The 57,671-nt window shown below is 38.4% G+C and carries 41 protein-coding genes (1 of these 41 running past the window's edge); 7 read left to right on the top strand and 34 right to left on the bottom strand.

What is annotated here, in order from left to right:
• The 21 genes from guaA to AXA65_RS07640 form a co-directional block, all read right to left on the bottom strand.
• Window positions 1-682, bottom strand: partial view of a glutamine-hydrolyzing GMP synthase gene (gene guaA / locus AXA65_RS07740; protein WP_063969548.1) — the 5' end (the start) only. It extends 848 nt beyond the left edge of the window; 682 of the gene's 1,530 nt are visible here — the first part of the coding sequence; the start codon lies at window positions 680-682; its stop codon lies off the left edge, out of view.
• 18 nt (window positions 683-700) lie between these two features.
• Window positions 701-1,465 (bottom strand): methyltransferase domain-containing protein, encoded by a 765-nt coding sequence (locus AXA65_RS07735; RefSeq protein WP_063969547.1) that lies wholly within the window; start codon window positions 1,463-1,465, stop codon window positions 701-703.
• A 295-nt stretch (window positions 1,466-1,760) separates the two neighbouring features.
• Window positions 1,761-2,999, bottom strand: coding sequence for a phosphoribosylamine--glycine ligase (gene purD / locus AXA65_RS07730; protein ID WP_063969546.1), 1,239 nt, complete (start codon window positions 2,997-2,999; stop codon window positions 1,761-1,763).
• A gap of 192 nt (window positions 3,000-3,191) precedes the next feature.
• Window positions 3,192-3,908 carry a pirin family protein gene (locus tag AXA65_RS07725; protein ID WP_063969545.1) on the bottom strand — a complete coding sequence of 239 codons (717 nt, stop codon included), beginning with the start codon at window positions 3,906-3,908 and terminating at the stop codon, window positions 3,192-3,194.
• Between the two features lie 171 nt (window positions 3,909-4,079).
• Window positions 4,080-5,348: a threonine ammonia-lyase gene (gene ilvA / locus AXA65_RS07720; RefSeq protein WP_063969544.1), complete on the bottom strand. Its 1,269-nt coding sequence runs from the start codon at window positions 5,346-5,348 to the stop codon at window positions 4,080-4,082.
• Window positions 5,348-6,817: an ATP-binding cassette domain-containing protein gene (locus tag AXA65_RS07715; protein ID WP_185114316.1), complete on the bottom strand. Its 1,470-nt coding sequence runs from the start codon at window positions 6,815-6,817 to the stop codon at window positions 5,348-5,350. The genes ilvA and AXA65_RS07715 overlap by 1 nt, the downstream gene beginning before the upstream one ends.
• A gap of 283 nt (window positions 6,818-7,100) precedes the next feature.
• The gene (ilvC, locus tag AXA65_RS07710; RefSeq protein WP_063969543.1) at window positions 7,101-8,582 is read right to left on the bottom strand and encodes a ketol-acid reductoisomerase; all 1,482 of its coding nucleotides are present in this window, start codon (window positions 8,580-8,582) and stop codon (window positions 7,101-7,103) included.
• A 128-nt stretch (window positions 8,583-8,710) separates the two neighbouring features.
• Window positions 8,711-9,301 (bottom strand): acetolactate synthase small subunit, encoded by a 591-nt coding sequence (gene ilvN, locus AXA65_RS07705; RefSeq protein ID WP_063969542.1) that lies wholly within the window; start codon window positions 9,299-9,301, stop codon window positions 8,711-8,713.
• A gap of 88 nt (window positions 9,302-9,389) precedes the next feature.
• Window positions 9,390-11,132: a biosynthetic-type acetolactate synthase large subunit gene (ilvB, locus tag AXA65_RS07700; RefSeq protein ID WP_063969541.1), complete on the bottom strand. Its 1,743-nt coding sequence runs from the start codon at window positions 11,130-11,132 to the stop codon at window positions 9,390-9,392.
• 461 nt (window positions 11,133-11,593) lie between these two features.
• Window positions 11,594-13,279, bottom strand: coding sequence for a dihydroxy-acid dehydratase (gene ilvD, locus AXA65_RS07695; RefSeq protein ID WP_063969540.1), 1,686 nt, complete (start codon window positions 13,277-13,279; stop codon window positions 11,594-11,596).
• Window positions 13,272-14,174 (bottom strand): branched-chain-amino-acid transaminase, encoded by a 903-nt coding sequence (ilvE, locus tag AXA65_RS07690; RefSeq protein WP_063969539.1) that lies wholly within the window; start codon window positions 14,172-14,174, stop codon window positions 13,272-13,274. Before ilvE ends, ilvD begins: the two co-directional genes overlap by 8 nt.
• Before the next feature lie 809 nt (window positions 14,175-14,983).
• Complete coding sequence (locus AXA65_RS07685; RefSeq protein ID WP_185114315.1) at window positions 14,984-16,393, bottom strand: MFS transporter; 1,410 nt, start codon at window positions 16,391-16,393, stop codon at window positions 14,984-14,986.
• Entirely contained in the window at window positions 16,390-16,914 is a 525-nt protein-coding gene (locus AXA65_RS07680) for a nuclear transport factor 2 family protein (RefSeq protein ID WP_063969538.1), read from the bottom strand. Before AXA65_RS07680 ends, AXA65_RS07685 begins: the two co-directional genes overlap by 4 nt.
• A 3-nt stretch (window positions 16,915-16,917) precedes the next feature.
• The gene (locus AXA65_RS07675; protein ID WP_063969537.1) at window positions 16,918-17,742 is read right to left on the bottom strand and encodes a KilA-N domain-containing protein; all 825 of its coding nucleotides are present in this window, start codon (window positions 17,740-17,742) and stop codon (window positions 16,918-16,920) included.
• 21 nt (window positions 17,743-17,763) lie between these two features.
• Window positions 17,764-19,611: a glycoside hydrolase family 13 protein gene (locus AXA65_RS07670; protein ID WP_063969536.1), complete on the bottom strand. Its 1,848-nt coding sequence runs from the start codon at window positions 19,609-19,611 to the stop codon at window positions 17,764-17,766.
• A gap of 195 nt (window positions 19,612-19,806) precedes the next feature.
• Complete coding sequence (locus tag AXA65_RS07665; RefSeq protein WP_063969535.1) at window positions 19,807-20,802, bottom strand: bile acid:sodium symporter family protein; 996 nt, start codon at window positions 20,800-20,802, stop codon at window positions 19,807-19,809.
• Between the two features lie 238 nt (window positions 20,803-21,040).
• Window positions 21,041-23,197 (bottom strand): glycoside hydrolase family 97 protein, encoded by a 2,157-nt coding sequence (locus AXA65_RS07660; protein ID WP_063969534.1) that lies wholly within the window; start codon window positions 23,195-23,197, stop codon window positions 21,041-21,043.
• An 83-nt stretch (window positions 23,198-23,280) separates the two neighbouring features.
• Complete coding sequence (locus AXA65_RS07655; RefSeq protein ID WP_165596580.1) at window positions 23,281-24,594, bottom strand: SusE domain-containing protein; 1,314 nt, start codon at window positions 24,592-24,594, stop codon at window positions 23,281-23,283.
• A 59-nt stretch (window positions 24,595-24,653) separates the two neighbouring features.
• Window positions 24,654-25,781 (bottom strand): SusE domain-containing protein, encoded by a 1,128-nt coding sequence (locus tag AXA65_RS07650; RefSeq protein ID WP_063969532.1) that lies wholly within the window; start codon window positions 25,779-25,781, stop codon window positions 24,654-24,656.
• Window positions 25,782-25,800: 19 nt separating this feature from the next.
• On the bottom strand, window positions 25,801-27,384 hold the full coding sequence (locus AXA65_RS07645; RefSeq protein ID WP_063969531.1) for a RagB/SusD family nutrient uptake outer membrane protein: 1,584 nt from the start codon (window positions 27,382-27,384) through the stop codon (window positions 25,801-25,803).
• Between the two features lie 10 nt (window positions 27,385-27,394).
• On the bottom strand, window positions 27,395-30,121 hold the full coding sequence (locus AXA65_RS07640) for a SusC/RagA family TonB-linked outer membrane protein (RefSeq protein ID WP_063969530.1): 2,727 nt from the start codon (window positions 30,119-30,121) through the stop codon (window positions 27,395-27,397).
• Window positions 30,122-30,560: 439 nt separating this feature from the next.
• On the opposite strand from AXA65_RS07640, the gene metG reads away from it, so the two are divergent.
• Window positions 30,561-32,648 (top strand): methionine--tRNA ligase, encoded by a 2,088-nt coding sequence (gene metG / locus AXA65_RS07635; protein ID WP_063969529.1) that lies wholly within the window; start codon window positions 30,561-30,563, stop codon window positions 32,646-32,648.
• A 104-nt stretch (window positions 32,649-32,752) separates the two neighbouring features.
• Complete coding sequence (locus AXA65_RS07630) at window positions 32,753-33,604, top strand: DUF4349 domain-containing protein (RefSeq protein WP_228391640.1); 852 nt, start codon at window positions 32,753-32,755, stop codon at window positions 33,602-33,604.
• A gap of 62 nt (window positions 33,605-33,666) precedes the next feature.
• Here AXA65_RS07630 and AXA65_RS07625 read toward each other — a convergent pair whose 3' ends face one another.
• From AXA65_RS07625 to AXA65_RS07590, 8 genes are all read right to left on the bottom strand, one after another.
• The gene (locus tag AXA65_RS07625; protein ID WP_086048117.1) at window positions 33,667-35,256 is read right to left on the bottom strand and encodes an MFS transporter; all 1,590 of its coding nucleotides are present in this window, start codon (window positions 35,254-35,256) and stop codon (window positions 33,667-33,669) included.
• 168 nt (window positions 35,257-35,424) lie between these two features.
• Window positions 35,425-36,573: an HlyD family secretion protein gene (locus AXA65_RS07620; protein WP_063969526.1), complete on the bottom strand. Its 1,149-nt coding sequence runs from the start codon at window positions 36,571-36,573 to the stop codon at window positions 35,425-35,427.
• A gap of 25 nt (window positions 36,574-36,598) precedes the next feature.
• A complete protein-coding gene (locus AXA65_RS07615; protein WP_063969590.1) occupies window positions 36,599-37,909 on the bottom strand; it encodes a TolC family protein in 1,311 nt (436 codons plus the stop codon).
• A gap of 88 nt (window positions 37,910-37,997) precedes the next feature.
• The gene (locus AXA65_RS07610) at window positions 37,998-38,843 is read right to left on the bottom strand and encodes a helix-turn-helix domain-containing protein (protein WP_063969525.1); all 846 of its coding nucleotides are present in this window, start codon (window positions 38,841-38,843) and stop codon (window positions 37,998-38,000) included.
• Window positions 38,844-39,323: 480 nt separating this feature from the next.
• Window positions 39,324-40,016, bottom strand: a complete 693-nt coding sequence (locus AXA65_RS07605) for an AIM24 family protein (RefSeq protein WP_063969524.1) — start codon at window positions 40,014-40,016, stop codon at window positions 39,324-39,326.
• Between the two features lie 150 nt (window positions 40,017-40,166).
• Window positions 40,167-41,564, bottom strand: a complete 1,398-nt coding sequence (locus tag AXA65_RS07600) for an efflux transporter outer membrane subunit (RefSeq protein ID WP_063969523.1) — start codon at window positions 41,562-41,564, stop codon at window positions 40,167-40,169.
• 65 nt (window positions 41,565-41,629) lie between these two features.
• A complete protein-coding gene (locus AXA65_RS07595; RefSeq protein ID WP_063969522.1) occupies window positions 41,630-44,776 on the bottom strand; it encodes an efflux RND transporter permease subunit in 3,147 nt (1,048 codons plus the stop codon).
• Between the two features lie 98 nt (window positions 44,777-44,874).
• A complete protein-coding gene (locus AXA65_RS07590) occupies window positions 44,875-46,023 on the bottom strand; it encodes an efflux RND transporter periplasmic adaptor subunit (RefSeq protein ID WP_063969521.1) in 1,149 nt (382 codons plus the stop codon).
• 435 nt (window positions 46,024-46,458) lie between these two features.
• Between AXA65_RS07590 and AXA65_RS07580 the strand changes: the two genes are divergently transcribed.
• A complete protein-coding gene (locus AXA65_RS07580; RefSeq protein WP_063969519.1) occupies window positions 46,459-46,926 on the top strand; it encodes a hypothetical protein in 468 nt (155 codons plus the stop codon).
• A gap of 97 nt (window positions 46,927-47,023) precedes the next feature.
• On the opposite strand, the gene AXA65_RS07575 is transcribed toward AXA65_RS07580, so the two are convergent.
• On the bottom strand, window positions 47,024-47,581 hold the full coding sequence (locus AXA65_RS07575) for a thermonuclease family protein (RefSeq protein ID WP_063969518.1): 558 nt from the start codon (window positions 47,579-47,581) through the stop codon (window positions 47,024-47,026).
• Window positions 47,582-47,848: 267 nt separating this feature from the next.
• Between AXA65_RS07575 and AXA65_RS07570 the strand changes: the two genes are divergently transcribed.
• From AXA65_RS07570 to AXA65_RS07555, 4 genes are all read left to right on the top strand, one after another.
• Window positions 47,849-48,493, top strand: a complete 645-nt coding sequence (locus tag AXA65_RS07570) for a hypothetical protein (RefSeq protein ID WP_218281619.1) — start codon at window positions 47,849-47,851, stop codon at window positions 48,491-48,493.
• Between the two features lie 79 nt (window positions 48,494-48,572).
• Window positions 48,573-49,025, top strand: coding sequence for a DUF5675 family protein (locus tag AXA65_RS07565; RefSeq protein ID WP_063969516.1), 453 nt, complete (start codon window positions 48,573-48,575; stop codon window positions 49,023-49,025).
• A 12-nt stretch (window positions 49,026-49,037) separates the two neighbouring features.
• Window positions 49,038-49,301, top strand: coding sequence for a hypothetical protein (locus AXA65_RS07560; protein WP_063969515.1), 264 nt, complete (start codon window positions 49,038-49,040; stop codon window positions 49,299-49,301).
• Window positions 49,291-49,581 (top strand): hypothetical protein, encoded by a 291-nt coding sequence (locus AXA65_RS07555; RefSeq protein ID WP_218281618.1) that lies wholly within the window; start codon window positions 49,291-49,293, stop codon window positions 49,579-49,581. The genes AXA65_RS07560 and AXA65_RS07555 overlap by 11 nt, the downstream gene beginning before the upstream one ends.
• Window positions 49,582-49,719: 138 nt before the next feature.
• On the opposite strand, the gene AXA65_RS19755 is transcribed toward AXA65_RS07555, so the two are convergent.
• From AXA65_RS19755 to AXA65_RS07535, 4 genes are all read right to left on the bottom strand, one after another.
• Window positions 49,720-50,205, bottom strand: a complete 486-nt coding sequence (locus AXA65_RS19755) for a DUF6943 family protein (protein WP_131797789.1) — start codon at window positions 50,203-50,205, stop codon at window positions 49,720-49,722.
• A gap of 701 nt (window positions 50,206-50,906) precedes the next feature.
• Window positions 50,907-51,890 carry an immunoglobulin-like domain-containing protein gene (locus AXA65_RS07545; RefSeq protein ID WP_165596579.1) on the bottom strand — a complete coding sequence of 328 codons (984 nt, stop codon included), beginning with the start codon at window positions 51,888-51,890 and terminating at the stop codon, window positions 50,907-50,909.
• A 471-nt stretch (window positions 51,891-52,361) separates the two neighbouring features.
• Window positions 52,362-54,386: a hypothetical protein gene (locus AXA65_RS07540; RefSeq protein WP_063969512.1), complete on the bottom strand. Its 2,025-nt coding sequence runs from the start codon at window positions 54,384-54,386 to the stop codon at window positions 52,362-52,364.
• Entirely contained in the window at window positions 54,383-57,598 is a 3,216-nt protein-coding gene (locus AXA65_RS07535; RefSeq protein WP_165596578.1) for an AAA domain-containing protein, read from the bottom strand. The genes AXA65_RS07540 and AXA65_RS07535 overlap by 4 nt, the downstream gene beginning before the upstream one ends.
• Window positions 57,599-57,671 lie beyond the last annotated feature (73 nt).

The following is a 57,671-nucleotide window of genomic DNA, read 5'->3' as shown; positions in this document are numbered from 1 at the left end:
CTACTGACGAATCTACGCCGCCGGAAAGTCCCAAAATCACTTTGTTGTCACCAACTTTTTCTTTGATCTCAGCAACTGTTTTTTCAATATAATTGGTCAGTTTCCAGTTCTTGTCCGCTTTACAGATTCCGAAAACGAAATTCTCGATCATCTTTCCACCTTCCTCAGAATGCGAAACTTCCGGGTGAAATTGCACACCATAGATTTTCTTTTCCGGATTTGAAATGGAAGCGATCACGCCGGATTTTGCATTGAGTTCAAAACCAACCGGCAATTCTGAAACCTCATCGAAGTGGCTCATCCAAACGATGGAATTTTGATAAACACCTTTCAGTAGTTCGTTTTCTTTTACGATGTCCAAATGTGCTTTTCCGTACTCACCCTTCTCGCCTTTCGCTACCTTACCACCCAAAAGATGTGCGGTCAATTGCATTCCGTAGCAGATTCCTAGAACTGGAATTCCCTGTTCGTAGATCTCTTTTTCTACCAAATGTGCATTTTCTGCATTCACAGAACTTGGTCCGCCAGAAAGGATGATCCCTCTTGGTTTTTTTTCAAGAATTTCTGACATTGGCGTGTTGAATGGTAATATTTCTGAATAGACCTCCATCTCACGGATCCTTCTTCCGATAAGTTGGTTATACTGGGAACCGAAGTCTAAAATGATAATTCCGTTTTGCATATAGTTGATGTAATATTTTTAAAATTTTGCGTAAATAAATGTTCTTTTGAATGGATAGAAAACAGGCGAACCTGGAAACACTTTTTTAAGTTCTGCCTTGTAATCCGCTTTGTAATTTCCTCTCAATTCTTCTGGTAATTTTTCCAAAAATGGAATGATGGCTGTTCCTGAAGCCCATTCAAAAACGGCGTCTGAATTCTCCATCACGTGTGGATAGACCTTTTCGAAAACATTGATGTCTGTTCCTTTGTTGTCGTAAAGTATTTTTGCGTACTCATCGATTTTCAAAACTGGATATTCTCTGACCCAACCTTTGAATTCTTTTTTATAAGGTTCCAGCTCTGCGACTTTTGACAGCAACTGGTGAACAATGAAGTCATGATTGGAAGGCACTTGAACCGCCAATTGACCATCTTCATTGAGTTTTGAAATGAGGTCTGGGAAAAGTTCGTCATGATCTGTGCACCATTGCAAACTTGCATTGGCGATGATCAGATCAAATTTCTCATCCAACTCCAACTGTTTTTCCACGCTTCTTTGGAAGAAATGCAGATTTTCCGTGGAATGTTTTTCTGCCTTCTCCAACATCTCTGCAGAAGAATCTATTCCTGTGATATTTGGATTTTCCAGATAACCTAGGATCCCTGAAGTCAGTTCGCCTGTTCCGCAACCCAGGTCGATGACAGACAGATTTGGTTTTGAATCTACGAGATTCAGTAAGTCAAAAAAGGGCGCTGAGCGTTCTGTTTTGAACTGGTCGTATGTGTCAGGATTCCAAGGCATCTTTTTATAGTTGATAGTTGATAGTTGATAGTTGATAGTTGATAGTTGATAGTTGATAGTTGATAGTTGATAGTTGATAGCGAAATTAATTCTTAATTCTTAATTCTTAATTCTTAATTCTTAATTCTTAATTAATTTACTGAATCGCTCATAGCCCCGATTGCAGTGGAAATCCTTTTTTGCATCTGCTGGCTTCAATTTCGCACAGTCACGTAAAGCAAAAAAGATTGCAGCGGAAAGCGGGATCAAGCTCCTAAAAAAAAGAGACGCTAGTTGCCCAACATCTCTTTATATTTTAAAATTTCGCAATATCGTCTCGGTAAAAGGCGTAGTCGAAGTGTACTGGGATGGCGTCCTCGTAAACTTTTTTGCGTGCCTCGTCGTAAGTATCTCCCAAAGCCACGATGTTCAACACTCGTCCGCCTGTGGAAACCACTCTGCTGCCTCTGTAATCTGCACCAGCGTAAAGAACGGTGCTGTTTTTCACTTTCTCCACACCCGTGATCTCATAACCAGTCTCGTGGTTTTTTGGGTAACCGCCAGAGCAAACTACCAAGCAAACTGCTTTTTGATTCTTAAATTTAAGATCCAATTCTCTGCCGTGAAGACAATCCTCGATCACATCTACCAAATTGTTTTCCAAAAGTGGCAAAAGAACCTGAGTTTCCGGATCTCCCAATCTCATATTGTATTCCAAAAGGTAAGTCCCATTTTTGGTAACCATCAATCCGAAGAAAATAAATCCTTTGAAGCTAAGACCTTCTTTTTTAAGACCTTCCACCGTCGGATTCATAATATTCTGAATAAAATCTGCATTGTGCGCTTCCGTATATTCCGGACTTGGTGCTACAGAACCCATACCACCTGTGTTTGGACCTTTGTCGCCGTTGCCAGCTTTTTTATAATCTTTTGCAGCAACGAATGGAAATAATTTTTCACCATTCGAAACCCCGATAATCGAAGCTTCAAAACCTTGAAGAAATTCCTCGATCACTACCTGAATACCAGCGTCTCCGAAAATCCTTTTGATCATAAAATCGTGGATCGTGCCTTCTGCTTCTTCCAGGTCTTCTGCGATCACAACACCTTTTCCGCCAGCAAGTCCGCTAGCCTTGATCACCAAAGGAAATTCCTGAGTTTGCAAATATTCTTTAGCTTCTACGTACGAATCGAAAATGACGGCTTTTGCGGTTTTGATACCGTAAGTCTGCATAAATTTCTTAGAAAATGATTTGCTGCCTTCCAAAGAAGCTGCCTTTTTTGAAGGACCGAAAACCTTGAGATCTACTTTTTTGAATTCGTCCACGATGCCTTCTACAAGCGGTGCTTCCGGGCCTACGATGGTAAGGTCCACTTTGTGTTGAATTGCAAAATCTCTAAGTGCCAAAATATCGGTTTCGTTGATATTTTCTCCCAATTTTTCGGTAGTGGCGTTTCCTGGCGCAAAATACATCTTTGTAATTCTGCTGTCTTCGCTCAATTTCAAAGCTAAGGCTGAAGCACGGCCACCGTTTCCTACAATAAGTAATCTCATTTGTAAATATTTAATTCTTTTTTATTAAATGCAATGCTAAAAGTCATTTTCTTGTGGTTAAAGAATTCTGATATTCTAACAATTCATCCAGTTTTCAGTTTCACTTTTTAAAGTGCCAAATTTAAGATTTTTTGAGGACAAATGTTGTAACCTTTTTTCAGTAATTTCTTAAAAAAAATATAAAGTTTGAAATTATTGAGGCAATTGCATTGGAACCTCCATCAATAGGATTTCGGAATCCTTCTCTGCTTCCAAAACAAAACTTTCTGTGTCCCAAATTCCCAAACCGTCTCTCTCATCCAGAACCTGCTCGCCAATCTTCGCCGAACCTTTGATGACAAAAGCGTAAACGCCGTTTCCAGGCTTATGGATTTTATATTCTTTGGAAAAACCTTTGTCAAACTTTGCCAAATTGAACCAAGCGTCCTGATGTATCCAAACGCCTGCGTCATCTGCATTAGGAGATAGAATTTGTTGGAAATCATTCTTAACAGAATTCTCTTCGATGCTGACCTGGTCGTATCTTGGCGTAACGTCGGTTTTATTCGGGATGATCCAGATCTGAAGAAATTTTACGGGTTGCTCTGTTGCATTTTCTTCGCTGTGCATAATTCCGGTTCCGGCAGACATCACTTGGATATCGCCTTTTTTGATGATTCCGGAGTTGCCCATATTGTCGCTGTGACGCAACTCACCTTCCAACGGAATAGAGATAATTTCCATATCGCGGTGCGGATGTCTGCCGAATCCCATTCCGCCTTGAACAAAATCGTCATTCAAAACTCTGAGAACGCCAAAATGGATCCTTTCTTGATTCTGATAATTAGCAAAACTAAAGGTGTGATGGCTTTTTAACCAACCGTGATTGGCGTAACCTCTGCTGTCTGATCTATGATAAACTGTTTTCATTTTAAATTGATTTAATGTGTTGACTTTTTTAATAACACAAATTTCCAGCTTTCAAAATCCTTGCACATTGATGTACGATAAGAACGAAAAACTCTGTCAATGGACAGAGTTTATATTTTTCTCGAGTTATTAACGCAAAAGCGCCAAGATTTAACTTCGCTAAAACTGTTCTTAAACAAGCATACTCAAGACATCAGGATTATCATTAAGATAAGATTCAAAATAACCGAGATTTTGCATTCTCTGTTTTAAACCATTAAAATCAGAAATATTGGAAAGCTCTATTCCGACTACTGCCAAAGCCGTTTCTCTTGAGTTTTTCTTGGTATATTCGAAATGGGTGATGTCGTCATTGGGGCCTAGGACATTCAGAACAAAATCTTTAAGAGAACCCGGACGTTGCGGAAATTTGACCATAAAATAATGTTTCAAACCATTGTAAAGCAAAGCACGTTCTTTAATTTCCTCCATTCTGGTAATATCGTTATTACTTCCGCTGACAATGCAAACCACATTTTTCCCTTTGATTTGATTCCGATATTGTTCCAAAGCCGAAATAGAAAGCGCTCCTGCCGGTTCCAAAACAATTGCATCCTTGTTATACAATTGAAGAATCGTATCACAAATCTTCCCTTCATCCACAGGAATACAATCTGTAAGTGATTTTTTGCAAATCTCAAAAGTCAAATCGCCTACTCTTTTCACCGCTGCACCATCCACAAAATTATCGATTTCCGACAACTCTGTATTGATATCATTTTGAATGGACAATCTCATTGAAGGTGCGCCTTTTGGCTCTACGCCAATCAATTTAGTTTCTTTTGACAATTTACCAAAAACCGTTGCAATTCCGGAAGCCAAACCGCCGCCGCCAATTGGAATGAAAACATAATCTATATTTTCTTTTTGTTGTTCCAAAATTTCCAAAGCCAAAGTCGCCTGACCTTCGATAATCTGAACATCATCAAATGGATGAATAAAAGCCGCTCCAGAAGTTTCCGCAAATTCAAAAGCCGCAGTTTTTGAAGCATCAAATGTATCACCAACCAATCGGATTTCAGCGAAATTTCCACCAAACATTTCGACTTGCTCCAACTTTTGTTTCGGCGTGGTAACAGGCATAAAAATAGTTCCTTTGATTTGAAGTTGCTTGCAGGAAAAAGCCACACCCTGAGCGTGATTTCCAGCACTGGCACAAACAATTCCCTGAGAAACTTTGCCTTCGTTAAAAAGCGTTTTAATTTTATTATAAGCGCCTCGCAATTTGTACGACCTTACTGGTTGCAAATCTTCTCTTTTGAGGAAAATATTCGCTCCAAATTTTTCTGACAATCTCGCATTGTATTGCAAAGGCGTGTAATTCACGACATTTTCTATACTTTTCCGGGCTTCTCTTACCGCTTCCAGCGTTGGAAATATTAGCGTTTCGTTCATCTTCATTATAGTACAGATTCTTTGATTTTGATTTTGATTTTTGTGGTTCCATTTTCCAGAACGAGTTTGTGGCTGAGTTTTTTTGGTAATTGAGATTCAAAATATCCAACGTAAATTAACGATTGTCCTTGACTTGCCAAATCATCAATCACCTGATTGAAATATTGCGTCTGCTCGTTGTCCATTCCCTGACAAGGCTCATCCAGAATCAGAAGTTTTGGTTTTTTGATTAAGGTTCTTGCGAGTAAAGCCAAGCGTTGTTTTCCGAGTGGAAGTGTATTTAATTTCTTGTTTTTATCTTCTTTCAAATCGAAAAAATAGAGAAGCTGTTCCAACTGTTGTTGCTGGTCAAAACTTAGTTTCTGATACAAACTCATCGAATCAAAAAAACCAGAAGCAATGGTTTGTCCGACATTCGCATTCATATCAAAATACCAATGCAATTCGGGAGAAATCATTCCGATTTTTTCTTTGATGTCCCAAATACTTTCGCCACTTCCCCGCTTTCGCCCGAAAAGATAAATTTCATTGGCATAAGCCTGCGGATGGTCGCCATTTAACAAGCTTAACAACGTTGATTTTCCTGAACCGTTATGACCTTGCAACAGCCATTGTTCTCCGGAATTCACTTCCCAATCGATGTTTTTCAGGACCTGTTTTTCGCCGTAAGAAATATTGATTTTTTCTAATTTGATTAAGTTCTCTCTACGATTTCCATTATTGTTTTGAAGAAAAAAAGGCAGTGATTTTGGTGTTCTTTCTTCGCCTTTGGAAAAGTCTTTTGGAGAATTTTGATGAACTAATTTTCCGTTTTCTATTTCTACAAAATATTGAACACTTTCTGGAAATTCATCGTCATTATTAATTAAAATCAATGTGACATTTTCTTGAATTAAATCATCAAAAGCCTGATTCAAAAACTGTCTCGATTTGACATCTAATCCTGTGTAAGGCTGGTCGATAATCAGAACTTGAGGTTTTAGCCAAAGTGCTTTCAGCAATTGTAATTTCTTGTGTTCGCCGCTGGAAAGTTCTATCAATTGCTGGTTTTTGAAATTTTCAAATCCAAATGGTTTTAGATAAGATTCTAATAATTTGAAATCCAGATTTTCCTCGTTTCCGAAATGATTGAGTTCTGCGAAAACCGTTAACGTATCGTTTTTAGCAAATTGATTATAACGTTGCTGATAATAAAAATTGCGGTCGCCTTCCAGATTGCTGAACTGAAACCAATTGGAAACGTACAGAACTTTCTTTGCCAACTTTGAAGTTTCATCAAAATTAACCTCCACTTTTCCTTCGAAGTTTTTGATTTCGCCGGAAATGATTTTGGCTAAAGTTGTTTTTCCACTTCCGCTTAATCCGCCTAACATCCAACATTCTTGTGAAGATATTTCCCAGTCGAAATCTTTCAGTACGACTTGGTTGCCGTACTGGAAGTTTAGATTTGAAATTTGGATGATTTGGGTTGACATTATTTTTATTTTTAAACGCAAAGTCGCAAAGTTTTTTTCTTTTTTGAAAACAATTAAGTGTCGCAAAGACGCTTCGCTCATCAAGGATTTTATTTCAGATATTATCATTCCAAAAAAAACCGTTTCATTTGACTTTCTACGGAATGACAATATTTGAATTTTTGGACAACTTTTCTTTTACACTGAATCTGCAACCCGACTTGAGCGGAAATCCTTTTTACGCAACGAAGTGGAGTGAAAAGATTGGGAGCGGAAGGCGGATTAAGTTGTCCAAATTATTATTTTAAACTGTTTTGATAGACTTCATCGCAGTCATTGCCTGACGAAGTTTTCGGCCGACGATTTCTACAGGGTGATTTCTCAGAATATCGTTTACGTGAACCAATTGAGCATTGTCAACCGACGCATTTTTCCCTTCGTTGAAGTCTTTTCCGACCAAATCTGTGTCCACCGATTTCATAAAATCCGCCAGCAAAGGTTTGCAAGCCTGGTCGAAAAGATAACAGCCGTATTCTGCGGTGTCTGAAATCACACGGTTCATCTCGAAGAGTTTTTTTCTGGCGATGGTGTTGGCAATCAAAGGTGTTTCGTGAAGCGATTCGTAGTAAGCGGATTCCGGTTTGATTCCGGCTTCCACCATCGTTTCGAACGCCAGTTCCACGCCGGCTCTGATGAAGGCTGACATCAAAAGATAGTTGTCAAAATACTCCTGTTCATCTATTTTCACATCGCCAGCAGGTGTTTTTTCGAAAGCAGTTTCTCCTGTTTCTGCTCTCCATTTCAATAAGTTTGCATCGCCATTTGCCCAATCTTCCATCATTGTTTTGGAAAATTCGCCGGAGATGATATCGTCCTGATGTTTTTGGAAAAGTGGACGCATAATGTTTTTCAATTCCTCGGACAATTCGAAAGCTTTGAGTTTTGCAGGATTTGAAAGTCTGTCTAACATTCCACTCACACCACCGTGTTTTAAAGCTTCTGTAATGACCTCAACACCGTACTGAACCAATTTGGAAGCGTAACCTGCATCGATTCCTTTCTCGACCATTTTGTCGAACGAAAGGATAGAACCGGTTTGCAAAAGTCCACACAAAATGGTTTGCTCACCCATTAAATCGGACTTCACCTCTGCAACAAATGATGATTTAAGAACTCCGGCTTTGTGACCGCCAGTTCCCACACAGTAGGCTTTTGCTTCTGCCCAACCTTTGCCTTGATGGTCATTTTCGGGATGAACGGCAATCAAAGTCGGAACACCGAAGCCACGCAGATATTCGGCACGAACTTCAGAACCCGGACACTTTGGAGCGACCATAATTACCGTGATATCTTTACGGATTTGCATCCCTTCTTCCACAATATTGAAACCGTGAGAATAGGATAAGGTTGCGCCTTCTTTCATCAAAGGCTGAACGGCATTGATTACAGAAGTATGTTGTTTGTCGGGCGTTAAATTGATGACCAAATCCGCTGTTGGAATCAGTTCTTCATAAGTGCCTACTTTGAAATTATTGTCGGTTGCATTTTTCCAGGAATCTCTTTTCTGGTCGATGGCTTCCTGACGTAATGCATAAGATACATCCAATCCGCTGTCTCTGAGATTCAGACCTTGATTAAGACCTTGAGCGCCACATCCTACCACTACGATTTTCTTTCCTTTCAAGGCGGAAACGCCGTCAGAAAACTCAGAACTGTCCATAAAATCTGCCTGTCCTAACTGATGTAACTGGTCTCTGAGTGATAAGGTATTGAAATAATTTGCCATTATATTTTTATTGTTGATAAATGATTATTGATAAATGATTCGAATTTTGAACACAAAGCGCGCAAAGCTTTTTTTAATTCGATGTTTTAAATTCACTAAGGCGCTTACGCTTAGATAAGTTTTTTTATTTACATTGTGAAAACGTCATCTCGTTTGTCCAGGAATTCGTTTTCTACAATTTCGGCGGAAGGTTCTCTTCTTTCGAATTCGAGGACTTTGTCGTGGATTCCTCTGCTGTTTTTGATAATGGCGATTCTTGCGCCCCGGACAAATTCGATGAGACCGTATTTGTTGAGTTCTTCGGTCAGTCGGTCTATTTCTTCACGATGTCCTGCTGTTTCGAAAACGATGTAATCCTGCCGAATCACAACTGTAGATGCGCCGTATTGACGAAGCAATCTTTCTACGTAAACCTTTTCTGTGACGACATTTGCAGGAACTTTATAAAGTGCCTGTTCCTGCCAGACAATCTCGTCGTCTGTATTGAAGTAGGCTTTCATAATGTCAATCTGCTTCTCTAGTTGTCTGCAAAGTTTTCTTACGACCTCATCATTTTCATTAATGACAATCGTGAATCTGTGAATGCCATCAACTTCGGAAGGTGATGTATTCAAACTCTCGATATTGATTTTTCTTCGTGAGAAAATCCCTGAAATTCTGCCGATTAATCCTACAGAATTTTCGGTGTATAATGTGATGGTAAATTCTTGTTTTTCCATTTGTTTTTTATTGATTCCGTAATTGATTCCATAGGTTTCACCTACGGCTACTGATATTGAACCCTTTCGGGTTCTTATTGATTGAAATTTATTTTAAACGAATTTCAGAAACTGATGAACCCTGCGTTACCATTGGGAATACGTTGTTTTCTTTTCCCACCATTACTTCCAGAAGATAGGCGCCGTCGTGGTTCAGCATTGTTTCTAAGGCAGGTTTCAGACCTTCTCTATCCGAAATCCTTTGTCCATCAATGTAGTAAGCTTTGGCAACTGCGACAAAATCCGGGCTTGTGATATTCACGAAAGAATAGCGTTTTTCATTGAATAATTGCTGCCACTGTCTCACCATTCCCAGGAATTCGTTGTTGAGAATCATAATTTTGACTTTAGCTCCGAACTGCATAATCGTTCCCAATTCCTGCAGCGTCATTTGAAATCCGCCATCTCCGATAATAGCAACCACTGTTTTTTCCGGTGCCCCGTACCAAGCTCCGATTGCAGCTGGCAAACCAAATCCCATTGTTCCCAAACCGCCGGATGTCACCCAGGATTTTGATTGGTTAAACTTCGCATATCTACTTGCAACCATCTGATGCTGACCAACATCTGTCACAACAATTGCATCTCCATTTGTTAGTTCATTTAACACTTTGATGACCTCTCCCATTGTCAACACTTTAGTTGTTGGATCGAGTTCCTCCTGAATGACTTCTTTGATTTCTTCTTTTTCAAGTTCTCGAAATTCATTTAACCAGGCTGAATGGTCATTTTCTTTGAGAAGAGCCGTCAACACTGGTAAAGTCTTTTTGCAATTTCCCCAAACCGGAACTGTGGTTTTCACGTTTTTGTCGATTTCGGCAGGGTCAATATCAAGGTGAATGATTTTAGCCTGTTTCGCATACTTATCCAGACGTCCAGTCACCCGGTCATCGAAACGCATTCCGACTGCAATCAGAACATCGCATTCGTTGGTCATAACATTTGGGGCGTAATTGCCGTGCATTCCCAACATTCCCACGTGTAGCGGATGAGTGGTTTCCAAGGCGCTTAATCCCATAACAGTTGCTGCGGCTGGAAGATTTGTCTTTTCAATAAAAGCTTTGAATTCCTCTTCCGCTTTTCCTAAAATGACGCCTTGTCCGAAAATAACGAATGGTTTTTTGGCTTGATTAATAAGTTCTGCGGCCTGCTCGATATATTCGTTCCTGATTTCCGGTTCAGGACGATAACTTCGGATGTGATTGCATTTTTTGTAACCTGAATATTCAAATAATTGCATTTGAGCATTTTTGGTGATATCAATTAGAACCGGACCTGGACGACCTGTGCTTGCGATGTGAAATGCCTTGGCAATCGCTTCGGGAATTTCCGTTGCATCAGTGACTTGATAATTCCATTTTGTGACTGGCGTTGTGATATTGATGACATCGGTTTCCTGAAAAGCATCGGTTCCCAAAAGTGAGGCAAAAACCTGACCTGTGATACAGACAATCGGATTGCTGTCAATCATTGCATCGGCCAAACCTGTCACCAAATTGGTAGCGCCAGGACCACTTGTTGCAAAGACAACGCCTGTTTTCCCGGAAGTTCTTGCAAATCCCTGAGCCGCGTGGATTGCGCCTTGCTCGTGGCGAACCAAAATATGTTTCAGTTTGTCGGAATAGTCATAGAGAGCATCATAGATTGGCATTATGGCGCCACCTGGATAACCGAAAACGGTATGTACATTTTCCTGCAACAACGCTTCTAAAACAGCTTTGGAACCGGATATTTCTATCGATTTCTGAGAATCTGATTCGGTGTTTTCTATTTTTGAAATGGTTTCATTCATTTTAGATGTCTTTTTATTTCTATCATAGTTTTAACTATTGATATTGAACCCTTTTGGTTCTGGTTGATTTTATTTCATTCTTTCCATAGGTTTCACCTACGGCTATTGATATTAAACCCGTTGGGTTCTGGTGTACTTTTGTTCCGTCCTTCCATCGGTTCACCTACGGCTACTGGTATTTGAACCTTTCAGGTTCTGTTACGATTTTGTTTTCATTTCTTCCATAGGTTTCACCTACGGCTACTTATTTTGAGTCCTTCGGATTCTTTTTGAAAATATTATTTTGGAACGCAATACGATTGCAGCCCGGCCTGAACGGAAATCCTTTTTTGCGTGCTAATCAAGTTATATTTAAACTGAAATCGTCTGCAAAAAAGATTGACTTCGTCGAACCACTCCGTTAGGTTTGGGAGTGGAGGACGGAAATAGCTGCCCAAAATAATATTTCATTCATTATAATTTTACAAATCGGTGACGCAACCTTGTGATGCATCGGCGACAGACTTGGCATATTTGTAAAGAACTCCGCGTTTCACCTTATAATCCGGCTGTTGGAACTCGGCTTTTCTTTTGGCAATTTCTTCGTCTGAGAGAAGTGCATTGATGGTATTTTTGTCAGCATCCAGCTCTATCACATCGCCATCTTTTATCAAGCCAATCAATCCTCCGGCAAAGGCTTCCGGCGTGATATGACCGACAACGAAACCATGCGTTCCTCCGGAAAATCTGCCGTCTGTAATCAAGGCTACATTTTTACCGAGACCAGAACCCATCAAAGCTGAAGTTGGTTTGAGCATTTCCGGCATTCCGGGAGCGCCTTTTGGACCTTCGTTTTTGATAACGACTACATTTCCTTCTTTGATTTTTTTGTCTTCGATGCCTTTGATAAATTCTTTTTCGCCGTCGAAAACGATGGCTGTTCCTTTGAAATAATCGCCTTCTTTACCTGTAATTTTCGCAACAGAACCTTTCTCCGCAAGATTTCCGTACAGAATTCTGATATGACCAGTTGCTTTAATTGGGTTTTTGATGTCGTGAATGATATTTTGTTGTCTATCGATAATAGAAGTGACGTGTTCCAGATTTTCCGCAATGGTTTTCCCAGTTACAGTTAAGCAATCGCCGTGAAGCAAGCCTAAATCCAATAGATATTTCATCACAGCAGGAACACCGCCAACATTGTGAAGGTCTTCCATCAGATATTTTCCGCTTGGTTTGAGGTCAGCTAAAAATGGCGTTTCATCGCTGATTTTTTGGAAATCATCCAAAGTCAAATCGTAACCAATTGATTTTGCGATTGCAATAAAATGTAGAACTGCATTGGTACTTCCACCCAAAATCATAATTAATCTCAAAGCATTTTCGAAGGCTTTTGGTGTCATTATATCGGATGGTTTGATATCTTTTTCAAGTAATATTTTTACGTAATGACCGGCGAATTGGCACTCTTCTTTTTTTTCTTTGCTTAAAGCCGGATAAGATGAAGAATACGGCAAACTCATTCCGAGTGCTTCGATTGCGGAAGCCATTGTGTTTGCTGTGTACATTCCGCCACACGCACCGGCGCTTGGACAGGAATTTTTTATCACACCTTTGAAGTCTTCGTCAGAAATTTTCCCTGCGATTTTATTTCCCAAAGCTTCGAAAGCTGAGACGATGTTCAAATCCTGACCTTTGTAATTTCCGGGCGCAATACTTCCGCCATAAACCATAATTGAAGGCCTGTCCAATCTAGCCATCGCCATCAAAGAACCCGGCATATTTTTGTCGCAACCCGGAACGGTAATCAGTCCGTCGTAATATTGTCCTGCGCAAACCGCTTCGATAGAATCTGCGATGATGTCACGGCTTACAAGCGAATAACGCATTCCGTCGGTTCCGTTGGTCATTCCGTCGCTGATTCCGATGGTGTGGAACATCAATCCCACTAAATTTTGTTCTTTGACTCCCTTTTTTACAATCTCAGCAAGACCATTCAGGTGCATATTGCAAGTGTTGCCGTCGTAGCCCATACTTGCGATCCCGATCTGTGCTTTGTCGAAATCTTCTTCTTCGAAACCAATTCCGTAAAACATCGCCTGAGTGGCTGGTTGCGTGGGGTCTTTTGTAAGCGTTTTCGAATATTTATTAAGTTCTACGTTACACATATTGCAAGTCTGTTTTTAAATAAGAATAATCTTCTTCTAACACCAAATGACGGTAAGCTGTTTGAATTTTAGATGCTAAACTTTCTTCCCAATTCAATTTGAAAGGAACATCATCAAGAGAACCCAATGCTACAATCTCGGCGGCTGTTCCACAGAAAAAACCAGCGTCTGCGCCTTTCATTTCTTCTGGTTTGAAGAATTTCTCCTCGTAAGGAATTCCCAGCTGGTCACAGATTTCGAAAACTGTTGCTCGTGTGATTCCGGGAAGAATACTACCTTTTGCAGGCGTGAAAAGTTTGCCGTCTTTTTCGAAGAAGATATTGGCACCAGAACTTTCGGCTACATTTCCGTCCGCATCGAGAACCAGAGCTTCATCAAAACCTTTATCCTTAGCTTCCTGACAAGCTAAAATCGAGTTCACATAATGACCGCTTACTTTTGCTTCAACTTTGAAAGCCTTTGGATTTGGACGTTCAAATGATGATGTCATAATTCTCATTTGATTGGCCATATAACCATTATCCCAATTCCAAACCTCGATGACGAGAAAACTTTTTTGACCTTTTGACAAGGCCATATTTGGAGAACAAATGACCAATGGGCGAATGTATGCGTTTGATAATTTATTAATTTCCAATAATTTGTAGGTTGCATCCACCATTTCTTCGGTAGAATAATCGAAGGGAATCATCATCGTTTGGGCAGACCTTCTTAGTCTGTCGTAATGCTCCTCTGCTTTGAAAATTTTAGTTCCGTTTGCGGTTTTATAAGATTTAATCCCTTCGAAAACAGCATATCCGTAGTGTAACGATTGACCGTACAAGTCGGTCTTGGCATCTTTTGCTTTTACATATTCCCCATCAAAAAAGAGAACACTGTCGTCATTGTAATACATTTTGTATCGATTTTATTTTTGTTTGTTATATTGATGAAAATAAAAAACCATCCTCGTGGTGAGAATGGTCTGTATTATTTCAAATTCAATAATTAGTACAAGCCATCACTCACCATCGGAATCCGATAATGACAAGAATGACAAGAATAATGATTGTGCTATTCATCTGTTTGTTTTCAACGGTACAAATGTATAAACTAATTTCAATAAAAATTGATGTTTTCACAAAAAATTCTTTTTAAAAGTATTGAAAACACATAGAATGTTGATTTTTATACGATATTCATTAAAACAAAAAACACTCATAAAGTATTGATTTTCAATTTGTGAAAGCTTTAGAAATTACGATGTCTAAAATTTGAGTTTGGTTATCGGTTTTTCGAATTAATATTCAAATTGATGGATATTAGAATTGAAAAAATATAGATATACAGTGCTAGAATATAAAACTACATCGTGATAATGTAAAAATAACCTGCTGAAAGTGAAAACTAATCTGTAAGAATGTAAGACAAAGCTGCAGAAAGTGAAAACTAAATTGTGAGAATATAAAATAACATCGTAATAACATAAAACAACATCAACACAATGTAAAACAAAACTGTAGAAAGTAAGAACTAATCTGTAAAAATGTAAAACTATATCGTAAGAATGTAAAAATTTGTAGAATATTTTTGTTTTATGCCATAGATTTAATCTTGTCCCATAGGTTTCACCTATGGCTACTGATATTGAATCCTTCGAATTCTCTTTAAAAACGAAAAATCCACCGATTGGTGGATTTTATATTTAGAAATTAATTGATTAAATTAAAAATGAACCTGCTGGATTTCTTCTTCAATTTCTTTCGGAGTTTCTTCCTGAGATTTGATGAAAATCAAAGTAATCAAAGCGCCTAACAACATACAAGCACCACCTACGACTACATAATCAATCGCCATATTTCCAAAAATTTTTGAAACGATTGGTCCTCCGAAAACACCGTTGATGATTTGCGGAACGACAATGAAGAAATTGAAAATCCCCATATAAACGCCCATTTTTCTTTGTGGAATTGCATCAATCAACATTGCATAAGGCATTGCCAGAATACTTGCCCAAGCAAATCCCAATCCTACCATCGATATCCAAAGCATCGAAGTATCTTTAATAAAATACATAGAAATCAATCCCAAACCACCACTCGCCAAAGCCAAAGCGTGGGTTTGTTTTTTTCCAATCGCTTTAGCAATCGGCGTTAACAAAAATGCAAATGGAATTGCGAAGAGATTATAAAGTCCGAACAAATGTCCTGTCAAATCGCCGGCTTTGTTGAATTCAACAGACTTGGTATCTTCCGGAGACAGTCCGAAATGATGCGTCGCCAAAGCACTGGTGGTGAAAACCCACATTGTAAAAAGTGCAAACCAAGAGAAGAATTGTACGATTCCCAATTTCTTCATCAGGTTTGGAATGTTCGCAAAATCCTTGAACATATCAGAGAATTTGGAATGTTCTTCGACAACATCTTTTCCACCTTCGAATTCTGCAAACTCTGCTGGAGAATATTCTTTAGTTGTGAAAATCGTATAAAGAATCGAAATAATCAGAACTGTTGCTCCAACGTAGAAAGCGTAAATCACATTATCTGCCACGTAGCCTTCCGGTGCAACATTAGAAACACCTAATTTCGTCAGCCAGTTTGGCATTTCTGAACCGATAACAGCTCCGATACCAATCAAAATAGTTTGGATAGAAAACCCTAAAGTTCCCTGATGTTTCGGTAACATATCACCGACCAAAGCTCGGAAAGGTTCCATTGCAATGTTGACAGAAAAGTCCATCATCGCCAGGAAAATAACGGCAAGCAACAAAACATTGGCCGCAATCATATGCGTTACCGAAGCGGCATTTGGAAGGAGAACCAATCCAATCGCACAGAGAATGGCACCAATCAAAAAGTACGGTTTTCTACGGCCAAGCGGACTCCAGGTGTTGTCGCCCATATGACCGATGATTGGCTGAACAATCAATCCTGTAACAGGCGCTACCAACCAAAACCACGACAGTTCGTGGACATCAGCACCAAGGTTTGCGAGAATACGGCTCGCGTTTCCGTTCTGTAATCCAAAAGCCATCTGGATGCCCAAAAATCCCATACTCATATTGATAATCTGAGCGATGGAAAGATTTGGTTTTATACGTTTTGTAAATATCGTATTACTTTGTTTTGATATCATTTTGTGATTTTTAATTTTTGAATTAAAGCATCTTCAATTGGTGCTTTGATTTTGGTCACTTCGTCCACCACTTCATTTGGAACCGTTACCGAAAGAACGTATTGTTTCACTTTCCATTTGCCACCTATTTTTTCGACAACTCCGGAACCTCGGCAGATTTTCATTTGCGTATCAAGAATTTCATCGAACCAAGCGTAATTTCCGTCTTTGCTGAAATAGATATTTCGTTTCAAAGATTTGAAATTCCAGGTTGTTTTCTTGTCGAAAAATGGTTTTGCCCAATCTTTGAATTCCTTTTTGTTCCAGATTTCGGTTGCATCTGTTCCGATGAAAGTAGATTCTTCTGCGAAGCAATCGAAATATTTATCGAAATCCGCATTGGCAGCAAGCGTGTTGAAATCATCCAATAATTTGTTGACATTTTTCTTCTGAACATTTTCGTAAAAGCCTTTTTTCTGGGCAGAAAGAGGAATAGAAACAGAGAGAATTAGAAACAGTAATAGAGACAAATATTTTTTCATAATCTATTTTAAAGTTTTAAGTTTATTATTTTCGAGTAAAGATTTCATTTGAGTGATGGCTACTTTATTGAGTTGAACAAGTCTTTCGTGTTGAGACAGATTTTGCTGGATAAATAATGCATTGATACTTTCCAGATTACTCAAAACTACCAATTGTTCTAATGTTGCCTCATCTCGAATATTTCCTTTTTTATCGGGATTTTTATCTCGCCATTCCTTAGCCGTAATTCCAAAAAGTGCCACATTAAGCAAGTCTGCTTCGGTAGCATAAACAAAACCAGATTGTTGTTTTGTGATTTCTTTAGGAATCAAATTAGTTTTGATGGCGTCTGTATGAATCTGATAATTGATTTTGGAAATGGTTCTTTGTAAGTTCCACTCGAGATTCAGGCGGTTGTTCTCATCATCCTTGAGGCGTTGGAATTCTTTGATTACATACAGTTTAAATTCTATAGAAATCCACGATGCAAATTCCAAAGCAATATCCTTATGAGCAAAAGTTCCTCCGTATCTTCCTGCTTTTGAAACAATTCCTTTTGCATTAGTGCTATCTATCCAGCGTTTGGGTGTCATTACAAAACTGTTCAGTCCAGCCTGTTTCCTAAACCCCTCGAATTCGAGGGGTTTAAAATCGGGATTGTATATCATTTCCCAAAAACCCAGAAGTTCAATAGTATTTCTATTTCTCATCCAATTCTGAACAATAGTATCTGTATTTTCAGAATCTTTATGCCTTGCAATATCAGTCAAAGAAATAAAATCACTGCTATTGTCTTCATATAAAACAATATCAACTCCTTGAACATTTATCTTTTTATTTTTCGCCATTTCAAAACGATAAAACTAATTCTATTTAAGCTCTAAAATTAATGAAGATTTTCCAGCAACGGACAAATTTGTTTTCAAATCAAAATCTTTGTCAGAAAGGATGTCTTTTCCTTTTGTCAAATTATTAAGACCTTCGGAAAAACGCTTCAAATCCAGATTTTGAGTTTCTTTATTATTATTGATAACCACCATTACCCTTTTGTTATCGGTGTAACGGAAGTAAACATAAACATTGTTATTCGGAATGTAATGCAAAGTTTTCCCATAGTGAATCGCTTCGTTTCCTTTTCTCCAATTCAGGATTTTTTTGGTGTAATCGAAGTAATCGCTTTGAGAAGCTGTTCTTCCGGATTTTGTGAAAGCGTTGTTTTTGTCGCCAGCCCAACCACCTGGAAAATCCTGACGAATCTCGCCGTCGCCGCCTTTTCCTTTGTCGCCCGCCATTCCGATTTCGGAGCCATAATATAATTGCGGAATGCCACGAACGGTTAAAATCAAGCTCATCGCGAGTTTGTAATCTGCAACATTTGGATAGGTTTGATTTAATCTATTTGTATCGTGATTTTCTGCGAAGACCAAGATATTATTGATATCAGGATAAAGGAAATCATTGGTGAAATTCCCATAAACTCTCTGCATTCCTGCATCCCAGCCCGGTTCTTCTTTGAAAGCCTGACCAACTGCATCAAACAATGTAAAATCCATTACCGAAGGCAAATGAGAATTATAACCTTCTATCGCTGCTATTTTGGAATCCTTTTGCCAGTACGCCATTTGCGCCTGGTCCTGCATCCAAACTTCACCAACGATATTGAATTTCGGGTATTCGTCTGTGATGCGTTTTGTCCATTCAGCGATTCCTTTTTTGTCGTTGTAAGAATAAGTGTCAACTCTCAATCCATCAAGCCCAGCATATTCTATCCACCAAATTGCATTCTGAGCCATATAATTGACAATCATTGGATTACCTTGATTCATATCCGGCATTGTGGTGTCGAACCAGCCATCCATACAAGCGGCTTCGTCCACTTTAGCTGCGTTGATGTCGAATTGCGTGGTCATTCTGTAATTGCTTCTTTGGAAACCATTTTTGCCTTCTTCCCAATAATGAATCCAATCCTTTGCAGGTAAATCCTGGATAATCCAACTTTTTGAACCCCAATGGTTGGTGACATAATCCATCACAAGCTTCATTTTACGCTTGTGAAGTTCGTCCGCCAGATTTTTGTAATCGTCGTTGGTTCCGTAGCGTGGGTCGATTTTGTAATAATCGCTTTGTGCGTAGCCGTGGTAAGAAAAGCTTGGCTCGTTATCCTCCAACAAAGGTGTGTTCCAAAGTGTGGTAACGCCCAGTTCGCTTAGATAATCAAGATTTTTTACAATTCCGGCAATATCACCGCCGTGACGGCCGCCAGTTTTTGTTCTGTCAGATTTCTCGGCTGTGTCCGGTGTGTTGTCATTTTTCGGATTGCCGTTGGCAAAACGGTCTGGCATTACCAGATACATTACGTCTGAGGAAGTGTAAGAATCTCTGTTGGCAGAATTCTGCTGTCTTTGTTTGAATTCGTAATCGATGGTTTTAACGGTCTTGTTTCCGTTTTTGAAATTCAGTTTGGTTTTTCCGGGCTGAATTCCGTTGGTATCGATGGTTACGAAAAGGTAGTTTGGGTTTTCAACCTTTTTAACTTCCTTGATTTTGATGCCGTTGGAGAATTCGGGTTGAAGGTTGTTGATGTCTTTTCCGTAAACCAAAAGTTGAAGTTCCGGATTCTTCATTCCGCTCCACCAAAATGCAGGTTCTACTTTCTGAACCTGAGAATAGAAAATGGAGGAAAGGATGATTGAAGAAAATGTGATTATTTTTTTCATAAAATATTTTTTTAAAGGTCTATATTAAATTTAATAAAAATTCAGATAATATTGAAAATTAAATTGTTTGAAATTCTGCTGTGATAATAATGATAAATTTTAACGCAAAGTCCGCAAAGTTTTTTTTTAAAATCTAACTGTTTTTAAGGTTCGCAAAGACGTAAAACTCATCAGAGATTATATGTGATTCTAAAATTAATTCTCAACAATTTCTGCTCTTTTTGCTATTTTGTTGGCGAGCCAACTGACGTAGAATAATTGGAAACTGTGATAGATCATTACCGGCAGCAAAAACAAAACTTTCTGCTCGTCCGGAATTCCTAAAACCAAAAGGAATAAACTTCCGTGAACTAAGGATTTTTTGGAACCACAGAATGTGGTTGTGATGACATCTTTTGGTTTGAAGTTCAGTTTTTCGGCGATGAATTTCAGAATATTGTAGGTTGCAAAGAACAAAAAGACAACACTCAAAGCCAAAGCAACGAATACAAATGAAGGCACAGAAACGAAGATATTTTCTATAAACGCTGTGGAAAAACTTTCGTAAACAATCAATAAAATTATCAGTCTGTCGAATTCTGAGATGACATTCGCATATTTGGTTACCCATTTTTTGAAGATTGGATTGAGTAAAATCCCTAAGATGATTGGAAGCAAAACTTTCAATAACAATTGCTGGATGATTTCGGATTGATTGCCGCCTTCTCCGTTTGATGTCAGGAAAAAACTCATCAAAAGTGGTGTCATTACAATGCCTATGATTCCTGAAATCGATGCGTTGAAAATCGCTGAAGTGACATTTCCTCTTGCGATGGAAACCATTACGACTGACGATGAAACCGTTGATGGCAAACAAGCTAAAAAGAAAACTGAAAGCCAAATATTTTCATAATTTGTATCTTTTAAAAACGGATAAAATAGCAACGTTAACAATGGAAAAATAATGAAAGTTCCCGACTGAATCAGCAAATGAAGTTTCCAGTTGGAGACATCTTTTACAACTTCTTTCAGATTTAGTTTCAGTCCATACAACAGAAAAATCCCAGCGATTCCCCAATCTATAAATCCAGCCAGATTGAAATACTGGTTGTAGGATTCGTGAAACGGAATGACTTTCGCCAAAATGACCATTCCAATCAGAAGGAAAAGAAATATATTTTGTTTGTTGAAAAGTTTGGAAATCCAATTCATATCAGAGGATTTTGAAAAAAAATTTAAGAAAAACTTTGTCAAAGCGTTAAAACCTTGACAAAGTTTTGATTGAAGTAGAAACCCATAGCCCCGATTGCAGCGGTTACCCCACAGCAAGCCTTGGGAAAAGCTTTGGCGCGAGGAGTAATAGCGGAAAGCGGGAAATAGCTCCTAAAAAACTACCCCCTATTTCCGAACAAGTTCGGAAATCTCCCCTTCAGGGAAGGGGAATTTTTAATTATTTTACCAGTTTCAGGGAAATGGCGTAACCACCGCTTCTTACCAAGTGGATTGGAAGTTTGGTTTTGCTGTCCACTGTCTTTTTGTAGATCTTATAACTCTGCGGATTGTTGATGTAATCGGCGTCTTTACCGTCTTCGTAAACTGTTGCTTCGTACTTTTTGCCTTTGTCGAGGAACGAGAAATCTACGGTGTAATCTCTTGGATTTTCGTCGGTAACGCCGCCTACAAACCAGTTTTCGGTTCCTTTTGCTTTACGCGCCGTATGGATGTAATCGCCGGGCTCTGCGGAAAGGATTTTGGTGTCGTCCCAATCTGCCGCAACGTCCTTGATGAACTGGAATGCGTCCATATGTTTCGCGTAATTCTCCGGTAAATCTGCCGCCATTTGAAGAGGCATATACATCACGACGTAAAGCGCCAATTGTTTCGCCAAAGTCGTCTGCACGAAACGTTTGTCGCCTGGGAAATAGTAGTCCAGTTTGGTTTGGAAAATCCCTGGCGTGTAATCCATAGAACCGCCCATCCAACGGGTGAAAGGCAGAATCGTCTGGTGGTCAGGCTTGTTTCCGCCGAACGCTTCGTACTCTGTTCCACGCGCGGCTTCTGCAGAAATATAATTCGGATAAGTACGGCTTTCTCCACCTGGACGAACGGATTCGTGGGAATTGACCATAATTTTGTAGTCGTTTGCTTTTTCGACAATTCTGTAATAATGGTTGATGGTCCATTGAGAATAATGGTGCTCGCCTCTTGGGATGATGTCGCCTACATAACCTGTTTTTACGGATTTGTAACCGTATTTGTTCATCGTTTCGAACGCTTTGTCAGACCATCTTTCGTAGTTTGAAGCTGAACCGGAAGTCTCGTGGTGCATAATCAAATCTACGTTTTTGGAATGCGCGTAATCGTTCAACATCTTCAAATCGAAATCCGGATAAGGCGTGATGAAATCGAAAACGAATTCTTTGGAATGTCCGAACCAATCTTCCCAGCCTGTGTTCCAGCCTTCAATCAACAAGCCTTGGAAACCGTTTGCTGACGCGAAGTCGATGTATTCTTTGACTTTTGTGTTGTTTGCAGCGTGTTTTCCGTTGGGTGTCAATTTTGAGAAATCGGTTTTTCCGATGTGAACGTTTTCTGCTGTAGAGTACGCCCATTGGGATTTTCCGATAATCATTTCCCACCAAACGCCCATATATTTGGTTGGTTTGATGTAAGATGTGTCTTTGTATTTTGTAGGTTCGTTCAGGTTGAACATCATTTTGGAATCCATTACCACTTCTGCTTTTGGCGAAACGATGATGGTTCTCCAAGGTGTTGTGGAAGGTGTTTGGATGTAACCTTTTGCACCTTGTCTGTCGGCTGTCAAATGTGTTTTGAATTTAAAATTCTGAGCGTCCACTTCCAGATGAGAAGCCGGATAATCCAGAACTGCTGCCTCACCAACGTTCACATAAAGTGGTTCTTTGCCTTCTTTTTTCAACATCAAAGGCGACTGAACAGCATTTTTTACTAAGGTTTGAGAAGCGTTTGAGTCAAAAGCTTTTGGCCATTGCGTCGGAATCTCGGATATTTTTGTGGTTTGGTATTGGTATTCCTGAGAATCGTAGTCTGCAACAATCCACCAAGCTTTCATATCTGTTGGGAAATCGATTTCGGAATCTTCTTCTCTGATGACGAAATAATTCAGGTTTTTCTGTTGAGGAAACTCGTATCTGAAACCTAAACCGTCGTTGAACAATCTGAATTTGATAACGATGCTTCTGTCAGAAGAAGTTTGGTTTAATGTAACCGCCAATTCATTATAATCATTGATATAATTTTTTTTCTCACCCAGAATTGGTTGCCAGGTCTCATTTTTGGAATCTCTTTTTTCGGCAGATTTTGTGAAGCCGTTATTGAGGTCAAAACTTGCATCTTCCGGTTTTGCAATTTCGGAAGCGAACTTGATGGATGAGTCTTTGAAAAGTCTCAGTCCTAATTTGGAATCTTCTACAACAACATTTCCATTGTACTTTAAATTATAAAATGGAACGCCGTTCTTCAGTTGAAAATTTGCGACGAATTTGCCGTCCGGGGACTTCAAACTTTGGGCATTGATCCCTGTAAACATCATAGAGAGCAAAGCTGCTCCAATGGTGAATTTTTTCATTTTTTCTAAGGTTTATATATGTTCTACAATATAAAAAAAGTGTTGCAACTAGGCAACACTTTCTTATTGAATATTACTAAAAATTATAGTTTAGTAAGCGTATATTTAAGATTTACAAGATCCATTACAATTTTATAATTTCCGGATTCTGTAACCTTTATATTATCACCTCCAGCTGCAAGATTTCCGTTGCTGCCACCATAGTTTGTTCCCCAGTCGTCATTCAAACGGAATTTAACATCTTTTCCTCCTACAAGGGCAACATTTGCTATTTCCCATGTTTGGTTTGTACTGTTCCAAGTCATGTCCGTATCTGCAGACCATTCGCCAGGTGTAGCATCACCAATGATCCCCCACGAATAGGCTTCTAAAGAAAACACAAGTGTGTTTGTATTAACTGTCAGTTTCTGATAACCAGTATTGGTAGCTTTAATATTACCACCTCCGTTGTAGATTAGATTAATGTTATCATCTGTACCATAACTATTGGTCCATGTTCTAGCAGGTGTGATCTTGAATTCTGAATTTGCTTCAACGAATTTGATATAACCTGTGTAGATTCCATCGCTTTTTGGAGAAATTAGACTTTCTGCTGTATCAATGTTCCAGCCTTGGTAAGCACCAGGAGCATAAAGATAAGAAGTCACTTCATAAGGTGTTGCTTTGAATGCCACCACATTTGAAACCAAAGTAATTGTACCACCTGTAGATTTTGTCTCAGCAGTTACTTTAATATCAAATTCTGATTGTACATTAGCTGAAGCACCTGCATTCAATAGTGCAAATACAAAATCTTTACTTGTTAATTCAAGTGTTTTTATTGGAGCAGCAACCGTACTAATAACTGTACCTAAGTTGATGAAACTTCCACCTTTTTTGGATAGATCGATAGTATATTTTACATCAACACCAGATGAATAATCATTCCAGTTTATCTTTACTAATTCCTCTGGTTTGGTTACATCTAAAGTTACAATACTTCCCGCAGTTGGAGCAGTAATCATAGGACCAGCAACCGGATAAGGTGTTACTCCAAAAGAAATTGTATTAGATACCTCAGAGCCTGATTCAATTCTTACATAAATAGTAGAAGCAGAATAGGGTGACGCTCCTGCCTGAAGAAATTTATTGTTAATATCTCCAATTGTAGTGGCAAAAGTATTAGTGGTTGAAGTTCCTAAAGTAACCTTATTTGAAAAATCTTCTTTAAGAGAGAAAACAACTGAATATTCTGAAGACCCTGTTTTATCCCATGTCAAGACAAAAGGATTGTTTTCCATAGTTTCGTACAATACGCTACTTCCAAGAGTCGTATTATATAATTTGAAACTAGCTTCTGGGGAAGTCCAATCTCTATCTGCATCATCGGTACATGCTACAAAAACGATGGCTATCAATAGAGTTGCTATAATTGACTTTATAATATTTTTCATATTTTAATAATTTAACTGGAAAATTATTGTTTAACTATTTTATAAGTACCGGCTTTGATGTTCACGGTAATTTTGTAAGAGCTACCATCTCCGGTAAATTTAACACTACCTTCATCACCTATCGGTCCAATAAAACCAGTATTTCCTTCACCTGAGATATTACCCCACTCTAAATCACCTTCTGCCTGTTGCCCTAAGAATTTGAAATCTGTATCAGCTGCTAATGTTGCGGTATATTCGAAAATACCTGCACTAACTTTTGTCATGGCAATTGCATTCTGAGCGTTACCTCCATTTCCTGCAATGTTTCCATATACATATAGTTGCGGAACATCAAAAGTCTGGATTTTCGAAACCGTGGCATTAAGAGATTGTGCGGCTTTATCTGCATCAATAATTACTTTATAAATCCCAGTCTCGCCAGTAAATGTCATATTTTCATCATTACCAGATTTCGTAATATTTGTCGAAGTCTGTTTGAAGTATTTATAAGCATCCTTGATACCCGCAACATCTAAGCTGTAATTAATTGGATTCCAATCCATTTGTCCCAAAAATCTAAAATCTTTTCCATTTTCCAGGTATGTATAGATATAAGAAAGGTTATCTTTTTTGTGAAATACTTGAGCGGAAGTTGCAGTCCATCCCATATAACCAGCTTCACCCACAAGGTAAAAATCAGGATAAACCAATTTGTACGGAGTTACCATCAATGAGGTAACATTAGATTTAGTAGCTAAATCACCTGACCCTAAATAAGAAGTCACTCTTACATACATCTTAGCAGCAATGTCTTCCTTCAAACCAATCGCTTGCGCAGCACTATTTACTTGGCTAGCTGTGTAGGTTACAGTTCTATTGGATTCTGTTACCTTACTTACTTCATAAGGTGCAGTGAATGCCTCATCAGCAGAAACTTCTACACTATAGCTAATCGAAACTGGAACAGAATAACTTGCAGCAGACCAAGATATGGTAAGTGCAGGATTATTAGGAAAGTTTTGATCGAGAAATAGATTTTGTGCAGACAAATCTACAACTATTGGATCAGTAGAATTTTCAACTTGTACTATTTCCCTGTCATCACAGGCTGTCATAGTAATGATAGCCAAAAAACCGAGGATTATTTTATTTAAAATATTTGTTTTCATCTCAAAAATAAGTTATTTCTTAATAGCCCGGATTTTGGACTAAATTTGGGTTTGCTATAAGATCCTTGGCAGGAATAGGATAAAGGTTTCTATAATCTCCAACTGCAGCACCATCTTTAATATTTCCTTTCCAAGGCCATAGATATGCGGCAGTAGTGAATTTTCCAAAACGAATCAAATCTGTTCTTCTAGTAAGCTCCCATCCCAGCTCTCTTCCTCTTTCGTTTAAAATAAAATCCAGGTTGATAGACGACAATGTAGTTGTATATCCAGCTCTTGCTCTAATGCTATTCACATATTGTAAAGCTGTAGCAAGGTTACCACCAGCACCACCTCGCAATGTAGCCTCTGCATACATCAAATAAACATCCGAAAGTCTTAACAATGGAATATCTGCGTCACAAAGATTTTTTGCAATATCAGATCCAAAAGCACCAGTGCTTGTCAAGTTTTTATATTTTACAAATGCATAACCATCATTGAAGTTACCTAGATCATTGATTTCTAAAGTTTGTCCATCAGTATAGAAATTTCCTCTTTGATCTTCGTTATTTGTAAATAAGCCTACATAAGCCTTCGTAGTTCTAATACCGCCCCAACCACCGTTGATACCGAACATAGATTCTGCAGGCATAGTCCCACCAACTGCTGCGTGTACCATGTAAGTAGAGCCACCAGATGTCTGCATGTTCACACCATCAAAAAGAATAGAAAAAATCGACTCCTGATTATTAACGTCATTGTCCGCTAGGAATAGATCTGCATATTTTGATTTAAGAGAAAATCCGGATTGTATCACTTTGTTGGTGTAAGTGATAACATCTGCATTGTGATCTGTACCATTATAAATAGATGAGTTAAGATATAGACGAGCTAGCAATGCCCATGCAGCAGCTTTGTCCGCTCTACCATATTCGTTGGTTCTGGCATCTTTCAAATCATTCGAAACTGCAAGCAATTCTGATTCCACGAAGTTAAAAAGGTCAGCTCTACTAATTCTTTGAGGTGGATTGATCGATCCTGGCAAATAAGATTCATCTACAAAAGGAACATTTCCAAAAAGATCCAATGCATAGTAGTAAGAAAGGGCTCTTAAAAATCTTGTTTCAGCTCTCATATACTTTGCTTCTGTAAGATTTGCACCCGAAATATTATTAACTGCAAGTTTCTCATCAGTTACATTTCTCAAAAATTCATTTGATGTTGCAATCTGTGTGTAGATCCTGTAATATGCACCGCTAATAAATTCATTAGAAGAATCCCAGGTCATTTTGTGCATGGTGTGAAGGTTTCCATCATTCCAGGCAATCACAGCCTCATCGGTCGGTAATTCCTGTAATGTGAAAAGCATCCTAGTATATTGAGAAAAGTTACCGTCAATACCGTTGATATCAGAATTACCACCATTCGCTTCTTGTCCACCACTAGCAAATCCACCATAAACCTTTGCTAAAGCATTAGGATAATTAGCAAAATCACTATATAAAGTTGTAGATGTCATTCCTATTCTTGGCTCTTGCTCTAAATCTTTCACGCAAGAAGTCAAAGAAACAAGTCCTAAAACGCCTACTATTGTTAATATTTTAAAATTTCTATGTATCATTTTTTTCTTATTAAAAATTAAAGTTAAACCCTAAAGAATATACTTTTGGAGCTTGATAATACCCATTATCAATACCTCCATTAACTTCTGGATCAACACCTGTATAATCTGAAATTACAAAAACGTTTTGCGCCATTCCATAAACTCTTAGGCTTGAACCTTTTGAGAAAATATCTTTAAAGGTATAACCCGCGCTAACATTGTCCAATCTAAAGAATGAAGCATTCTCCACAAAGATATCCGAGAACAACTGAGGTGTATTGAATCTATATTCTGCTGCGGTATAATAAACATTTTGAAGATAGTTGTTGGTAGCTGCAGATTGCAATGAACTGTTAGATGAAGCATTATTATAAACGTAGTTGCCAATCACTGCTCTTGCGCTTAGTCCCGCATCCCAATTTTTGTAAGAGAATTTGGTATTGAAGCCCAATGTAACATCTGGCTGATTCGACTTATAATAATACATATCGCTCGCATTAACTACGCCATCGCCATTTCTGTCTACATATACACCATCCAATGGTTTTCCGTTTTCACCGTATACTTGCTGATAAACCAAGAAAGAATAAGGATTATAACCTACAGCATGAGCTTGGATATTATTCCCTACACCACCAGCGATACCTCCAACTGCGATGAAGAAAGAATCGTTTGCACCTTGTACTAATTCTTTGATCTTGGAGTTGTAATGTGTTGCATTGAAAGAAACTTCCCAAGTGGTATTTTCATTTTTGATAGGAATTACAGTAATTGATCCTTCAATACCTTTGCTATCCATTGTACCAGCATTCAAAAGATTGTGGTTACTTAAATCTCCTGCAGCAATTGGCGCATCAACCAAGAGATCCTTAGCTTTTTTCTGATAGATATCTATGGATCCTGTTATTCTACTTTTAGCAAAACCATAATCTATACCTATATTTTGCGTTGTTGTAGTTTCCCAAGAAAGGTTTGGATTATAGATATCTGGTCTTAACATATAGTAATATTGAGAACCAAATTGATATTCCGCGCCAGGTGCACTAGGTGTGTAATTGGCAAATGAAGGATAATAATTATCTCCTAAAGCTTCATTACCTGTTTTACCCCATCCAGCTCTTAGTTTCAAGGTATTAATTCCAGTATCTTTCAAGAAGTTTTCCTCATTGATCTTCCATGCTAAAGAGACACCTGGGAAATTCCCCCACAGATTATCTGTTGTCCCATTATAGAACCTGGAAGAACCATCTCTTCTAATTGAAGCAGAAAGGATATATTTGTTAGCTACCGTAAAAATACCCCTACCGTAAAATGATAGCAAAACCATTTTTCTATCCACTGCATTTACAGAAGACGCAATTTGTCCATTTCCTTGGATTGTAGCAATATAAGGAGCTGTTGTGTGGAAATCTTGATATGAGTATCCAGCGGTCAAATCCAAATTGGTATCTATTGCTTCGATATTCCTAACATAGCTAAAATAAGTCTCTAACAACTTATTCTGCTTTTCAATAGAGTAATCTCTATTGGAACCCAATGCAGCAAAGCCTGATTTATAGATTGGACTTACTGCGGTAAATCCAGTGCCTTTTGCATAATCATATCCAGCATTTACATTGAAATGTAAATCAGGTAAGAAGTGGAACTTGTAATCGATTTGGATATTTCCCAAACCTCTCCATACAGATGACAAATCTCTAACACCTTCCAATTGTGCTAATGGATTAGCATTGGAGTTTACGTTTAGACTGTTATTTAACAACCATTCGTAGTAACCACCATAATTAGAATTTCCAGACAACACAGTTTGCGTAGGATCAAAATAAGTTGCACTTCCAATCACACCACCTGCAGGGAAACGGTTATCTGTAAAAGTACCTTTTAGATTAACATTAACCGCCAAATGGTTATCAAAAAATTTAGGATTCAAATTCAATCCGACCGAAGTCCTTTTAAAAGAGTTGGTTCTTACAATACCATTTTGGTCATTATATCCTATTGACAATCTATATGGTAAACCTTTGATTCCACCAGACAATGAGAGATTGTTGTCTGTACCCCAAGCCTTTTGATATATTTTGTCTTGCCAATTTGTATTATTAGTACTTAGATAATCTTTATAAGTAGCACTTGCAAAACTATTTACAAAATCACGATATTCATCACCATTCAAAACTGGAACATTTCCCATTTTTGTAGACATAGACATCATGGTAGAAAAATTCACTTTTAGTCTTCCTGAAGACCCCTGTTTTGTCGTTATTAAGATTACCCCATTGGAAGCTCTATTACCATAGATTGCAGTAGCAGATGCATCTTTCAAGATATCAAAACTTTGGATATCATTCGGGTTGATAAGCGAAAGAGGATCGGAGGCACCGCTAATCCCGCTGAAATCCTGAGGAACACCATCTATCACAATCAATGGAGATTGAGAACCATTAAGAGACCCAATTCCTCTAATTCTTATAGAAGCTCCAGAGCCAGGCGCTCCTCCATTAGTCACAATAGTTACACCAGGTGTTTTACCTTGGATAAGCTGAGCAGGACTATTGGCACCACCATTAAAATCTTTCGCTGTAACGGAAGTAATGGACCCGGTCAAATCGGACTTCTTCTGCTTACCATAACCAATCAGCACAACCTGCTCGATCTCGGTCTCTTTTTTCGCCGTATCTGTGGTTTGTTGTGCATGTAGCATTGATCCGAGCAATAAGAATGCGGGAGCAATTTTTAGTACATTATAGTTTCTCACAAAAAATAAATTTTTAAGGTTTATATTATTTTCAAATTTGTTTCAGAATCACATTGGATCCTGTTTCGCAATTTATAAAAAAAACAACATTATGTTAAAATATTTTTAATATTATTATTTTTCGGCTAAATAATTCAGAAAAATACTCGAAATTACACATTCAAAATATTAAATATCAGCACATTATATCAATTAACACTTTTTCATCAAATGTGAAATTTTAACATTTTTTCAAACAATTGTTTAACGTTTTCTTCTCCTAAATTAACCATTATTAATCCTATATTAATGAAAAATGAAATTAAAACCAACAAATGTTAAAATTATGATTATCGATATTCGAACACTTTTTAACATTCATCATCAAATTAATAAAATCAAAACAGCCCCGATTTTTAAACGGAAAATCGTATTTTTGCAAATCTAATTTCAGATTATAATGTCAGACAGAAAATTGATCACCGCAGCTTTGCCTTACGCAAACGGACCGGTTCATATAGGACATTTGGCGGGAGTTTACATTCCGGCAGATGTCTACGCAAGATTCCAGAGAAGATCAGGAAAAGATGTGGCTTTCATTTGTGGAAGCGATGAACACGGTATCCCAATCACCATCCGAGCAAAAAAAGAAGGTGTTACACCACAAGATATCGTGGACAAATACCACGGCATTATCAAAAAATCATTCTCTGACTTAGGCATCTCGTTTGACGAATATTCTAGAACGACATCTCCAAAACATTATGACGTCAGTCAGGATTTTTTCAAAACACTATATAATAAGGAGAAATTCACAGAAGAAGTTTCTGAGCAATACTTTGATGAGCAGGCCAACGAGTTCTTGGCAGACCGATATATCGTAGGAACTTGCCCGAATTGTGGCAACGTAAATGCTTATGGTGACCAATGTGAAAATTGTGGTTCTACCCTTTCGCCTTCAGAATTGATCAATCCGCATTCTATGTTGAGTGGAAATGTTCCCATCCTGAAAGAAACCAAAAACTGGTATTTGCCTTTGAATGACTACGAAACTTTCCTAAACGAATGGATCATCGAAGGTCATAAAGACGATTGGAAAACCAATGTTTATGGACAAGTGAAATCTTGGCTGAACGCCGGTTTGAAACCAAGAGCAATGACGCGTGACCTGAACTGGGGCGTTCCTGTTCCATTGCCAAATGCAGAAGGAAAAGTGCTTTACGTTTGGTTTGATGCGCCAATTGGATATATCTCTTTCACCCAAGAATGGGCAGAAAAAACCGGTAAGAATTGGAAAGATTATTGGCAAGATCCAAAATCTGACCTCATCCATTTCATCGGGAAGGATAATATCGTTTTCCATTGCATCATTTTCCCTGCGATGATGAAGGCACATGGCGATTACATCATGCCGACCAATGTTCCCGCTTTTGAATTTTTGAATCTTGAGAATGAAAAAATATCAACTTCAAGAAATTGGGCTGTTTGGGCACACGAATATGTAGAAGAATTCCCTGGACAACAGGACGTTTTGCGTTATGCATTACTTTCCTCGGCGCCAGAAACTAAAGATAACAATTTCACCTGGAAAGATTTTCAGACCAAGAACAATTCTGAGTTGGTAGGGATTTTTGGTAACTTTATCAATAGAGTGGCCGTTTTGATCCATAAATATTACGACGGCGTCATTCCTGCTGGAAATGCAGATGCTGAAGAATTGGTTGAGATCAAAAGGTCAGCTGCAGAGATCTCTCAACATTTAGAGAACTTCGAATTCCGAAATTCTTTGACAGCATTGATGAACTTGGCAAGATTTGGAAATCAATATCTTCAGGTTGAAGAACCTTGGAAAACCATCAAAGACAATCCTGAGAAGGCCGCACATTCATTATTTGTTGGCGCTCAGATTGCTGTGGCCCTGGCACAATTGTCAGAACCTTTCATGCCATTCAGTTCAGAGAAATTGTTGACGATGTTCAATGTTGAAAAACTCAACTGGAGTGATATTGAAACCAAAACTATTTTGATAGAAACTGGACACAAGATCAATGAAGCTTCTCTTCTTTTCTCAAAAATCGAAGATGCGACGATAGAGTTCCAGATTCAAAAATTAGAGAACACAAAAGAGGAAAATAAAAAAGCCATCGCTCTACAAACCGTTTCACAATCTGAAGGCGCAGAAGCAGAGGCACAAATTCCTAAAATCCTACTGCCTGCAAAAGACGAGATACAATTCGATGATTTCACCAAAATCGACCTTAGAACTGCGACAATTCTTACTGCAGAAAAGGTGGAAAAAGCAGACAAACTTCTGAAATTCACTGTGGATACTGGCGTGGACATCAGAACTGTTGTTTCCGGTGTTGCAGAAAGTTTTAAACCAGAAGAATTGATTGGAAAACAAGTGATGATTCTATTAAATCTTGCTCCAAGAAAAATCAGAGGAATTGTTTCTCAAGGGATGTTCTTACTAACAACAAAGGCAGACGGGAAATTAACTTTCGTAACGCCTGACGAGGATGTGGCCAATGGAATCGAAATAGGGTAAATTATAGTACTTTATCAAATAATTAAAAAATCTTTTAGAATTCAACTAAGAGATCTTTTTTTGTGCATCATTTTTGATGCATGAGAATTAATTTTATCAAAACTATGCGAAATTTATATTTATTCATTGTAGTGATAGTCCTTTCCTGTGGTGATCACAACCAAAACAATGAGATGGTCTCAGCCGATGCTACTTTGGTCTCTGTGCCCAATGAAAAGGAAATGAATCATCTACTACCTCCTCCACCGCCCAATGAAGAAAGCCAAAAAGAATCTGAACCACAGCCAATTCCAAAGAAAATCATCAAAAAAGGCAGGCTAGAGATCGAAGTCGGTGACATCAATAAATCTCAAAAAACAATTCTCGAAAATCTTAAGAAGACGAACGCCTACAACGAAGGTGAATTTTTCAGTAATAGTGAAGAACAGGAAATGTTGAAAATGACTATCCGAGTTCCTAACCAGAATTTCGATGCGCTTATGCAGTCTTTCGGTAATGATTTGGGAAATGTAATCTCTAAAAATGTAGGTTCAGAAGACGTTACGGAAGAATACACAGATGTTACGATAAGATTGGAAAATAAATTGACCTATTTGGAAAAGTACAGAGAACTTGTCAAAAAAAGTACTTCGACTAAAGACATTTTAGAAATTCAGGAGAAAATCCGTGGACTGGAGGAAGAGATAGAATCCTCAAAAGGACGCCTAAAATTTATAGATGATAGGGTAAAATACAGCACTTTGGAATTGACATTGATTAAAAACAAACCAAGAAATTCAGTTACTTCAAAGTTAGGATTTGGAAGTCAATTTACTGATTCTGTGGCAGAAGGCTGGAATAATTTTGTAGGATTCATCTTGGGATTGATTTCTTTTTGGCCATTTCTACTAATTATACCAATAGTCATTTTCGTCATTAGAAAATGGAGAAAACGAAAAATGGAAGCTAAGCAATAAGTAAAAGTAAAGCCCCGCTTTGAAAACAAAGCGAGACTTTACGGGTGAAAAACAAGGTTTCTTTATAAGGCAGGACCAGCGGCCCCTTTGATGTCTTCTTCTAATTTTTTTCTTTCACGTTCTCTTCTTCTGGCGATGACCGATTTTCCGTTGAGAAGTCTGATCACTCTTAAATATTCTGTACGTTTTCCGAAATGATGGGTAATCACATACAACAGCACTCCAAAACCTGCCATAGAAATAAATCCAAAAATCTTTTTGTTGGCAGCAAGCATTGCGTTGAGCTGAATAGTTTTCAAATTAGCAGTCACCGTCTGTGGCGTAATGGTCATTCCGTCCATATAAACGGCTAGATCTCCTAAACTGACGATTTGAAACTGATACTGAAACCATGAAAACAAGGCTGAGAAAAATCCTACCGCAAGGAATGTTCGCCATACCAAAACCAATCCGATGGCGGCCAGCATCTCGTCCAGTTCCAGTTTATCTAAGGTGTAATACCAAACCGAAATGAAGAGCGATCCCATCCCAAAACCTTTCAGGAACATTGGCAAATACCAGTTTTCATAATTGAATTCCAGCACCATTGAGAAATACATAATCACCGCGTAAGCAGTCATTGCAGCAAAGCCCGAGAAGATGAACATCTTGAGAGGTCGTTCTTTTTTGAACCAAAATACAGCCACGACTCCTGCTAAGAAAATTCCGGGCGCCATCATTACATTCAATTTAGCATTCGTCAGTTGATCATAACCTAAAACACCCACCGAAAATATATTCTGAAGAGACGTCGTCCCTAGAAACATTCCCAGACAAAACAGCATAAACAGTCCGTTCAATACGTTGCTTTTTGTGAAGATGTTGAAAGAAATATAGGGTCTTTTTAAAGTCATCTGGCGGATGGCCAACAGTGCAAAACTGACAAATGCCGTGATACTGGCGTTGATAATATTTTTTGAATTGAGCCAATCCTGCTGTTTTCCGAATGATAAAACATAAGCCGAGAACATAAAGGTGGACACAAACAAAAGGATACTCAGCCAATCGATGTAATGCAATGGAACTTTTAATGCAAAATATTTATCGTGCATAAAGACCCAACACAAAAGCGCCATCGCAAAACACAAAACCGAAGCCAGAACAAAAAACTGCTGAAAGTTATACTGCACAGAAACTTCTACGGCATAATAGGCTGAAACTTGATTTAATATCAAAACAAATGTGTAAAAAACGCCGTAAAAAATCCCACGTCCGCCCAGCATCACCATCAATGGCAAAAACAGTTCGATTGTGATCATCATCTTGAGAAATCCAATCACCAGAGAGGTTATTACAATTACTAATGGCACTGAGGTGGTTGAATTGATGTAACTCAATATTCCTAATAACACCAATAAAATCACGACTTTATCACGGACTTTGAAGCGCATTTTCATTCTCATCACCACGGGCATACATGCTCCCATACCTATCGTTGTGGCATAATTTGCCCAAACAAAATATTCCTGCATCACGCCGGTTCCACCCACCATAAAACTGATATTTCCGGTGTAAACTCCACCCAACGGCATTACCACAATAAGCAGTAAAACCATCATCAGGAGCTGCACGGGTTTCGGAACCCAATCGCTGAAAAGACCTTTGTTGTACATAATTTTTGTTTTTTTTGGTTGGAAGTCTGAAGATGGGTGCCGGAAGTTTTCCCAGTATCGCGTTTATCTTTTACAAAATATTTATTCTATTGCTAAAGGTCGAAAGTTTACGAATCACGTACCTCCATCACCCCGCTTCCCGCATTCTTCCTTTTAACTTGGCTCTTTTTACTTTTTACTTGCTACGCTCACATTCATATTCATCCCCGCACTTAGTTTCGCTACATCTTCTTTTTTGTTGGAATCTGTAAACTCGATTCTTACGGGAATTCTCTGTTGTACTTTGATAAAGTTACCCGTTGAGTTGTCTGTCGGAACGCTTGAATATCTTGAACCCGTTGCTGCTGAAACGGCCGTTACGACACCTTCAAATTGTTGTCCGCCTAATGCATCTGCGGTCATCATTAATTTCTCGCCAATCTTGATATTCGGCATTTGGCTTTCCAAGAAGTTCGCAGTGACCCATTTTTGATTGTTCAAAACGATGGTCGCAACTTGTTGTCCGGGCTGAATCAACTGTCCTTCAGAAATCGTTCTTCTTCCCATTACGCCATCATAAGGCGCAGTGATAACGGTATATGAAAGATTGATTTTCGCCATATCCAATGCGGCTTTTGTACGCTTGATTTCGGCATCGTTGATTCCCAGTTTGCTTTTTACTTCAGTAGTGGAAAGGTTCGCAGATTGTTTCTGATTGACCAAAGTTTCATACGCTGCTTTTTGGGCATCGTATTCTGTTTTGGCTTGGTCAAATTGCTGTCTCGTCACTGCTTCTGCCGCCAAAAGGTTTTTGTATCGACCTAAATTCTGTTCGGCATTCCATAATCTTGCTTTTGCGCCGGCGATATTTGATTCCATCACGCTAACGTTGTTGGAAACGGTATTGATTGATGAACCTGTTGCCGAACGCTGAGCCAATGCGTTTTGGTAGGCTGCTTCTGCCTGTCCGAGTTGCGTGATGATTTCACGGTCATCCAAAATAGCTAACGTATCTCCTTTCTTCACCTGCTGATGTTCGATGAATTTTATTTCTTTTATATAAGCAGAAACTCTGGTGTTGATTGGATTGATAAATTCCTCCACCTGAGCCGCTTCCGTGTAGGTTTTGTCACCGATGTGAAAGTACTGACGAATCAGCCAAAACAATCCGAAACCTATCAGTACAAAAACGATAACGTTTGAAATGATGGCTTTTATCTTATTTTTTCTGTTTTGTTTCTTCTTAGCTTCAGCACTTGAAACCACTGGTTTCACTTTTGCTTTTTCAACCGTCACATTTGGTTGTATATCTTGAGTATTTTGTTCCTTGTTTTCCATTGTTTTGATTTTCAGTTTTAAATAATTAAAGCGTCCCTGTAGATTTCAACAGATTATAGTATTGATACAGCACATTGATCTCTGCGTTGGCAAAATCCAGTTCCGATTGAAGTTTTTGATTTTGCGCATCAATCATTTCAGCCTGAACGGCCAATTGATTCAGGTATTTTGCTTCAGTGATTTTATAGTTTTCTTCGGCCAGTCTTTTCGCATCGTTCAAAATATCAGCTTGTTGCATTGCTTCTTGATATTTTACATAAGACGCATTGACGTTCATATCAATATTCTGTTGCGTTAAAGTCAGCGCATCATTTGCCTGAGTTTTCTGCAATTCGCCCAACTTCACTTTCTCTTTGGTTTTATATAAATTATCAATATTATAGCTTAAAGAAATTCCCGTCTGCCATCCATTGGCATACATATCAACCACTGGATTTCTATTGGTAATCGGTCTTTGAACTGTATAACCTCCAAAACCGGAAAGTGTCGGCATTCTATCTGTTTTAATGATTTCAATATTTTTATCAGCGACACCGATGTTGGTTTGCGCAGATTTCAATTGTGGGTTACTATCGTGAGCAAGATTAAAATAATAATCCATACCGATTCCCGATTCTTTATTTTCTAAATTTTCAACAGGAATAATTTCGGTATCGGTTGGCAACCCTAAGCCGATATTCAAATTATAATTAAGTATTTTTCGATTGTTGGATAAAGTCAGAATGCTTTGGTCGAGATTTTTAATAGCCAATTCACCACGGATGACTTCATTTCTCGTTACCATTCCCTGTTTATAAAAATCATTGATGTTTTTCAAACGCTGCTGAGCCAATTTTTTGTTATTCGCAAATACGGTTTCCTGATTGATGGTTTTATAAACGTCTAAATAATTGGATATTACTAAGAATTTCACATCCTGTTTATTCTTTTCTAAATCCAATTCAGAAAGCTGTTCACGAAGACCAGCCAGTTCAATTGACTTATTAACGAGCCCACCTTTGAAAATAAGTTGAGTTGCCTGCACGCCGTACGTACTACCGTAATGCGGCATCTGGATCGTAGTTGAATTTGAAAAATCTTTGTCGATAGCCAATACATCTCCCAAATAGAATTGAGTGGTAGAAGCCGTAATCGTAGGAAGTTTCTGAAGTTTGGCAATATCCGTCTGTTGTTTGGCTATATTGATATTCTGCGCAGAAACTTTTAACTGATAGTGGTTCTGAAGCGCCAGTTCGGCGACTTCATTCGCTGTCATCTGTTTTATTTCTTGTGAAAAAAACAGCGCAGGAAAAATAACCATCACGAGTGATAGTGCTGTTTTTACATTATTTGTCATTTTACCTTGTTTTTCTGTACAAAGGTACATAAAACGCAATATCAAACAAATGTTTGATACTTGGAAAAAGATGCTCAAATGTAAGATTCTATACTTCGAACTGATGGCGGTATTGTGAAGGACTCACCTCTAAATACTTCTTAAAAAAGTGGGAAAATGAGTATTGATCACTAAATCCAAGGATTGTAGAAATCTCTGAAACCGGCTTATTAGAAGAGTTTAATAACACCTTCGCTTCATTGATCACAATAGAAGCAATAACCTGACTTGGCGACCGTCCTGTCACGGCTTTAACCACCGATGAAAGATGTCTGGTTGTAATTGACTGGCGTTCGGCGTAGAATTCTACCGTTCTGTCATTATGATGATGAGAAGCCAAATCATTGAGAAAAATGAAAACAATCTCTTCCTGTCTAGACATTTGATTCATTGCAATATTGTCTTCACTGCCTATGATGCCGGCCATTTGGTAACAAAAAACAGAGAACAAATGTTCCACCATTTCTTTTTTGTAAGTCATTTCTGTCGTGGAATCGAGAATATATTTTAAGAAATTGACGCTTTTCCAGACCACATCCATATCATCCTGATGAAAAGGAACGCCTACGTTCATCTGCTGACGAAAGTAGCGATACGTAATCAACCGGTTGAATTTCAGAGATAAGGCTGAAATAAATTCCCGTTTGTAAGAAACCATCCTCGACTGGAAATCATCGCTCACAGAAATCAGTTCATAAACCGTTTGCGGGTCGGTGACCATAAACATATTCGCTGACAACTCGAGGTCGCTGAAATGTTGTCGTAGTTTGATAGAACCGCTTCTGATAAAGAGAAAAGCAGGATTATCGGGACGGAAAGGCTTTTCGGCGGAGATTCTTTCAAAGATATTATGTTGTGTAAAAATCTCAACCCCGAATTTTTCTAAAGCAGACATAAGGCAAATTTAGTGTTTTATCAAATGATAATTGTTGGGAAATGTCAAGTGAGTTTTTGAGATTTTTGAATGGATTTTGACAGTTCGCACCTACGGAGCTCTATCAATCTTGACTATTGAGATTTCTATTGACAGGCTGCTCCGCTGGAGCTTTATCAATCTCTTCTTAAGAAATTCTATATATAGTTCACTCCTTCGGAGCTATCTAATTTTGTTAATCGTGATCTCTATTGACAGGTGGCTCCTACGGAACTTATCATTGTTGATATAAAACTGTGTTCAAAATTATCAATAGAATATAAGTTATCTCCTATCAAATCCGAAAATGAAAAACCTCAGAGAAAATCCCCTGAGGTTTTGGTAATTTATAGCCCCGATAGTAGCGGCATCCTTTTTTGTCTTTCTGCAAATGTTCTACTAATGACAAAACGCTGAAGACAAAAAAGATATAGCGGATAGCGGGATTAAGCTCCTAGTAATTTATTTTGTTACGACGTAAACTTCCTCGTAAGGCTGAATCAAAACCCAACCGTTGCCTGAGAATTTCATTTGGAATTCTTCGCCGCTTCCTCTGCCGATAAGGCTTTTCAGGGAAACGTTGGTTTTAAGTTCTGGTGTTAGGTTTCCGGACCATGCGACTGTTGCATTCGGGTCTGTGAAAACGGGTGCATCTGGCGTAACCAAAAGAGTCAAAGGATGTCCGTGTGTGGTGATAGCGATGTAGCCGGTTCCCGTAAGTTTCACTTGGAAAAGTCCGCCTGCCATAACTCCTGCAATACTTTTCAGCATTTTGATGTCGCTTTTGATGCTTTGGTCGTGGGCAAGAACGTCGTTACCGTTAACAGAGATGGACTCGTTGTCCAGATGCAGGATCCTTACCTTTTTGCCGTTGTCTGCAACGTAAAGTCTTCCTGAACCTTCTGCTTTCATCAGTTTTGTGCCTTCGCCGGAAATTGCTTTTTTGAGAAGATTACCGAGTCCGCCAGACAACATTCCTTGTCGTTCGAAATTGATGTTCCCAACGTAACCAACCATACTTCCTGCCTTTGTCCATACGGCCTGATTACTAAGATTGATCTCCAGAAGTTCTGGTTTTTCCAGTTCGAAATAGTCTTTTTCTTGCGGATTTTCTTTGGTCTCGTTGACGAAAGCTTCGATTGAAAATTTGCTCATAGTTTTATTTTTTTATGTTATACCAAACTAATAATTTTATTGACAGTATAAAAATTAAATTATTTTAAAACAGTGCAAATGATTTCTTAAAATTAAAAAATCTGACAAAAATTGTCAGACTTTAAAATATAAGGAGTAAAAATTTAGTGTCTAAAATTGTCCGCCACCAAGTGCACGATAGAATTCGGTAACGGCTTGCAATTGTTGCAATTTGTCATTAACTCCGGATAGTCTTGCTTGCAGTAAGGACTGTTCGGAAGTCAAAACATTGACGTAATTAGTATTGGATGAGTAGGTTAACAATTCTTTGTTGTATTCCAAGGCTTTTTCCAAAGACTGAATTTGGAGTTGTCTCGTGGTTTCTTTTTCTTTTGCTTTTTGATAAGACAATAAAGAATTTGAAACTTCGGAACCTGCCGTCAACAATGTCTTTTCGAATGTATAATAAGCATTCATTTTACGGGCTTCCATAATTCTGACTTGTGCTTTTCTGGTTCCCATTTGGAAGATATTTTGCGTTACCGTTCCTCCAAGTGTGTAAAACAAAGAATTAGTGAAAAAACTCTCCAAAGTTCTGGACGATAATCCCAAAGTTCCTGTGATGCTAATGGTAGGATAAACCTGTGCCATTGCCATATTTTTGTTTTCGAAAGCCTGACGGAAGGTCAATTCTGCAGCTTGAACATCGGGACGGTTTTTCAGTAGTGATGCAGGAACTCCGGTTTTCAAATCAGTGTAAACGACTTGGGAGTCGATGGAATTTCTCTCGATGGATTGTGGATTGTCATTCATCAAAATAGTCAAGGCATTTTCTGTCTGTTGGATCTGCAATTCCAAATCCGGAACCGTCAACTGCGCTGAATATAGATTGGCCTTGCTCTGCTCCACGTCTGCTCCGGTCAAATAAGCTGCATCCATCAAAAGCTCGACAGTTTCCACATCTTTTTTACGAAGTTCGATGGTTTGTTTTGTGATTTCCAACTGTTTATCCAAAGAGATCAATTGATAATACAAATTGGCGGCCTGAGCAACCAATTGCGTCTGAACTGCCCTTTTCGCTGCATCAGATTGAAGAAATCCTGCATAGGCAGACCTCTTCATAGATTTGACCCTTCCCCAAACATCTATTTCCCAACCAGTTGAAATCCCTAGTCTGTAAACCAATAGATCGGGCATTACAAAATTGCCACCTTGTGCTGCGCCACTATTTTTAGTTTCCGTAACAGAAGCAACACCGTCTAAACTTGGAAGGTTTTGCAGTTTGGATTGATTGAAAACTGCGCTAGCTTCCTGAATCCTGGTCACTGCGATTTTCAAATCCAGATTGTTTTGAATGGTCTTATTAATAATCCCTTGAAGTTTTTCATCTGTAAAAATCTGCTTCCAGGCTACATTTGCTACAGAGATACTGTCGCTATTGGTTTTTTGTCGGAAGAGATTGTCCTGTCGGCTTTGTTCAACCTCGGGGTTTTTATAAGTATCTGTGACTTTACACGAGTAAAAGAAACCAGCGACACCTGCTAATATGATTAGATTTTTTAAATTCATCTGTTAGATTTAATTTTTAAGAGGTCATATGGAACGCTTTGCGTTTCATTTTTCTCAACTTTTGGTTATTCGCTTAGTTCGCCTTCGTATTTTTCAACGTCTTTTTTGCCACTCACTTTTTCCTGCAGATACATAAATACCGCGAACAAAATCGGGATAAAGAATACACCGAAGACCGTTCCGAACAACATTCCTCCAATCGCTCCAATTCCAATGGATTGATTACCTACAGCTCCAGCGCCGGTTGAAATCGCTAACGGAATCAAACCGAAAATGAACGCGAATGAGGTCATCAAAATCGGACGAAGTCTTTGTTTCGCGCCACTGATGGCTGCATGGGCAATAGTGTAACCTTTTCTTCTAGCATCGAGGGCAAATTCTACAATCAAAATCGCATTCTTGGCCAAAAGTCCAATCAACATAATGAGTGAGATCTGCGTGTAAATATTGTTGGAACCTCCAATCCAGCTGCTGAACATCATTACTCCAGCCAAACCGACCGGCAATGACAACATTACAGCAAATGGTAAAATATAACTTTCATATTGCGCTGCCAAAAGGAAATAAACAAATACACAACATAAGATGAAGATGTAAACAGTTTGTCCTCCTGCGGTAACTTCCTCTCTCGTCAACCCAGAAAATTCGTAGCCGTAACCTTGAGGTAAAGTTTCTTTCGCTACTCTTTCTACAGTGTTGATCGCGTCTCCGGAAGAGAAACCAGGATTTGGTGTACCGTTCAGAGAGATCGCAGTAAACAAGTTGAAACGACCAATAGCCTGTGGACCGTAAACTTTTCTTGCTGTGATGAATCTGCTTAGCGGTGCCATTTCGCCATTAGAATTACGAACCTGGATCATACTGAAACTTTCCAGGTTTTCTCTATCTTCAAAAGGCGCCTGATAAATTACACGGTACTGTTTTCCGAAGAGATTGACATTGGATGCATAGACTCCACCATAATAACCTTGCATTGTCGTCAAGATATCATTGATAGAAAGTCCTGCAGCTTTGGTAGCAGCAATATCAATATCGATCATATATTGCGGATAATTCGGGTTAAACGATGTAAACGTTTTCTGAATATCTGGCTGTTGATTCATCTTATCAATGAAATCATTGGTCACTTTCGTCAGGTCAGCAATGCTTCCACCTTTTTGATCCTGGATCTGCATTTCGAAACCGGCAGCATTACCGAAACCTTGCAATGTAGGTCTTCCGAAGAAGGTCATTTTAGCATCCTTGATCCCGGCAGTTTCTTTGTACATCCTCGCAACAAAAGATTGAAGATCGGTTCCTTTATCGGTTCTGTCTTTCCAGTCTTTCATTTTTACGATGAGCATACCGTTATTGGAGCCACTTCCACTGATCATTCCTCGGCCAGAAACTTTGAAGATATGAAGAACTTCTGGTTGCTTTTTAACGATATTTTCTACCTTCTGCATGACTTCCTTCGTACGATTCTCATTGGAACCGATTGGAAGCGAAATATCCATAAAGACACCACCCATATCCTCACTTGGAACGAATGATTTTGGTGTCGTGTTCATTAGCCAAACAAAGATCCCAGCAAAAACTGCCAATCCCGCAAAGGCCATCCATTTTTTCTTTAATAAAAATAAAATCCCTCGCGTATAACGTTTTACCATCGCATCAAAAATGATGTTGAAATTGGTGAAAAATCTTTCCAGGAAATTCTTTTTCTTCTCTTCGTGAGAATGTGGCTTAAGGAAAATCGCACATAAAGCTGGACTCAATGTCAATGCGTTTACGGCTGATAATATAATAGAAATCGCTAAGGTCAATCCAAACTGTTTGTAGAAAACCCCTGCTGAACCGGAGATAAAACTCACAGGGATGAAAACCGCAGCCATTACCAAAGTAATACTGATGATCGCACCACTGATCTCGTCCATCGCATTCACGGAAGCACGAAGCGGTGATTTCTCACCCTGTTCCAGTTTGCTGTGAACAGCTTCTACGACCACAATCGCATCATCGACCACGATACCTACCGCCAAAATCAAGGCGAAAAGCGTTAATAGATTGATGGTAAATCCGAAGATACTTAGAAAGAAAAACGTTCCCACAATCGCAACCGGAACCGAAATTGCCGGGATCATCGTGGAACGCCAATCTTGTAGGAACAGGAAGACAACAATAAATACAAGGATAAACGCCTCAAACAATGTATGGATCACTTTCTCAATAGAAGCATCCAAAAAGTCATTCGCGTTCACAAGAGCCACATACTTCACACCTTTAGGAAAAGATTCCTGGGCTTTATCAAGAACCGCGACCGATTGATTAATTACATCCTGTGCGTTGGAACCGGCTGTTTGTGCTACCGCCATACCAATAGATGGATTACCATCTGTGAAACTGCTTCCTGTATAATCCTGAGCACCAAGTTCTACTCTTGCGACATCTTTCAGCCTTAAAGTTTGCCCATTCTCAGTTGCTTTGATGATGATATTATCAAATTCCGGAATCTCTGTCAATCTACCTTTATACTTCAAAGTGTATCGGAAACTCTGGTCACTTTCATCACCCAAACTTCCTGGCGCGGCTTCGATATTCTGCTCAGCCAAAAGCGTACTGATATCCGAAGGCACAAGTCCGTAAGCGGCCATTTTGTTTGGATCCAACCAAATTCTTATCGAATAATCCTTGGAACCGAAAACCGTCACATCACCAACACCTGTTACCCTTTTGATCTGCGGAACAATGTTGATATTGGTATAATTTTGAAGGAAGGTCATATCATACGCAGGATTCTCACTGTAAAGCGAGAAGATCAATACGTTGGAACTTTGCCTCTTCAAAACGGTAACCCCGGCTTGTGTCACCTCTCTAGGTAAAAGTGAGTTGGCTCTGGAAACCCTGTTTTGAACGTTTACTGCTGCAATATCAGGATCCACGCCTTGCTTGAAATAAACCGTTACCGAACCAGAACCATCATTGGTCGCAGAAGAGGTCATATAGGTCATCCCTTCTACACCATTGATCTGCTCCTCCAAAGGAACGATCACACTTTTGAGAATAACGTCGGCATTTGCACCTTGGTAACTTGTATTCACAACCACTGTTGGCGGCGCAATATCCGGATATTGGGAAACCGGCAAGGTTACAATCCCCAAAACACCGAGAATTACGATGATAATGGAAATTACGGTGGATAATACCGGGCGTTCTATAAATTTTTTAAACATATTTTTTAGACTAAAAGAAAAAAGAGGAAAGATAAAAGACTTCCAAAATTGAAAGCTTTCAAATTCTCACTTTTGACAATGATGAAATATTTGAAAGACTATTTTCTAGCGATCACGTTTTGAAGCGTCGTTTCTTTCGGGACAACCACAGTTTCGTCTTTCAGAAGACCAATTCCTTCTACAACGATCTTATCACCTTGTTTTAATCCGGAAGTCACTGCGTAAGTCAATCCATCTGGCAGGTCTTCAACTTTGACCTCGGTAGATTTCACCTTGTTGTCCGCACCGATCAGATAAACCATGATCTTACCTTGAAGTTCATAAGTCGCAGATTGAGGAACAATGAACACATTCTCCATATTATTTGGCAACTGAACGGTTGCGCTGTAACCACTTCTTATCAAACCCTTTGGATTTGGGAACGTTGCTCTCATTGAGAACGAACCTGTATTTGGATCGACCAATCCGCTGATGGATTCTATTTTACCTTTTTCGTCGTACTTGCTTCCGTCTGACAAAATCAATTCTACCAAAGGAGAATTTTTAAGCTTCTCATTGATGGTTGCACCAGTTGCGTGTTTGAAGAAGTCCAACTGTTGTTTTTCATTGATTGAAAAATAAGCGAATATTTTTGAAACATTGGAAACCGTGGTCAAAGGTTGCGTCGTAGCTGTGCTGATATAACTTCCTGCTTTGTAAGGCAAGGTTCCCACAACGCCACTCACTGGACTGTAAAGTTTTGTATAACCCGCATTGACCTGAGCATTTGTCAATTGAGCCTGAGTTTCTGCTAAAGATGCTTTCGCAGATTTGAGTGCCAATTCTGCTGACTGCAATTCGTAGGCAGAGATGATCTTCTTATCAACCAAAGGTTTGGTCTTTGTCACTTGCATTTGAGCAGTAGCAACTGCTGCTCTTGCGCTGTTCATGGTCGCTTGCGCTGCTAAAACAGATTGTTCGTACTGAGGATTTCTGATAAGAAAAAGTAATTGTCCTTTGCTGACCTGGCTGCCTTCATCGATATAGATCTTCTCCACGAAACCGTCTATTTTCGGACGGATCTCTACATTTTCTATACCTTCCAGTCTGGCAGGATATTGTGTCAAATTTTCAGCGGGACCACTTTTTGCAACGATATATTGATATGGTTGAGGCGGTAATTCTTTTTTCTCGTCTTTGTTCTCTGACTTGGAACATGATGTCAAAAGACCTAAAACAACAAAAAAGCTAAGCGCGATATTCCTCATAAATACTAATTTTTTAGATGTGTTTTCAAACAAACGTTCAAATTTATTGATTAAAAATAAAATACACCTTATGTATTCAATAATAAAATCTATCAAATATAATCAAGAAAAACTATTATTACTGATATCCAATAAGTTAAAAAATAATTTTAATGAATATTTAACATATTGTTATCAAACAAATGTTTGAAACACTTCTTCTTTTTGATTTCTTTGAAGAGAGCAATTCTTTTAAAATATTATCATTGATCTCAGTAAATATGATTACAACAAAATTATGTTCTAATAATAACAAACTACTTACCTTAATTACAGAACAAATTACCAATATCACTTATCAATATTTGATCAAAAATTTATACAATTTAAGATTAGTAGAATCGAAATTTAATTTGGATATTTGATTATCGGAATGTTTTAAACAAAAATCTACGAATGACAATTAAGCTGAAGCATTTTATCTGGTTGATTATGATTTTGGGAATTATGACCCCATTTATAAGCTATGCTGTTGTAGTTCAAATGTTTTTCTTACTGATTCCTTTCGGTATTATTTTAATAGTATCATTACCCATTTTCATTTTTAATATTTTAAAATACAAGAAGAATGTACGTAAGCAACAGTCAACTTTAATACTTTGTTTACTTCCGATTTTCTTAATATCACAAATAGTGTCAACTTTCACTGTTGATAAAATTCAAAGATTCAGAGCTAATCAAATAATTGAGAAAATTCGAGAAAAAAAGATGACAATCAACTCCAGTCCAATTAAAAATTTTGGAATCGAATACTACACATTAAGAGGCACTGACTTTATTGTTCAATATAATAGAGGTTTTTTAGTAACAGAAAAATATTATGATGAAGAAAAAGAATGGAAATCCTACGGTTGGAATGACTAGGGATAACAGATATTAATACAAGTCCGTTTGCAAAGTCCTTTTAACAGGGTACTTTCTTACTTTTTCACCTCCTTTGGTACAACATAAGTACAACAAATCAGAGAACATCGACTGACAGGTAGTTTCCGCGGTGTTGCTGCTTTGCTTCAAAATTTAACTGTTGATATTCACTAAGCATGGAACAATAATAAGAATGGCTGGCTTTTGCCCAGCCATTTGTTATTAAAAGCTCATTCAGGCATTCCCCTGAAGGCAGAATGACATAAGCCAACTGCCGCAGCCAGAAGTCGAGTTCGTTTTTCTTTTCGATGAGGAGTGTGATGCGTGTTCCAGGTGGACACATTTGGAACACGTAATCTAAACTCTGCAGTCCGAGTTCTTGTAAGAAAGCTGCAGGCAAGTGGCTTTTCGCTTCATCCTCGCGCATTTTGCGGCTCATGTGGACTTCCGGTGCATCGAGGCCGTAAAGTCGGATTTCCTTGCTTACCTGACCGAATTCTTCTCTCACGATTAATGTGTCGCCATCCAGAACCCTTTCAACGATCCAATAGGTTTCGGTAATAATCTCCGGAATCAGGAAATACTTTGTAGACGAATTTACAGTTTTGCTGACGTCCGACTGAGTGTTCTCGGGGGTAATTTCGTTGTAATGCATTGATTTACAGTATTTTGACTATTGTATTTGTAAAGATAATTCAAGAAATTTATAAGTGTCTAGACAACAGTGTTTTTCTTCAAATTATCAATTGCAAAATTTAATATTATGGCAAGACAAAAAGGTCTCATGAAGTACGTCGGAACTATCGGCGACGTGAGACATTTCAAAATCAAAGGGCAAAAAGGATTTTTTGCCGGCATGGTAGGCGGACCTACCGCAGAACAGGTAAAAACAGCTCCGGAGTTTGAGCGTACGCGCGAAAACATGAACGAGTTCGGTGGCTGCGCCATCGCCGGAAAGGCGGTGCGAACCGCTCTTTCCCAGCTGATGGGGAAATTTACCGATACCCAGGTGACAGGCAGATTAACTTCGATCATGAAGAAAATCAACCTGGAGGACGGAACGGAAGCCAGAGGTTACCGAAAGGTAGAAATCTCCACTCAGAGAAATTATCTCACCGGGTTTGAGTTCAATAAGAACCAGTCCATCAACGGTGTTTTCAATGCTCCTTATCAGGTAAATCACGATCCTGCAAGAAATACTGCAGATCTGATTGTTGAGGAGTTTCTGCCGGTGGAACTGATCGCTGCTCCTGCAGGTGCTTCGCATTTTCGTTTGCTTCATGCACTGGCTGTTATCGCAGACTTTTCGTATAACCCGGTTACCGGAACTTATGAACCGGACGACGCGGTGAACAATGAGCTGAGTGTAGTTTCCAGATCGCCGTTTATCCCGCTTAATGAAAGTTATTCCGGTGATACCATTACGGCAGATTTGCCAGGTTTACCAACTCTGGATAATACCGTTTCTGTTCTTCAGTGTATCGGGATTGAGTTCTTCCAGGAAGTAAATGGGGTTTATTATCCATTCGCAACCGGTAACTGTCTCAAAATTGAGGAAGTGTTTTAAGATGTGATCATGAAAGGGCTTCCAGAAAATGGAAGCCTTTTTTTTATCACTGATTTGTAAAATTAAAATACAATACAGAATGAAAACGAAAATAGTAAGAGTAGCACAGGGCAAAGAAAGCACCCTTTCCCATCTTTATATTGATGGCATATTTCAATGCTTTCTCCTGGAGGATAATATTCGTCAGGTAAAGATTAAAAGCAAGACCGCAATTCCGGAGGGAAAATTTCAGCTGAAAGTCAACACCACAGGTGGAATGAACAGAACGTATTCCCAAAAATACGGTGAAATGCACAAGGGCATGATTGAGATTGATGATCTGCCGACTTTCGATTTAGTGTATATCCATACCGGAAACACGATTGAACATACGGCAGGTTGTCCACTCGTCGGATTGAGTTACATCAAAAAAGACGGAGACTATCAGATCCTGCAGAGCCGCGATGCGTACCGGCTGGTTTATCCTAAACTTTTGGCGGCAGCCAAAAGCAAGGATAATCAGATTGAGATCAAGAACAATTTTCAATTTTAAAACAGAATCATCATGGGAAGTGAATTAACGTTGAGTGTGATGTTCGGTTTTATCAGCAGTGTTCTGCTGGGTATCGTTGCTTATTTCATCAAGCAGCTGCACACCGATTTCAAGAGTATGGAAAAAGATATGTCAGAAGTCAAGACCATGGCTCTGATCATCAAAACAGAATTCAAAACTTCTTACGATATCCAGAACAAGAAAGTTGAATACCTGGAACAACGGATCAATAAATTAGAAATTAACGAAATAAGAAATCACGATCATGAAAAATAGAAACCTGAATTTAGTAAGCAGAATGTCTGCACCCACTCCAAAATGGTTCCGCATTGTGCGGAATGTTGGTCTCAGTTTGTCGGCTGTCGGCGGTGCCCTTGTGGCGGCGCCGGTTGCCTTACCTGCAGCAGTAATTTCCATTGGAGGTTACTTGCTTTTAGGCGGAACCATTCTCGGTGCGGTAAGTCAGACGGCAATCAGCTCGGAAGAGTACGGCGAAAATTCCCGGAAAATTCCCGGAAAATCGTCCGGAGATCCAGCTGCAGAAGCGCTTAAATAGCACTTAAATCCCATTTTTGTAATTTATTTGGTTAGACGGCCTGTTGTAATGACAGGCCTTTTCGGTGCTTTAGATTTTGCTTGCACTCATTTGCACCGTTTTGTTAAAAGGGGTGAAATAAGTATGCTTTAAGGTGCTCTAAGGAGTGGAATAAGTGGCACTTAAAACAAAAAATTCCCTCCGGGGAATTTTTTGTTTTAAGATTGAGTAATAATATTTCTGGATGAGGGATGCGCGGAGCTGACTGAGCAGTTTGGATTGTTCTGCTTGCTTCTGTTCCAGGTCGTGGATGGATTTGATTTTGTGGATCATTTCGGGATTGCGGGTAGCTTTTTCGATGCCGGGCTGGATGAAGTTTTGCAGGAGTTTTTTCAGCTCGAAGAGCCGAAGCATTTCGATGACGCTGCCGCAGAGATAAGGGTGAAAGAATCCGTTTTTCCAGAGGGCGTAAAATGTCCAGTAAACGGTTTCCTGTTCTTCCTGGTTGCTGCAGTAGATGATAAAGCAGTTCGGGCACGGTTCGCGGAGCGGTTTTCCGGCATTTCTGCCACGGTTAAGAATAAAAATTGCCTGTTCAGGGGCTGGGCGGTGGACTGAGTACGTCCGTACTTTGTTGGTAACCATAATTTTGGGTTAAAAAATTATGCTGCGGGGAAAATTTTTCAAAAGAAAAAAAGGAAAAAAAGAAAGTGCCTAACTCTTGTGGAGGAAAAATGACATGCAATATTTTTTTGAAAAAAATATAGGCGTAGCATTTTTAACGACAATATTTTTTTCAAAAAACCCGCAAGGGCTTGATATTGTCAGGGCATTTTTCCGACGCTATAACTTTACTTTCTTTTTTTTTATTTTTTCTTATCCGGGACTTTCGGGAGGTGAAACAGGAGTTTTGCTTATTATTAAACTCCGGGAATTATAAGCGGTAATTGTCTAAATCTCTTCAGCGGAGGGAAAGACAGCGGTATGGCGGTGCGGAGGAACGATGCACCGGCATACTGCTGTGCGCGGTACCGAGAGTGGATAAACTGCCACTGAGCTTTTCCGCTGAAACAACGCAGTTTATTGACTCCCGGTACATGGCTAATTGTGAGAACGGTTTTTCTTTCAAAGCGGTGGACAGCAAGGGAAAAGACAGCTGTATGACGGTGTACCGGAGCTAAAATAAAATATGCAATTTCCGGTATGCCGGCATACTGCTGTGCGCGGTGACGGAAGCGTATAGACGGCAGGAACGAAGCGGCCGGTCACGTCCGTGAAGTGAATGCCGGCTATGTGCTGGAGTAACATGGATGAATGGAGGAAAAGTCTGGATGCAAATTGTATTGTTATGGAACTATCAGGAATTCGTCATACAATGTAAAGTCTTTCCATGCAGTTTTAATACTCTCTTCATTTCGTATGCTAAATGGTTTTGCCAACCGATAACGGCCCGGTTTGTATTTGTATTGTACCGGGCGCAGATTTAAAGAATGTTCAGAGGTTTGTGTACCTACATAAAGACTATAACCGATGTCATTTATAATCCCATCAAACGGAATCTTATTCCAATTTTTTCCATCATATTTTTCAACAGTTTGCCTTTCACCGAAGAAAATTTCATCGTAAGAATTGTTGATGATGGTGAAAGGAATTGGTTGGTTGAGTTCTGAGATCTTTACGGTGTTTTTTGACAAACTCATAAATACTTTACGTTCCATATTTTTAAATGGCGGAGTGAACACCGAGAATTCATAAGTAGCAAAATTAGTTTGATCCTGTGTAATTGAAAGAGAACTGGAATTCCTATAAGGTTTTGAAATACGGTATCTGCCAAGTCTATAGATAGAACTATAGAAGTATAAATCCGTGGGCACCATATATTCCCGACCTGGAGTCAAACTATATTGACCGCTTTTAAACTGCCTGCCGTTGTTGGTTTTATTCCAAGCGCCATTTGCATAATATTCTAATATAAAATCGTCCCCGAAAACAATAGGTTCAGAAGTATTATTCAGTATGCGTAATTTCTGTATCTGTTTGATATCAGCCAAAGGAATAGAGTCATTTTGAAAATTAATAAGAACGTTTTTGGGCAAAGAATCAACCGTCAGTTGATCGGCAGAATTTTTTACAACCGACGATGGAGGAAGGATTGCTTTTTCTGACTTATCATTCTCTGAGCCTGAATCAGTTGTTGCATTAGGAAGCTTACATGAAATAAGTAATCCCAGTATTATTGCTAAAAGTATTGCATTCTTCATTTTCAGATACTTACAATTCCTGAACCAACTAATGAAAGGTCTTGTGTTTTTAAGAGATAGCTTTTTCATTGTGTTATAATCTTGCTTAGAGGGGTTGGAAAGACAGCGGTATGTAGGGAGGTGAAAAAATGCTTGAGCGGTGGCAAAGCGGGGAAAGGGAAAGCGATGGCATGCGCATTTTTTTGTTGCCCGGAATACTGCTGTGCGCGGTGCCGAAGTGCCTATTCTGCTACTACACTTTCCGCTGAAAAAAAGCAGAATATGGACTGCAGGCACATGGACCTTTCAAGACTGGACTGTCGATTAGCGCACTGGAACGGTAAAAGGGTCTACTAAATTATAAATACATTGGCAGCTGGAAGGCGTTGGCTTGTGCGGGCTTTGCCCAAACAAACGGTAAGCATTTAACATAATTTTCAATTATAGGTGATAATGGTGCTGGTTTGCCCGTAACGAAGCGCAGTGGAGCGGAGGGCAACGGTTTGCTTAGGCAGATTGACTATAATTGCAATTATGTTATTTGCTGTGGCCGAGCGGGGATTAATTCAATGTTTTTAGTTTATTAATTTTTTGGAACAGATCTGACAGTTCCATATTGAATTCCTCTTTTAGGTAATCAAATTCTTCTATTAAATTTTCGAAACTTTCTACATATCCTTTTTTGGTGCTCTTATTAATTTTTACATTATAAAGTTTATCTACATTGAGTTTAAGGTTGCCAAATTCTTCCAGAAACACCTGTTTTCCGAATACATTTAGTGCTTCAGTTTTCTTAGTTTCCAGAACGTCTAAAATACTATCAAATTCTTCAAAACCTATATTTCTGAATGGATTTAATTTTAAATGGTCTATCGTTTTTATCTTAAGTAAAAATTCTTTTGTTATCGGATTTGGAACGGCCTGTTGCAATGAATTAAATTTCTCACACTCACGAGTAATATATTTTCCCCCAAACTTGTGCACAAAATCTTTATGCATTTCTTCTGTTTCCGGATCCCATTGAAGTTTCATCATTTGTTCCTGTCTTATATTCCTACTTCCTTTATCAACATGGTATGACAAGATATTAAAACTGCCCATATACAGTGTGTTTTCTGAATCAGTATTTCTAATCCAGACATTTTTAATATGAAATGGGGGTAAATGATGGATATAAAAATTTGAATATTTTTTTTCAAGATTGGCCAACAATTCGCCAGCCCGAGGATCAACCATAACCGCATCCTGTCTCTCCGGTTCGGAGTAACCGATGAATATTTTTGCTCCCTGCTTTAACTGCTTTTCAAAGTAATTAATGCGATATCTAATGGCTCCGTACTTTAACCATGGGCTAATAAACCAAAGTTCATTATTATTTTTATCAAATATTTTCTTCAATTCAAGTTCAAATTCGACTGTATTGAAATTTCTCTTTTGATTTTTTATCTCTTCTTTTATCTTTTCAGCACCATGAATATCGTTTGACTGAATCGCACTGTCAATCAATGTTTGTTTCTCAATTAACAGTTGCTCTTCTTCAATTTGTTCCTTGGTCTTTTTCTCATCCGTAATTTCCAATTCATCAGAAGCGAGTATAAGGCTTTCAAAAAGTTGGTTCTTGATCGCCTCTCTCTTATTAAGATCTTCTGATAACTGATCTATAATTTTTCCTTGACTTTCATCAAATACCAAAACCCGAAGTGAACTATCTTTAAAATTTTCCAAAAAGATAACCCAAACTTTCGCCTTGTATTTTTGTGCTTTCAATAAAGAAGCGTCCTGAAGGAGGTATTTTTTGTCCGGGAAATGTACTTCCGGCGCCTGCAGAATCGCAAACTGTTTAATCTGCTCTAAAGTAGCTGGAACCTGTTTTACTTCATCCTGAAGCTTTTCGCTTTTTAATTTCTTTAACTCTACTTTAGGGTTTAGTATATTTCTGCCTGTTAAGTCAAAGTATATACTGAAATCGCGGTTGAAAAAGGAATATTTTACCCCATTTTTCGCATACTCTTTACCTGTTTCGGTTAGCGATAAAGCATTGTCGTCTCCGGCGATCATGTCTTCATTTCGAAGAGATTGCAAGGATTTTTCAATAACATCATTTTCGGCAGGATTATCAACGGTATTCAACCCTAATATTTTCCCAAGTTTATTCTTAGATAAATTTTCAACGAGCAATAAATCGCAAATCACTTCATCAAAAATTGTAAACGGTACCGGTTGTGAAACTGTCCCATTATACTTTGCGATTAGAAATTCCCATTCAAAATCAGTAAAACCGACAATTCTTTCAATTAAGAGTTTTTCTTTATTTGCAGCCTCTATTACTTTTAACTGAACTGGGGTATCGACGCTTTCTTTTTTCGTAATGCCGTCAATAAAATTATTCTTATCATTTTCAGAACCAATTCCTGTTTGGTTTAGGTATGAGTTGAAATTATTCTTTACAAATTCTATTTCCTGTTCAGAAATAATTTCAGAAGTATCTTCTTTTTTGCTGTAACCATTCTGGTTCATAAATGTGATTAATTCAGAAATGGGATAATTTTGTTCGAGTGCAAACTTTGATAATTTTACAGTACTCATAATAACACATTTTCAAGTTGGGAAATATCAATTTTATGCATTTTTGAGATGGCTTTTTCATATTCTGCTTTTTGCGAAAAATGCTTTTCATTACCAATTACTATCAGCAACCTCTTAGCCCTAGAAAAACCAACATTAATACGCTGCAATTCTTTTGCAAATCCAAGCGCGTAGTTCGGCCTTATAACGTCCTGATTTTTTTCGCGTACAATTTGTCTGTTGCTTCGCACTGTAGAAATAATTACAATATTTCGTTCCATCCCCTGAAATCTATCGACTGTATTTATTCTAAAAGGCAAATAAAATTCATTTTCACTTTTAAAATGCTCGAAGTTGCTTAGTTGATTTTTATTCAAATTTTCATATATCGAATTTTTAATTGCCTGCATTTGAGGCATATAATACGTGATAATGCCAATCTCTTTATCTTCTTCTTTTTTACAATTTTTTAAATATTCATCGAAACCCTGAGCCTGAGTAAGTGCTTTGAGAACTGTTTTAACTGCATTCACTTCTCCCTGGTTTTCGAAAGAAGTTCCTACACGATTTTCTTCTGAATTTACGTTCACCCATATTGCATGATTTTTAGGAGAAATAAGTGGGGTAACTGTTAGGCCATGCCATCTGCTGGCTTTATTTGCGAAATCAGGAATATCCATTTCGTTTTTTATGCCGCAGATCAAACCATTTTCGAGTTCTTCCTGATCTTCGTAGAACTGTGAAATACAATTCATTATCTGCTCATGCATTCTAAATTGTGTATCTAAACTAGCAACGATACTTTTGGGCGCATTTTTAAAGAGTTTCTCGAATTGAGATGTTTTATAATCCGCAGTCGTCCAATCCTCTATTAATTCACGAGCTCCTAAATTTTCAAGAGCTTCACTAAATTCTTTTTCATCCAACATTGGCGGCAACTGCTTATGGTCTCCAATAATTACCACCTTCTTACCAAAAGTAAGTGGTAATACCAATTCCGGTGGTGTCGCTTTACTGGCCTCATCCATGATCACTAAATCGAACATTGGCTCGAGCGGCGCTTCACTATCGCCTGCAACGGCTGTTCTGTATGCTTCAGCAAACCTGCCGCTCCCACACTCGCTACACGTAGCTGCAAATACGTTTATATTTCTTATATAATTTTCTCTAAAAGAAGATTTTATGACCGGTTCCCTGTTTTCTAATACTTCTTTCCATTTTTTTACTGCCTTAGAAAATTTAGGATCATCGCTACATGATTTACTTACATTTTCAATCCAATTATTTACAGCGTTATCCGCAGCATATGTTTCATCGATGGAGTTGCTTTTTGCCGTATTCCATTCATTAATCCTATCGAAAGAATAGACCTTTCCTTCATCTTCAAATTTCTCGTTTCTGCCGATCCTGATTGGACGAACCAATTTTTTTCCTTTTAACCTTTCCAAAGCATTGTCAACCGCTAAGTTGGTCTGAGAAGTAATCAGAATTTTGGCTTTGGGATTATCAGATAAAACCTGCCAAATTATTTCTGCAATCACCGTTGTTTTCCCTGTCCCTGGTGGTCCTTGAATTAATGCCATGTCTTTTGCCAACAGCGTTTTTGTAACGGCTTCAATTTGTTTTTCCTGATTTTTAAGCAGCGGCTCATTAAGATTCTGTAATATTCTTGACCTTGTTTCGGCATACTCGCTTGATGAAGCAACAACCTCTTTAGGATTAAAGAGAAAATTAGAAAGGTTTAGGTTGACCGGATAACCTGCTCTTCCTCCAGGTGCAGTTACTTTACGCATCGCTTTTATCATTCTGTCAATATTCGTTAAATCGCCTGGGAAAATAGGCTTAATAAAACCTTCTTTTAATTCTTCAATTTCTAACCTTTCTTCAATTTTAGCATTCAGTTTACTTTCAAATAAATCGGTGATTCGAAAAGTAAGTTTATTTTTTACTTTTTTGCGAAGTGTACCCATGGTTAAACCTCCGAAAAATCTTGCGTCAATTCCATCTTTATCAATATTTGCCTGGAGTTCTTGCTTTTCATCGGGGTTCAAGAAAACAAAAGACTGAAACTTCACCTCTTTAAATCTTTCTTTTTCGCTTTCAGCTTCAAGATTTTCATTTTTCAAAAACTCATATTTTGTAGTACCTAAACGACTATCCACAAAAAGATCTAAAACACCCTCATATTTTTCCGCAAATTTTTTCAAGTTATCCAGTATTACGTCACGCTCATCTTCTGAGGTGAAGTTTTTAGCATATATCAGTGAGGTGTGTTTCCTGATGGTTTGACAAGCGATTCCATCTGAAATTATTTGTCTGAGTTCATTCTGGACCTTGTTTAAAATATGTTCCCGGTGCTCCTCGTTATCACAGATAAAATTTAGTTTTAATCTTCTGACATACCCTTTATTCTCAATTTTTGCAAAAGGAGCTGTGGCTCTAATTCTCTCGACCTGATTCTGGTAATCCTTTTCGGAATCGACTGTTAGTTTTACTTTGGACAAATGAACGTTGAAAAATGACTTACCAGGGAGGTCTGTGAGGGTTTTAAACTCCCGTAATTCACTGAAATTTTTCCCTTCGGAATATTTAAAAACATACCTGGTTGCTAATCTTTTAAAGTAAAGATCCGGATATTTTGTGGCTGCTATTTTATCTAACCTATCAAGGTCCAGTTTATTTGCATTTTCGTAATGGTAGATATTATCAACCTCTACCAAACCTGGAAAATCTTTAACATTTACAGGTTTAGTGGTTTCGAGACGTGAAATGCTTTTTAAGAACATGATGCCCAACTCATCAAAGAAGTCCTTCCTGATAAAACTGCTTACTGTAACATTTAATAATTTGTCATTTTTTTGAATATTTATCCGCGCCCGATCAAGATTATTTTCAATTAGTTTCCTTCTTATTTGTTCCTCTCTAAAATCAATATCATTTTTCTCGTCAAACTCAACTTTAAGTTCTAATGATTTTTCTACATCTAATGACAAAACGTCGTGATAATTGTCTTCAATAAATTTTTGCAAATGTTTTTCGTCGTTATCCCCAATTTTCAATGAATTGTCTTCCAGAATCGTAAGCTGCAATCCATAATTTTCGTAAAACTCATTGGACAGTTTATTAAGTACTTCTTCTTTATCTTCAATATCCACATAGGAAAAATCAAAAGAACCCGAAACTGTGTGTATTGGTGTATCCTCTTTCAGATCATAAAAAAGTTCCTGAGCCATTGTTTTCAGGCGGGACAGCATTTCATTATCTAAGACGGTATATTTATTAAATTCACTCGTAGTGCATTATTAA

Source organism: Chryseobacterium sp. FP211-J200 (genome assembly GCF_001643375.1).
Lineage (GTDB): Bacteria > Bacteroidota > Bacteroidia > Flavobacteriales > Weeksellaceae > Epilithonimonas > Epilithonimonas ginsengisoli.
The sequence above is the reverse complement of the archived record's forward strand: the minus strand, read 5'-3'. Positions and strand labels throughout refer to the sequence as shown.

What these genes read in the sequence shown, in the direction of transcription:
- AXA65_RS07735 (WP_063969547.1), bottom strand. Translation starts at nt 1,465, where the DNA reads ATGCCTTGGAATCCTGACACATACGACCAGTTCAAAACAGAACGCTCA.
- purD (WP_063969546.1), bottom strand. Translation starts at nt 2,999, where the DNA reads ATGAGATTACTTATTGTAGGAAACGGTGGCCGTGCTTCAGCCTTAGCT.
- AXA65_RS07725 (WP_063969545.1), bottom strand. Translation starts at nt 3,908, where the DNA reads ATGAAAACAGTTTATCATAGATCAGACAGCAGAGGTTACGCCAATCAC.
- ilvA (WP_063969544.1), bottom strand. Translation starts at nt 5,348, where the DNA reads ATGAAGATGAACGAAACGCTAATATTTCCAACGCTGGAAGCGGTAAGA.
- AXA65_RS07715 (WP_185114316.1), bottom strand. Translation starts at nt 6,817, where the DNA reads ATGTCAACCCAAATCATCCAAATTTCAAATCTAAACTTCCAGTACGGC.
- ilvC (WP_063969543.1), bottom strand. Translation starts at nt 8,582, where the DNA reads ATGGCAAATTATTTCAATACCTTATCACTCAGAGACCAGTTACATCAG.
- ilvN (WP_063969542.1), bottom strand. Translation starts at nt 9,301, where the DNA reads ATGGAAAAACAAGAATTTACCATCACATTATACACCGAAAATTCTGTA.
- ilvB (WP_063969541.1), bottom strand. Translation starts at nt 11,132, where the DNA reads ATGAATGAAACCATTTCAAAAATAGAAAACACCGAATCAGATTCTCAG.
- ilvD (WP_063969540.1), bottom strand. Translation starts at nt 13,279, where the DNA reads ATGTGTAACGTAGAACTTAATAAATATTCGAAAACGCTTACAAAAGAC.
- ilvE (WP_063969539.1), bottom strand. Translation starts at nt 14,174, where the DNA reads ATGTATTACAATGACGACAGTGTTCTCTTTTTTGATGGGGAATATGTA.
- AXA65_RS07685 (WP_185114315.1), bottom strand. Translation starts at nt 16,393, where the DNA reads ATGATATCAAAACAAAGTAATACGATATTTACAAAACGTATAAAACCA.
- AXA65_RS07680 (WP_063969538.1), bottom strand. Translation starts at nt 16,914, where the DNA reads ATGAAAAAATATTTGTCTCTATTACTGTTTCTAATTCTCTCTGTTTCT.
- AXA65_RS07675 (WP_063969537.1), bottom strand. Translation starts at nt 17,742, where the DNA reads ATGGCGAAAAATAAAAAGATAAATGTTCAAGGAGTTGATATTGTTTTA.
- AXA65_RS07670 (WP_063969536.1), bottom strand. Translation starts at nt 19,611, where the DNA reads ATGAAAAAAATAATCACATTTTCTTCAATCATCCTTTCCTCCATTTTC.
- AXA65_RS07665 (WP_063969535.1), bottom strand. Translation starts at nt 20,802, where the DNA reads ATGAATTGGATTTCCAAACTTTTCAACAAACAAAATATATTTCTTTTC.
- AXA65_RS07660 (WP_063969534.1), bottom strand. Translation starts at nt 23,197, where the DNA reads ATGAAAAAATTCACCATTGGAGCAGCTTTGCTCTCTATGATGTTTACA.
- AXA65_RS07650 (WP_063969532.1), bottom strand. Translation starts at nt 25,781, where the DNA reads ATGAAAACAAATATTTTAAATAAAATAATCCTCGGTTTTTTGGCTATC.
- AXA65_RS07645 (WP_063969531.1), bottom strand. Translation starts at nt 27,384, where the DNA reads ATGATACATAGAAATTTTAAAATATTAACAATAGTAGGCGTTTTAGGA.
- metG (WP_063969529.1), top strand. Translation starts at nt 30,561, where the DNA reads ATGTCAGACAGAAAATTGATCACCGCAGCTTTGCCTTACGCAAACGGA.
- AXA65_RS07630 (WP_228391640.1), top strand. Translation starts at nt 32,753, where the DNA reads ATGCGAAATTTATATTTATTCATTGTAGTGATAGTCCTTTCCTGTGGT.
- AXA65_RS07625 (WP_086048117.1), bottom strand. Translation starts at nt 35,256, where the DNA reads ATGTACAACAAAGGTCTTTTCAGCGATTGGGTTCCGAAACCCGTGCAG.
- AXA65_RS07620 (WP_063969526.1), bottom strand. Translation starts at nt 36,573, where the DNA reads ATGGAAAACAAGGAACAAAATACTCAAGATATACAACCAAATGTGACG.
- AXA65_RS07615 (WP_063969590.1), bottom strand. Translation starts at nt 37,909, where the DNA reads ATGACAAATAATGTAAAAACAGCACTATCACTCGTGATGGTTATTTTT.
- AXA65_RS07610 (WP_063969525.1), bottom strand. Translation starts at nt 38,843, where the DNA reads ATGTCTGCTTTAGAAAAATTCGGGGTTGAGATTTTTACACAACATAAT.
- AXA65_RS07605 (WP_063969524.1), bottom strand. Translation starts at nt 40,016, where the DNA reads ATGAGCAAATTTTCAATCGAAGCTTTCGTCAACGAGACCAAAGAAAAT.
- AXA65_RS07600 (WP_063969523.1), bottom strand. Translation starts at nt 41,564, where the DNA reads ATGAATTTAAAAAATCTAATCATATTAGCAGGTGTCGCTGGTTTCTTT.
- AXA65_RS07595 (WP_063969522.1), bottom strand. Translation starts at nt 44,776, where the DNA reads ATGTTTAAAAAATTTATAGAACGCCCGGTATTATCCACCGTAATTTCC.
- AXA65_RS07590 (WP_063969521.1), bottom strand. Translation starts at nt 46,023, where the DNA reads ATGAGGAATATCGCGCTTAGCTTTTTTGTTGTTTTAGGTCTTTTGACA.
- AXA65_RS07580 (WP_063969519.1), top strand. Translation starts at nt 46,459, where the DNA reads ATGACAATTAAGCTGAAGCATTTTATCTGGTTGATTATGATTTTGGGA.
- AXA65_RS07575 (WP_063969518.1), bottom strand. Translation starts at nt 47,581, where the DNA reads ATGCATTACAACGAAATTACCCCCGAGAACACTCAGTCGGACGTCAGC.
- AXA65_RS07570 (WP_218281619.1), top strand. Translation starts at nt 47,849, where the DNA reads ATGAACGAGTTCGGTGGCTGCGCCATCGCCGGAAAGGCGGTGCGAACC.
- AXA65_RS07565 (WP_063969516.1), top strand. Translation starts at nt 48,573, where the DNA reads ATGAAAACGAAAATAGTAAGAGTAGCACAGGGCAAAGAAAGCACCCTT.
- AXA65_RS07560 (WP_063969515.1), top strand. Translation starts at nt 49,038, where the DNA reads ATGGGAAGTGAATTAACGTTGAGTGTGATGTTCGGTTTTATCAGCAGT.
- AXA65_RS07555 (WP_218281618.1), top strand. Translation starts at nt 49,291, where the DNA reads ATGAAAAATAGAAACCTGAATTTAGTAAGCAGAATGTCTGCACCCACT.
- AXA65_RS19755 (WP_131797789.1), bottom strand. Translation starts at nt 50,205, where the DNA reads ATGGTTACCAACAAAGTACGGACGTACTCAGTCCACCGCCCAGCCCCT.
- AXA65_RS07545 (WP_165596579.1), bottom strand. Translation starts at nt 51,890, where the DNA reads ATGAAAAAGCTATCTCTTAAAAACACAAGACCTTTCATTAGTTGGTTC.
- AXA65_RS07540 (WP_063969512.1), bottom strand. Translation starts at nt 54,386, where the DNA reads ATGAGTACTGTAAAATTATCAAAGTTTGCACTCGAACAAAATTATCCC.
- AXA65_RS07535 (WP_165596578.1), bottom strand. Translation starts at nt 57,598, where the DNA reads ATGGCTCAGGAACTTTTTTATGATCTGAAAGAGGATACACCAATACAC.